The organism is Acetobacter indonesiensis (genome assembly GCF_000963945.1).
Lineage (GTDB): Bacteria > Pseudomonadota > Alphaproteobacteria > Acetobacterales > Acetobacteraceae > Acetobacter > Acetobacter indonesiensis.
The window spans coordinates 1-40,757 of sequence record NZ_BAMW01000008.1 but is presented as its reverse complement, the minus strand read 5'-3'; the positions used below and the strand labels follow the sequence as shown (position 1 = coordinate 40,757).

The 40,757-nt window shown below is 55.9% G+C and carries 31 protein-coding genes and 2 pseudogenes; 26 read left to right on the top strand and 7 right to left on the bottom strand.

Annotated features, from left to right (window positions below):
* The first annotated feature begins 232 nt into the window (after positions 1-232).
* The 5 genes and pseudogenes from Abin_RS03960 (at position 233) to Abin_RS03945 (ending at position 3,882) form a co-directional block, all read left to right on the top strand.
* Entirely contained in the window at positions 233-1,024 is a 792-nt protein-coding gene (locus Abin_RS03960; protein ID WP_048845069.1) for a hypothetical protein, read from the top strand.
* 679 nt (positions 1,025-1,703) lie between these two features.
* Positions 1,704-2,168 carry a hypothetical protein gene (locus Abin_RS03955; RefSeq protein WP_146867745.1) on the top strand — a complete coding sequence of 155 codons (465 nt, stop codon included), beginning with the start codon at positions 1,704-1,706 and terminating at the stop codon, positions 2,166-2,168.
* Positions 2,169-2,321: 153 nt separating this feature from the next.
* On the top strand, positions 2,322-3,104 hold the full coding sequence (locus Abin_RS03950) for an HNH endonuclease signature motif containing protein (RefSeq protein ID WP_048845067.1): 783 nt from the start codon (positions 2,322-2,324) through the stop codon (positions 3,102-3,104).
* Between the two features lie 217 nt (positions 3,105-3,321).
* A pseudogene (locus tag Abin_RS15770) lies at positions 3,322-3,456 on the top strand (aminotransferase); the annotation flags it as partial.
* Positions 3,457-3,696: 240 nt separating this feature from the next.
* On the top strand, positions 3,697-3,882 hold the full coding sequence (locus Abin_RS03945; RefSeq protein ID WP_174766874.1) for a hypothetical protein: 186 nt from the start codon (positions 3,697-3,699) through the stop codon (positions 3,880-3,882).
* A gap of 58 nt (positions 3,883-3,940) precedes the next feature.
* Here Abin_RS03945 and Abin_RS03940 read toward each other — a convergent pair whose 3' ends face one another.
* From Abin_RS03940 to Abin_RS03925, 4 genes are read right to left on the bottom strand one after another with little or no spacing between them, the layout of a single operon-like run.
* Entirely contained in the window at positions 3,941-4,402 is a 462-nt protein-coding gene (locus tag Abin_RS03940) for a hypothetical protein (protein ID WP_306309183.1), read from the bottom strand.
* Positions 4,403-4,418: 16 nt separating this feature from the next.
* The gene (locus Abin_RS03935; RefSeq protein WP_048845065.1) at positions 4,419-7,592 is read right to left on the bottom strand and encodes an error-prone DNA polymerase; all 3,174 of its coding nucleotides are present in this window, start codon (positions 7,590-7,592) and stop codon (positions 4,419-4,421) included.
* Positions 7,589-9,142, bottom strand: a complete 1,554-nt coding sequence (locus tag Abin_RS03930) for a DNA polymerase Y family protein (protein ID WP_255319416.1) — start codon at positions 9,140-9,142, stop codon at positions 7,589-7,591. The genes Abin_RS03935 and Abin_RS03930 overlap by 4 nt, the downstream gene beginning before the upstream one ends.
* On the bottom strand, positions 9,027-9,821 hold the full coding sequence (locus Abin_RS03925) for an ImuA family protein (protein ID WP_048845064.1): 795 nt from the start codon (positions 9,819-9,821) through the stop codon (positions 9,027-9,029). Before Abin_RS03925 ends, Abin_RS03930 begins: the two co-directional genes overlap by 116 nt.
* A 156-nt stretch (positions 9,822-9,977) precedes the next feature.
* Here Abin_RS03925 and Abin_RS03920 point away from each other — a divergent pair, with 156 nt between their 5' ends.
* The gene (locus tag Abin_RS03920) at positions 9,978-12,080 is read left to right on the top strand and encodes an ATP-dependent helicase (protein WP_048845063.1); all 2,103 of its coding nucleotides are present in this window, start codon (positions 9,978-9,980) and stop codon (positions 12,078-12,080) included.
* 13 nt (positions 12,081-12,093) lie between these two features.
* Positions 12,094-12,736: pseudogene (locus Abin_RS03915) on the top strand (SOS response-associated peptidase).
* Positions 12,737-12,944: 208 nt separating this feature from the next.
* Here Abin_RS03915 and Abin_RS03910 read toward each other — a convergent pair.
* Positions 12,945-13,664, bottom strand: coding sequence for a DUF4365 domain-containing protein (locus Abin_RS03910; protein WP_048845062.1), 720 nt, complete (start codon positions 13,662-13,664; stop codon positions 12,945-12,947).
* A gap of 692 nt (positions 13,665-14,356) precedes the next feature.
* Here Abin_RS03910 and Abin_RS03905 point away from each other — a divergent pair.
* The 16 genes from Abin_RS03905 (at position 14,357) to Abin_RS03825 (ending at position 32,187) form a co-directional block, all read left to right on the top strand.
* Positions 14,357-15,289: a hypothetical protein gene (locus Abin_RS03905; protein WP_146867723.1), complete on the top strand. Its 933-nt coding sequence runs from the start codon at positions 14,357-14,359 to the stop codon at positions 15,287-15,289.
* A 532-nt stretch (positions 15,290-15,821) separates the two neighbouring features.
* Entirely contained in the window at positions 15,822-18,440 is a 2,619-nt protein-coding gene (locus Abin_RS03900) for an AAA family ATPase (RefSeq protein ID WP_255319415.1), read from the top strand.
* Positions 18,441-18,508: 68 nt separating this feature from the next.
* Complete coding sequence (locus Abin_RS03895; protein ID WP_048845060.1) at positions 18,509-18,703, top strand: hypothetical protein; 195 nt, start codon at positions 18,509-18,511, stop codon at positions 18,701-18,703.
* A 75-nt stretch (positions 18,704-18,778) separates the two neighbouring features.
* Positions 18,779-19,330: a hypothetical protein gene (locus Abin_RS03890; protein ID WP_048845059.1), complete on the top strand. Its 552-nt coding sequence runs from the start codon at positions 18,779-18,781 to the stop codon at positions 19,328-19,330.
* 703 nt (positions 19,331-20,033) lie between these two features.
* Positions 20,034-22,037 (top strand): conjugal transfer protein TraG, encoded by a 2,004-nt coding sequence (locus Abin_RS03880; protein ID WP_048845058.1) that lies wholly within the window; start codon positions 20,034-20,036, stop codon positions 22,035-22,037.
* A complete protein-coding gene (locus Abin_RS03875) occupies positions 22,034-22,471 on the top strand; it encodes a hypothetical protein (protein ID WP_003618629.1) in 438 nt (145 codons plus the stop codon). Before Abin_RS03880 ends, Abin_RS03875 begins: the two co-directional genes overlap by 4 nt.
* Positions 22,472-22,788: 317 nt before the next feature.
* Positions 22,789-23,745: a P-type conjugative transfer ATPase TrbB gene (gene trbB / locus Abin_RS03870; RefSeq protein ID WP_048845071.1), complete on the top strand. Its 957-nt coding sequence runs from the start codon at positions 22,789-22,791 to the stop codon at positions 23,743-23,745.
* Entirely contained in the window at positions 23,742-24,098 is a 357-nt protein-coding gene (locus tag Abin_RS03865) for a TrbC/VirB2 family protein (RefSeq protein WP_255319413.1), read from the top strand. The genes trbB and Abin_RS03865 overlap by 4 nt, the downstream gene beginning before the upstream one ends.
* Complete coding sequence (locus tag Abin_RS03860) at positions 24,098-24,373, top strand: VirB3 family type IV secretion system protein (RefSeq protein ID WP_048845057.1); 276 nt, start codon at positions 24,098-24,100, stop codon at positions 24,371-24,373. Before Abin_RS03865 ends, Abin_RS03860 begins: the two co-directional genes overlap by 1 nt.
* 11 nt (positions 24,374-24,384) lie before the next feature.
* Entirely contained in the window at positions 24,385-26,817 is a 2,433-nt protein-coding gene (gene trbE / locus Abin_RS03855) for a conjugal transfer protein TrbE (RefSeq protein ID WP_048845056.1), read from the top strand.
* The gene (gene trbJ / locus Abin_RS03850; RefSeq protein ID WP_048845055.1) at positions 26,814-27,575 is read left to right on the top strand and encodes a P-type conjugative transfer protein TrbJ; all 762 of its coding nucleotides are present in this window, start codon (positions 26,814-26,816) and stop codon (positions 27,573-27,575) included. The genes trbE and trbJ overlap by 4 nt, the downstream gene beginning before the upstream one ends.
* 5 nt (positions 27,576-27,580) lie before the next feature.
* Positions 27,581-29,026, top strand: coding sequence for a P-type conjugative transfer protein TrbL (gene trbL, locus Abin_RS03845; RefSeq protein WP_048845054.1), 1,446 nt, complete (start codon positions 27,581-27,583; stop codon positions 29,024-29,026).
* A 5-nt stretch (positions 29,027-29,031) separates the two neighbouring features.
* Entirely contained in the window at positions 29,032-29,715 is a 684-nt protein-coding gene (trbF, locus tag Abin_RS03840) for a conjugal transfer protein TrbF (protein WP_048845053.1), read from the top strand.
* Positions 29,712-30,713: a P-type conjugative transfer protein TrbG gene (gene trbG / locus Abin_RS03835; protein ID WP_048845052.1), complete on the top strand. Its 1,002-nt coding sequence runs from the start codon at positions 29,712-29,714 to the stop codon at positions 30,711-30,713. The genes trbF and trbG overlap by 4 nt, the downstream gene beginning before the upstream one ends.
* 44 nt (positions 30,714-30,757) lie before the next feature.
* Complete coding sequence (locus Abin_RS03830) at positions 30,758-31,918, top strand: TrbI/VirB10 family protein (protein ID WP_174766871.1); 1,161 nt, start codon at positions 30,758-30,760, stop codon at positions 31,916-31,918.
* A complete protein-coding gene (locus tag Abin_RS03825) occupies positions 31,915-32,187 on the top strand; it encodes a DUF2274 domain-containing protein (RefSeq protein WP_084593445.1) in 273 nt (90 codons plus the stop codon). The genes Abin_RS03830 and Abin_RS03825 overlap by 4 nt, the downstream gene beginning before the upstream one ends.
* On the opposite strand, the gene Abin_RS03820 is transcribed toward Abin_RS03825, so the two are convergent.
* Positions 32,096-33,061 (bottom strand): LysR family transcriptional regulator, encoded by a 966-nt coding sequence (locus Abin_RS03820; RefSeq protein WP_048845050.1) that lies wholly within the window; start codon positions 33,059-33,061, stop codon positions 32,096-32,098. The two genes, Abin_RS03825 and Abin_RS03820, sit on opposite strands and share 92 nt — an antisense overlap.
* A gap of 634 nt (positions 33,062-33,695) precedes the next feature.
* On the opposite strand from Abin_RS03820, the gene Abin_RS03815 reads away from it, so the two are divergent.
* The 3 genes from Abin_RS03815 to Abin_RS03805 all read left to right on the top strand — a co-directional run bounded on the left by Abin_RS03815 (position 33,696) and on the right by Abin_RS03805 (position 39,195).
* Positions 33,696-34,634 (top strand): hypothetical protein, encoded by a 939-nt coding sequence (locus Abin_RS03815; protein ID WP_146867721.1) that lies wholly within the window; start codon positions 33,696-33,698, stop codon positions 34,632-34,634.
* A gap of 785 nt (positions 34,635-35,419) precedes the next feature.
* Positions 35,420-37,054 carry a HamA C-terminal domain-containing protein gene (locus Abin_RS03810; RefSeq protein ID WP_048845048.1) on the top strand — a complete coding sequence of 545 codons (1,635 nt, stop codon included), beginning with the start codon at positions 35,420-35,422 and terminating at the stop codon, positions 37,052-37,054.
* The gene (locus tag Abin_RS03805) at positions 37,051-39,195 is read left to right on the top strand and encodes a DEAD/DEAH box helicase (protein ID WP_048845047.1); all 2,145 of its coding nucleotides are present in this window, start codon (positions 37,051-37,053) and stop codon (positions 39,193-39,195) included. The genes Abin_RS03810 and Abin_RS03805 overlap by 4 nt, the downstream gene beginning before the upstream one ends.
* A 218-nt stretch (positions 39,196-39,413) precedes the next feature.
* Here the strand turns inward: Abin_RS03805 and Abin_RS03800 are convergent, their stop codons facing one another.
* The gene (locus tag Abin_RS03800; protein ID WP_048845046.1) at positions 39,414-40,571 is read right to left on the bottom strand and encodes a site-specific integrase; all 1,158 of its coding nucleotides are present in this window, start codon (positions 40,569-40,571) and stop codon (positions 39,414-39,416) included.
* Positions 40,572-40,757: the final 186 nt, after the last annotated feature.

Genomic DNA, 40,757 nt, shown 5'->3' with positions numbered 1-40,757 from the left:
GCTCATAACCTGAAGGTCATAGGTTCAAATCCTATCCCCGCAACCACTTCCATCATAAATCCCTACAAATCGACGTCTGATAGCCATGAAATACTGGCTTATCAGATACTTAAACACGTCTCGACCTTCGAAAGAGGGCAGGGCGATGCTGCGCGTCCGCGCCATACCGTGGCCTACAGGGCCGCCTTCCTTTGTTGTTTCAGACCGCGACAAACAACAAAGGAACATCACTATGAACAACAGAACAACTTATTATCCCGGTCGTCAGCGGCTGGCCTGGCTGTGTGATCACACGCGGATTACTTATCCAGAGGGAAGAATCCAGATGTGGAACATCCTGATCTGCGAGTGGCAGGAAGTTAGCCCTGACACTTTGTCGAAAATTTATCCGGCTGTGGTCCGAGGTTCTCTGACGGTTGATGAGGCATGGAAAGAAATCGAGCATAGTGCTCGGATGGATCCCTCTTATGAGGGAGAGCGGCCTCCTTTTGAGGATTATTCAACGCAGGCCATAAGTCGCTGGGCGTATGAAAACCAGAGAATATCAGTAGACGACGGTAAAATGGAAATAAGAAATCCGATTGATCGAGAATGGTACAGGAAGGAAAATCGTGATTGGCAGACATATATCCCGAATGATTTCTTTTGTGGAAAAAATAGAGCAGTAATATCGCGCTGCTTTGTAGCAGCGGAGCGTGAACTCAGAGCGCCAGAAAGTAATACTGTAGTCAGTTCGGAAATATCTCCTAAAGATGCAGTCTGCAGATTATTATTTGGTGGCGGTGGAAAAAATGTGCTGATTTTATCTTCCGAAGGAGAGAGTCTGGATTTCGATTTTGATGTTTTTGAAAAATGGGTGGCTTTGAATGAGGGGCACGTGACGTCAAAACGGATCGTGGAAGACTTTCTGGGACGCTCCTGGCCGCCGGGAACGCTAGAACTTCGCATGTTGAACACTACGTTAAAAAAAGCGGGCTGGAAAGCACAGCGAAACGCTTATGAACGCTGGTGGTCTAAACAGTAACCGGTGTAAATGCAGGTGGTCAGAAACCGTGGTTCCTCAGAGAGATACACGTTTCTGACCACCTTGTATTTTAGAAAGTTTTCACTGTTTCTGTTTTAGCGCACATAGTTGGGGTTCCGGAAAAATGCTTATCCAGATTGGAGCACCGCGATTATGCGAGTAATGCGGGCGTTCGCGGCTTTTCTGTGAAACTATCTTCCATTGATATACTGATACCTACATGTTGGGGTATAACCATTGAAGAACGATTGACTCAATTATCCACATTGGTAACGGTCATACCGTGCCCAATAATGCACCTAATTGCGGCTGACTATGAACCACCGATCGTGGTCGGCGAAGGTGATCTTACCATATCGAGTTCCACGAGCTTCAAATACTCGCTGCGTGGTACGCCAGCAGATATCGGTCATGCCCTCCGATCGCTCTGCTGGATCGATGCAGTCCCCTATGATGGCACACTCCGGGAGAGATTGGATCTGACGACGTCTTCCGGGCTGTCGCTTTTAGGCGGTTGGATGAGACCCAGTATCCGCCTCACGGATGACGGTAGAACATCGACCTTCAACGGGGAGATGACTCACTTTCGTTCCTAGATGACGGAGATTTTGAAGAGGGGACTAAGGTCGCGTTTACCTTACCGAACGCCTCCCGCGCTGGCTTGGTGCTTCGACGTTTCATGGATGCGACCGGCGACAGGAACATGCGCGAGAAGGCGTTGACAATCGATGGAGCCGAGTTGCATCTCGTGTTCGACGATGACGCCGACTTACTGATCATGCTTGCGCCTGCGAGCAACATACTTTTCCCTCCGTTTGCTGAAAACTGGCTATGTGAACCGTTGCGCATTTTGTTCGGTCAGCCTATCTATCCACGCTTCGTCCTGCGTCAATCCACGAAGCAGTCGATGAACTGGGTTAGACCATCCCCGGTGTGGCCGCGCCAATCAAAGGCTAGCGCTTTGTGGCAGGGGCCAAAGCAATTGAGCGACAGGGACGGTTTCTGGGAAAGTTACCGGCGGCTGCTATCGTACATCACTTGCGGCCATGATCCGAAGGGCGTCCCCATTTGGGAGGCCAATCGGCGGATCCAGTTCTACATAGAAGTAATTCAGGTCGCGTGTGGTTCGCGTTGGGTATGTTGAGGGCAAGTTCAATCGCATTTTGATGTGCGTACGGATCGGACATGGAGGTAAGGATGACTGACGAAACAGGCTTATTATGTCCGCCATGGAGAAAGGTTCTGCTGAGAACGTGCGACCTTCGTGGTAAAGTCCCATTAAGACACCGGGCATTCAATGAGTAAGCCATCTCTCCCGACGATAAAACGGCTCTTCGCGCAGACGGGGGGACGTTGCGCTTTTCCGGGGTGTCCGACGCCAATCGTGGGCAAGAATGGAGCGATTATCGGCGAGATCTGCCACATCAAAGCCCGCAATCCAGGCGGGGAGCGTTACGATGCGCACCAAAACGAGGCAGAGCGGCAGGGCTATGACAATCTGCTGCTGCTTTGCCCAACGCATCACAGGACCATTGATGCTCAGCCGGAGGCATTTTCGGTCGAGGTGCTGCTCGACATGAAAGCGCGGGCCGAAGCAGCAAGTCGCGAGCCCGAGCGTCCCGAAGACGCGTTCTTCGCTGCTGCTTTGCTTGCAAAACTTGGCAATACCATAATCACCGAGAACAAAGGCAATATCGCGATCAACAGCCCCGGTGCTGTGCAGACGGGGACGCTCATCCTCAAGACGATGAGTAACAAAACAAAGATCCTTCCGCCCGCCGGATCGATCGGAGCTGATGGTGATAAACGGGGTTATGTCAAATATTTAATCGATCGCTACATACAGTTTGCGAAGGCCGGCCCCGGCCGATCCACACCTTTCAAGCCGGCGATTATCTACACCTCCATCAAGCGGGAGTTCGGGGCTCAGTGGGAGCTTGTGAGCCTCACTCGTTTCGCAGAACTGTGTCTCTATCTCGAGACGCGGATCAGAAAGACAAGCCTCGGTAAGGTCAATGCGACGAGGGGACAACCGCTCTTTTCGAGTTTCGAAGAGTATCTTCGTAAACACAGAAAATAAGCTGGACGGCTTATTGCACTTGTTGGGTGCGATTGCCTGAATGTAAGGCAGGTCGCCGCCATTCTTGTCTGCGGCCTAGGTTACGCGGAAGGTGCGACCGTCTCCCTCCGTCTCAGGGGCAGGCAGTTCATTTCATGGTCCCTGCCACTTATGGCGATTATCGTGCTTGCTTATCTGCCGCCCAGTTGCGGAAACACCCTATGTGTTTGCTAATGCGATGCGAGCCGCAGCACGCGCGGTCGGTGAAGACGTCGTCGACCTCGGTATGGGCAATCCTGACCTGCCACCGCCCGAGCACGTCATTGAAAAGCTCGTTGAGGTTGCAGGTCGACCCGACGGGCATGGCTATTCCTAGTTGTCAGATTGCCCTGATGCATGCTTCGCATCGGGGAGACGACATGCTTGTCGATTTGCGCACTGTATTCGGCACAATCAGCAGAAAATTCTCTTATGATCTTTTTCTCCGGTTCAGTCTCATGAACTTGACGCCCGATCAAATATCCGAAGTGCTGTCTGATCCTCAAAATCGTGAAAGAATTAAGACGTTTCTGGACAGGTTCTCTCTGCTTGTATGGGAAAGGACGGGTGCTTTATGAGTATCGTTGAAACACCCGATCCGCCTTATTACTCTGTTATTTTTACATCAGTAAGGACAAAGACTTCCGACGGGTATGATGAAACTGCTCTGAAAATGGTAAGGCAGGCTGAAAGCCTGGATATGATTTCTTTAGTTCTGCTCTATAACCCGGCGAATATTCCAGAGCATGCGACGGCGTAGCAGTCCGCTGACGGGACGGATCAGAAACCAGTAAGGCGTAAAGCATCGTCTGGCCTTGTCACTGAGGCAGAGAACACGTGTTTTTGGTTATGAGGCGACACCTGCTCCTGCTGATGGGCGCGACAGTAAAGCCAAGAACCAGTTTACAGATATCTCCCTGTTTTGTGGCTATGAAAGCATCGGGAGAGGGAAGGGAGCAAAGTCCATAATCAGCACGCCAGAATGCTCCCGCCAGACCATAGGCAAGTGTGTGTTCCGTACGGGCCAGAAGGGTAAAATCATCCAGATCCAGTGGTGGGGCTGACAGGTGCTTTAACAATCGCCCTGGAAGTTCTCGTAGGGAGATGACCTGGCGTATAAGCGGATCACCCTGAACCCGATAGTCTGCGATGGCATCAAGAATATCAGAAGGCTGACCGTGAATGGTTATCGCGTGACGTTCGAAAAAATTGTAACGGGGGAGGAAATAATCAAAGACGTCTATCAAGACCTTATCATTGCCAGGTGATGATGTGGACATTCCAGAGGGCCTCTGTTCAGTGGAAATTGCGAGCTTTGATAGATATGTGCTCATCGCCAGGCACTCTGCCGCATCGTATGCCTGTGGAAGACCGGTTTCCGACGTCCGCGAGTAGGCCGGAGAGGTCGGTGATCTCCTTCGCCACCAGATGTACGACCTCACCTTCTTTCTGGAGCATGCCTTTCACGGCAAGCATCTGGCCACCAAGTACGACGCGCCGGTTCGCATCAAACATGTCCGGCCAGATGATGACGTTCATGTTGGCCGTCTCATCCTCCAGTGTTAGGAATACTACGCCTTCCGCCGATCCTGGTCGCTGCCGGACCAGAACCAGCCCCGCCACGGTGAGACGCTTCCCGTCCTTGGCATTCAGGGCCTGCCGACAGGATATGATGTCTAGCGCCCGAAGATCCTTGCGCAGAAAAGTAACGGGATGATCCCGCAGGGTCAGGCCAAGCCGATTATAGTCCCGCACCACCTCGGCGCCATCCCGCATGGGCTGGAGCAACACATCCGGCTCCTCCGCTTCTCGCGTTACTTCCGCAGCAGCAAACAGGGGCAGCGGTTCGTCCCGTAAGGCCTTAATCGCCCAGAGCGCCTCGCGCCGTGCCAGCCCAAGCGAAGGGCGGAACGCGTCAGCCTCGGCCAGATGGTTCAAAGCTGCTGCTTTCACCCCAGCCCGACGCCATAGGTTATCGACCGAGGTAAACGGGCCTGACGCTCGTGCGGCAACAATCCGGGCGGCATCGTCATTGGCCAGCCCCTTGACCAGATTCATGCCCAGCCGCACGGCGAACATTCCGTTGGGGCTTTCCGGTCCTTCCAGTGTGCTGTCCCAGCGTGAGGTATTGGCGCAAACGGGCCGGATTTCCACACCGTGCTCCCGCGCATCGCGGACCAGTTGCGCTGGCGCATAGAACCCCATCGGCTGGGAATTCAGGAGTGACGCCAGAAATACGTCCGGATGGGTGCATTTCATCCAGGACGACGAATAGGCGAGAATGGCGAAACTGGCCGCATGGCTCTCGGGAAATCCGTAGGAGCCAAAGCCTTCGAGCTGCTGATAGATCCGTTCTGCAAATTCTTCAGGATAACCGTTGGCGCGCATGCCTTCGATCAGCCGTCTCTGGAACTGCGAGACGGTACCAGTGTTCTTGAACGTCGCCATGGCCCGACGCAACTGATCGGCCTCGGCGGCGGTAAATCCGGCACAGATCATGGCGACCTGCATCGCCTGTTCCTGAAACAGCGGGATGCCAAGTGTTTTACTCAGAACCGCTTCCAGTTCAGGTGTCGGATAGTCTTCGGGCTCAAGGCCCTCACGGCGACGCAGATAGGGATGCACCATATCACCTTGTATGGGGCCTGGCCTTACGATCGCCACTTCAATGACGAGGTCATAAAAGACGCGCGGTTTGAGCCGTGGCAGCATGGACATCTGGGCGCGGCTCTCAATCTGGAACACACCGATCGTATCGGCCTTGCGGATCATGGCGTAGGTGCGCGGATCCTCGGCCGGAATGCTCTGAAGCGTGAAGTGCTGGCCCTTTTGTTCCGCCAGCAGGTCGAGCCCTTTTTTCATGCAGGTCAGCATGCCGAGGGCCAGAATATCGACCTTCATAAATTTCAGGACGTCGATATCGTCCTTGTCCCATTCAATGATCTGGCGCTGCTCCATCGACGCAGGCTCAATGGGCACCAGTTCATCCAGCCGATCATGTGTGAGCACAAAACCGCCGGGATGTTGTGAGAGGTGACGGGGGACGCCGATCAGGCAGCGGGCCAGATCCAGCGTCAGGCGAACACGTCGGTCGGACAGATCAATACCGCAGTCATGCAGGGCGTCATCGTCCAGCTTGCGCCCCCAGCCGTGAATCTGGCCCGAGAGTGTGCGGATCAGGTCTTCGGGCAGTCCCATCACCTTGCCGACATTGCGTAAGGCTCCCTTGGCGCGATAGCGGATCACCACGGCTGTCAGGGCTGCCCGGTCACGCCCGTAATGCTCATAGACCCACTGGATAACCTGCTCGCGTCGCGCGTGCTCGAAATCCACGTCGATATCTGGCGGCTCGCCCCGTTCCTCGGAGACGAAGCGCTCGAACAGGAGGGAATTACGAGCCGGATCAATGGCAGTGATGCCCAGCACGTAGCAGACAGCAGAATTGGCCGCCGAGCCACGGCCCTGGCAGAGAATATCCTGACTGCGTGCATAGTGGACAATGCTGTTCACGGTCAGGAAGTACGGCGCATATTCCATCCGTCCGATCAGGCTGAGTTCGTGGTTCAGGCTCTGGCAGACCTCATCCGGAATGCCTTCTGGATAGGTACGTGACGCAGCTTCCCAGGTCAGCATTTCCAGCGCCTGCTGGGGCGTCTGGCTGGGCACGGACACTTCATCAGGATACTGGTAGGCCAGATCATCGAGCGAGAAACGGCAGCGCTCCACGATCTGTATGGTGCGGGCGACCGATTCGGGGTAACGCACGAACAGTCGACCCATCTCCTGTGGTGGTTTGAGATAACGGTCGGCATGACGTTCGCGGACGAACCCGGCCTCGTCGATCGTGGTGTTGTGCCGGATGCATGTCACGACATCCTGCAGGATGCGTCGGTCATGGGTGTGGAACAACACGTCATTGGTCACGACGGTCGGCACTTGCGCCTGATGTGCCAGGTTGGCAAGCTCATACAACCGCATCTGGTCATTGGGACGGCGCAGGAGGGTGAGCGCCATGTAGGCCCTGTCGGCAAAGACGTCCTTCAGCTTGCGCAGATGCAGCGCGCAGGCATCATCCGCCGTGTCGGGGATCATGACAACGATCAGGCCCGCGCCCCAGGCCACCAGATCTTCCCAGAGCAGATGGCATTTTCCTTTCCCGGCACGGGCCTTGCCGAGGCTCAGCAGGCGGCAAAGGCGGCCATAGGCAGCCCGGTCCATCGGGTAGACCAGCATAGGCGGGAAATCCGCCAGATCGAGACGGCATCCCACAACAAGGCGGAGCCCGACCTCTTTTGCCGCGACATGGGCCTGCACTATCCCGGCCAGGGAATTGCGGTCACAGATGCCCAGTGCTTCGATGCCAAGGGCCTTTGCCTGCGCAAACAGTTCGATCGGGGAAGACGCCCCGCGCAGGAACGAGAAATAGGTCGTCACCTGCAGTTCGGCATAGCACGGTGCCGAGATGCTCATCCGAAGATCCCGTGCAGAAACCAGCCCTGCGAGCCCGTCTCGCCATGCTCACCATCACCGGCACGGTAAAGCCAGAAGCGCTCGCCGCTGGTGTCCTCTACCCGGAAGTAATCGCGGGCAATGGTCAGTTCGGCGTCATTCTTCCACCATTCGCCGAAGACACGCTCCGGCCCATCGGCGCATTTCACTTTCCGCCGCACACCCCGCCAGATGAAGAACAGCGGCGGCTGGTCCGGCAGTTCCGCCATGGCCTGCACCGGTTCCGGTCGTGCCAGCAGGCGTGTCGGACGCGGCCAGTGCTCCGGCCAGTTCTTTGTCTCCTCGGGGGCCAGGGCAGGCACGCGGCAGAAGGAGCGTTCGGGCAGATCGCTTTCCACGGGGGCAAAGCGATACAGCGCCTGCATGCCGACACGGTTGGCCAGTGTGTCGATCAGGTCGGACACATCGGTCTCTTCTTCGGCGATGAGGGAGGAGACCGTCTGCCGTCGGTCCATGGGTTCCGCCAGAGAGGCGATCAGCACCATCCGCTCTATCCCGAACCCCGGATCGATGGTCTCGATTTTCTCGCACAGCAGTCGCGTCAGGCGTGTGACGTCACGCACCGGCATGGCGGTCGCCACGCGGATCGCCTCGGTGCGGCTGTCCACCCGATGCAGCAGCAGGTCGAGGCGGCGCACGCCCTGTCCACGTTCGTCCAGTCCCTGGCAGAGCAGCGGCACCAGCTTGCCGATGTATTTGGCGATGGTTTCGGCGGCCCCGATCGGCTCGGCAAAATTACGGCTGACCTCGACCGGATCAACCGGGCGGACTGGCACGATGGCTTCACCCATACGCCCGAACGTCTGATCCAGCCTGCGGGCGATGTCGGGGCCAAACCGCAAGGCCAGCGGTGCGCGGGGCATGGCGGCCAGTGGTCCGATGCGGGATACGCCCAGCGTGGCCAGACCCTCAATGATAGGGGAGGGCAGGCGAAGTGCTTCAAGGGGAAGATCGGCCAATACAGAAGCGGTGTTACCCGGTGGCATGACGGCAATCGGTGCCCGGCCATAGCGGGCCAGTGCGTGGGCAGCGCCCCAGGTGTCCGCCACCACGGCCTTTGCCCGGAACCCGGCTCCCGCCATGCGATGCACCATATCCTTGAGCATGGGAAGTTCGCCACCATGCAGGTGATCCGCCCCCGTCGTGTCCAGAACCAGTCCGTCTGGTGCATCGACCGCTACAATGGGCGCGATCCGGTGCTGAAACCACAGGGCAAGTTTTTCCAGTCCGAGCCGGTCGCCTTCGGGATCAGCGTCCATCAGCACCAGATCGGGATACAGCGCCTGAGCCTTGGCGACCGGCGTGCCTGGGCGCAGCCCCAGCTTCCGGGCGGCAAGATCGACCGACAGGACAACCCGACGTCGTCCTTCACGCCCCGCCAGCGCCAGCGGCGTTTCAGGCGCGGGCGCGTCTGGCCCAAGTCTTTTCCTGATCCGGTCGGTCGGCCAGAGTGGCAGGTAAAGCGAGACGATCCGCGACCGGGATACAAGGGGCGAGCCTTCCTTTGGCATCACAGGCCTCCACTTCAAAATCGGCACATTCGCCCGCCCGGGCGCGGATCAGTTCCAGCAGCCAGCGGGGACGGCCCACACCGGGAACCGGCAACGGTCCGGAAGGCAGGACGGACACCCGCCAGCGTGTCACACTGGCGGTTGGCTGGCCGAAATCTGCCGCATCCGTCTGCCGTCGCCAGCGTCGGATGGCGATGCCAAGCGAACCAGACGTTTCAGCCGCCAGTTGCAGGCGACGTGAGGCCGTCATGGACAGACGCGCCACCTCGGCGACCACGGCCCCCAGGCCGCCATGACGCAGTCCTTCCTCGAAACAAGCCAGCACATCGACATCCGAACTGGCCTCGACAAAAATGGTTCGTCGTGCCGACAGCCCCACCTGTTTAAGGGAGGGAGCGAATACGTCCTGACGGGTGACGATCCACAGCACCTTGCCGCGCGTGCGGGCTGCAATCCCGGCGCAGAACTGACCGGCGGCCGCACTGTGCAGGGCATCATTCCCGCCGCCCGCCACCTCGTGCAACGCGCCCAGCGCCAGACCGCCACCGGGCAGACGGGTGTCTATCTCGCGCACACCAAAGGGCAGCACCGTCCGGCGTCGGTCGCTGTGCCCTTCGAGACGGCTGATTGCGGCCCGAAGCGTCTCCAGACCGGGTTTTTTATGGATTTCAGCAGTCATGTCACGGCTCGACGGTCCTTGTGCAGGCGTATTTCATGATTATATGTTCCTGATTTGTTCTAATCATGCTACGCAAGTCAATGCAAATTCGCTCCGTATCCGGCATGCTGGTGTCCGATGTTTGATCAGTATCGTTGATGAAAGTGCGCTAAGGAATTGAATCCAGAACCTTCTCCCGCTTCAGGCAGCGACGATTATCTGTCCCGTCTGAACGACGCCCAGCGCCAGGCCGTCACACACGGGACCGGAGTCTCGCCGGGCGGGGCGGATTCATCCCCGCTGCTGGTCATCGCTGGCGCCGGATCTGGCAAGACCAACACACTGGCCCATCGGGTCGCGCATCTGATCACCTCAGGCGCCGATCCGCGTCGTATCCTGCTGCTGACCTTCTCCCGGCGTGCCAGTGTGGAGATGACGCGCCGGGTGGAACGCATCTGCAAAACGGTGCTCGGCGACAAGGCCGGACCTCTGGCTGACGCGCTGGCTTGGTCCGGGACGTTTCATTCCATCGGTGCGCGGCTGCTGCGGGAGTATGCCCAGCAGATCGGTATGGACCCTGCCTTCTCGATTCATGACCGTGAGGATTCCGCTGATCTGATGAATCTGGTCCGCCATGATCTGGGGTTTTCAAAAACCGAAAAGCGGTTTCCCGGCAAGGGCACGTGTCTTGCCATCTATTCCCGCGTGGTGAATTCCGGCGCACCGCTCGCCGATGTATTGCTGAAGCACTATCCGTGGTGCGCGGGCTGGGAAGCCCAGCTCAAACAGCTCTTCGCCGGTTATGTCATGGCGAAGCAGGAGCAGGGCGTGCTGGATTACGACGACCTGCTGCTGTGCTGGGCGCAGATGGTCAGCGACCCGGTTCTGGCGGCCGATATCGGTAGCAAGTGGGATCATGTGCTGGTCGACGAGTATCAGGACACTAACCGGCTGCAGGCGGATATCCTGCTGGGCATGAAGCCGGACGGGCGAGGCCTGACGGTGGTGGGTGATGACGCGCAGAGCATCTATGCCTTCCGGGCGGCGACCGTGCGTAACATCCTCGATTTTCCGGCGTCCTTCGATCCCCCGGCCCATGTAGTGACGCTGGACCGGAACTATCGCTCGACGAAACCCATTCTGGATGCCGCCAATGCCGTGATCGGCGAGGCGACAGAGCGGTTCACCAAGGATCTGTGGACCGAACGGGCGTCGAAGGAAAAGCCGCGACTGGTCACCATCTGGGACGACACGGCGCAGGCTAACTATATCGCGGATCGGGTGTTGGAAGAGCGTGAGGCCGGCACACCGATGAAGCAGCAGGCGGTGCTGTTCCGGGCGTCGCACCACAGCGGCACGCTGGAGGTGGAACTGACCCGGCGCAATATTCCGTTTGTGAAATTCGGTGGCCTGAAGTTTCTCGACAGCGCCCATGTGAAAGATGTGCTGGCGTTATTGCGCTTTGCCCAGAACCCGCGCGACAGCATCGCGGGCTTTCGGGTTTTGCAGCTTCTGCCGGGCGTTGGGCCGGGTTCGGCCCGACGCGTGCTGGATACGATGGGCGAGAGTGCCCATCCGTTCGAGGCGTTGAAGGATGTGAAAACCCCGCCGCGCAGTGGCGAGGCCTGGACGGGTTTCGTAAACCTGCTGACCACTCTTGGCAGCCATCAGGTCAGCTGGCCGGGCGAGATCGCGGCTGTACGCTACTGGTATGAACCACATCTGGAGCTGCTGCATGAGGACGCCTCCACCCGTCTGGCCGATCTGGTGCAGCTGGAGCAGATCGGCGGGGGCTATCCGTCACGCGAGAAGTTCCTGACCGAACTGACGCTGGACCCGCCGGATGCCACGTCCGATCAGGCTGGCGTGCCATTGCTGGATGAAGACTATCTGATCCTCTCCACCATTCATTCCGCCAAGGGGCAGGAGTGGAAGAACGTGTTCGTCATGAACGTGGTCGATGGGTGCATTCCGTCCGATCTGGCGACGGGCGAGCAGGACGACATCGAGGAGGAACGTCGTCTGCTCTATGTGGCCATGACGCGGGCGAAGGACAGTCTCGATATCATGGTGCCGCAGCGTTTCTATGTGCATGGCCAGCACAGCCGGGGTGACCGGCATGTCTATGCCTCGCGGACGCGCTTCATCGACCGGGACATGCTGCCTTTGTTCGAAGCCGTGTCATGGCCAGTCGTGAAGCCGGAAGAGCAGGAAAGGCAGGATGCGGTGAAGTCCGTGCGGATCGATATGGCGGCCCGTCTGCGCGGCATGTGGTCGTAAGGGAGCAACGCCGATGTGCAATCTCTATTCCATGACCTCGAACTCGCAGGCGATCCGCGAGATTGCGAAAGTCCTTGAGGATCGCACGGGTAATCTCCAGCCGCTGCCCGAGATTTACCCGAATACGATGGCGCCAATCGTGCGGAATGGCACGAACGGTCGTGAACTGGTCATGGCCCGCTGGGGCATGCTGACACCGCCCGGTTACCTGAAAGGCCATTGCGGTGTGACCAATATCCGCAATCCGGGATCTGCATGGTGGAAGCGCTGGGAAGGAGTGGCGCATCGCTGTCTGGTGCCGCTGACAGCGTTCTCGGAACTGGAGCGTCTGCCTGATGGCAAATCACGGCCTGCGTGGTTTGTCCGGAGCGACGGTGAGCAGTTGGCTTTCTTTGCCGGGATCTGATGCCGGTGGACGTCGGTGCGGAAACTGGCCGACAGCGAGACGAGGGATGACCTGTTCGGGTTTCTGACCACCGAGGCTAACCGGGAAGTTGAAGCGATCCATCCGAAAGCCATGCAGGTGATTCTGACGCAGCCAGATGAAATTGGATGTGTGGATAAACGTGCCGGTAGCAGCGGCTTTGGCGCTCAAGCAGCCGCTGCCGGACGGCGTAATTGTACGTGTTGTTGAGTCGCCATCATCCTTGGAATGAATGCAGCGGGATGGGGAGCAGTAAGTCCTGTTTCGGTTAGGAAATATAAGAAAGCACAATAATAAACCCTGTTAAATCTTAATGCGGTCTACTGCTTAAGTCCCCCTTCAACCGAATTATTTCATAATTTCATCTCATCGTCGATCGTGCCCTGAATGAGCGAATTTAACAAAATTTCTGCCTGAAATAATAAAGATATGTAAATATACTAGCCACCGTTCCCTTCTGTCGCATTTCTATAAGCTATTTCATTGCGGTATTCATTAATTTCTAGTTCTATACTAGACAGATCGCTTCGTATCATAAATCCATAACGCTGCGGCTCAAAATCCATAGCTTTTTTTATAACTTGTATATCTCTCTGAATTGTAGAAATTTTTTCCCAAATTTCGTCATCTGTCGGAATGGTGGTGTACGAATTATCACGGTATCCATTTTTTATAAGCTGATTAATTTTACTAATTTGAATCATTATTGGATCTGATGGAGAAGGCCTTGCAAGTTTAGCGAATAGGGTCTGCCCACATCTTTCGAGTAGGTCAGAGTCATCAAACTGTAATTTCCAACTTTTTTTAAGCTCAATGAGATCATTTTTAGTTACTGTTTTAACCCATATACGATCATTGATGCAGTCTATAACCGTATAGATAACCGGTAATTTATGATTTTCCCAATAAGCTCTATGAGATTCATCAATATAATGTATAGGTGTTCTATCTACCTCAAGAGATATTGTTGATTTTATTTGAACTCCTATGTAGGCGCCTGTGGCCGTTCCAATATCTGTTACTATTTCAATAGTTGCATCGATTCCAACATCGATTCCTGATGCAATACGACAAATGTGACCAAATTCTTTTGTAATTTTATAGGAGAAAAAATAGACCCCCTGTTGATCTGTTCTGTTTTTTTCTGTGAACTTCATCATTAATCCTCTTCGTTTATCGATTTAACTAATATCATTATAATTAAAAATAAGTTACTCCTTAATTATATAAGGTGCCTATGGGAACAGAGGATATTTGTCTCTCGTGTTTGATCCCATAGCATCCTACTGATGCTATCTTTGCTATGTCTATGTATTGAATGCGAGACTATAAAATAAAAACATATTTTATTTTCCATATCTAAATATATGTTTAATTAAAACTTCTTAATAAATTCCATAATACTTCCTATACCAATTACTTTATTATAATAATTACAATTATGAATATAATCCCTATCGTGATAAATATGAATACTATTATGTCCGCCATGCGAAAAGCTTTCCTTGGCACTTATGGCCGGAATGAAGGCGAGTGCCGTCTGTCTGCTTATGTATTACTGAGCGGAATAGCAGATCAGGGGTGATTCAGGTTTGTCCGCTTTACAGAATGAACATTCAAGAAGCTGATATCATCTACAAGTCCCGATGCAGTTCAAACGGGTCTACGGCCATGCGCAGCACTGCCTGCAGTGACGAGGGGCCGTAGCCATTACCCGTTCGGTCTCGTCCGGCGTCTTATTCAGCGGGCGAGCTTTTTTCTCTTCCGACAATTGCAGTTCACTAACATTATGCTAATTGGGAAAGATGAACGCCTTCCTCTAGTCCCAACTTATCATAGGGGTGATTTGAAAATGTTGAAAGCCTCTGGAGACTATTCGTGCGTTTCAGACATTGTAAGTTTCATAGACGAATCAGGTATAAATGGACTTGTTCGAAATCTTAAGCCGCAGGATGATGAAAAAATCTCTCTTATTTGCGCTTTACCTATCCCAGCAGAAGATATTTCCTTTGTAAGGCGGTTGGTCGCGCCATATTATAAAATATTCAGTGATGCTGCACCCATCGGTCAGAAATTGCACGTTACTTCGGCCTTTGCTCCAGATCAAGAACAATGGCGCGTCGCTGCAGAAGTGGCGCGTAACGGTATATTTGATGTTATCAAAAATCGTAAGCTAATCATTATTTATGCCGCAAGAAGATGTGGGCGTACACGTTTGGCTTATGAAAGAAATAAAGAAGATAGAGTTAAAGCTGCTCTTATTAACCAAGAGAGCGATCTTACTATCCCTGGAATAGAAAGGCCAGGAAACGAATTTACTTTAGAGTTACCGATGCTTACCCTTTTGGCTAAAATTAATAGTTTTCTATATAAATTGGGGCGACTGCGGTCGGATATCTGTTCTGATGAGATTGACCCAAAGTGGAGACGTGCATATGGAAAGATAATAAAAGATCTGCATGAAATTAGGGAAAGCGATTGCTATGTTATAAAAAGAAAAATCAGCACGAATGAGGTTATAAAGTTCGATGCAAAAATAAAATTAGAAACAAACATAGAGGAAATTCCGTCTCGAATCGGATTAATTCTTGATTCGAAGAAAGGTCAGTGTGTCGGGGACGACCCACTTATATTTATGGCAGATATCGTCGCAAATCATTTGCACAGACACCTTTCTTCTCTTGATATTTCGTCCCCTCTAAATGCGTCAGAAAGCATAACGGGTTGGGAGTTGGGAGTAAGGACAGTTATTAGCAAGAATTCATGCTTACTAGACATTGTCTAATCTTCTGGAGTGTAATGAACGAGATGCCCGTTTTGGGTGCAATAAAGGCTTTTCCGGTTATTATTTTCCAGAGAAATCGCTTGTGGTGCATAACACTTTCTGGGGCGACGCCCCTCCCCACCAACTGGTCCGTAAACGGCCGGAACAGGGCGAGTTGCGGCGCAACCAGGAGAAGGGATACCGCTTAGGGCATTCGGGCGCTCCTAGATAAAGATTCATCGCGATGATCAAACGCAAAAAGGGAGGGGCGCATAGATTTTTTTGCCAAGGTAAAATGCACGTTCGATATGGACTGAGATCCGTTTTATTCGCTCTGTAGCAGATGGCACATCGCGAGCCGACTTGGCTCTCGATTGACAAGCCACTTCGGAGCCTTGCTACAAGCCCCAGCGATTGTGCGGTTTTACAGATAAAGATCTGATGTTCTGGAGTAAGTCTGTCATTGTATGTAATTTCGTTCGAAATTAATTTCACGCCACGCTGAATCTTAAGGCGACGCGGGCGTCACTAGGTCTGACACAGGGAGTTGCACTTGATTTCGACGATCTCGAAGTCGCCTTACGAGATGATTCTGGAGTGGTCGCCCACTAGGCCTCTATGGCAACAGGACGCCCTCAAGCGGATCGTTACTCAGGGCAGGGTTGGACCTTCCGACGTCGATGATCTTTTCCAGCTCTGCTTGAAGGGCCAAGGAAAAACCGGCATTATCCTTGAGGCGGTCCCGCTGTCTGAAGCCGATCGATTGACACGCATCACCGCCGGCGGCGCGGTCTCCCTACGGTCGATAAGCAACGTGAAGAGGGCCAACCGTCTGGCGTCCGACCAGACGCTTCCTTTCGCGCCCACTGGTCTCACCATTATCTACGGAGACAACGGTGTCGGTAAGTCGGGCTATGCACGAATCCTGAAGCGCGCCTGCCGCGCGCGGTTCAGCACACCGATCCTGCCGGACGCGATCGAAGGGCGGGGTGTGGGTGCTGCGAGTGCGACTATCGCTTGGGCGGATGAGGGTGTCGATTGTCCGCCCGTCCAATGGACCGACGACGGTACACCGCATCCAGTCCTGTGCGCCGTCAGCGTCTTTGACCGCGAATCCGCCACAGTCCACGTCCGCGACCAAAATGAGGTCTTCTTCCGCCCCTTCGGTCTTGATATCCCGGATGAGCTGGCGGCTGCGTGCCTAGCGGTGAAGGAGAAGCTGACCCTCGAGCGAGATCGGCTGAATAAAGCCCGAGACCCTGTCTTTCAAATGCCCACATTCAGCCAGACCTCGAAGGTGGGCCGCATCATGGGATCGCTCCGAGCCGATACGGATTTGGCCCCTCTCCGGGCGCTGGCGACGATGTCCGGCGAGGAGCTCGAACGACTTGCGCGCCTATCGGAGGACCTAGCCGGCGACCCGGTGAAGGCAGCAGCAATCGAACGGGCTTGGGCCACGTCGCTAGATCGCTTCGCCACAGATATCGAGGTCATCCTGGCCGAGACCAGCAATGATGCTATGGCGGCGCTTCTCACAGCCATAACTGAGGCAAGAGACAAACGGACCGCCGCACAAATGGCCGCTGACGCCGCATTTAGCACTGCCTTTCTAGTGGGTGTTGGCGAAGGTCCTTGGCGAGCTTTGTGGGAGGCGGCGCGCCGCTATTCAACGGAGGCAGCTTACCCCGAGAAAGCATTTCCGGTTGTCGGGGACGACGCCGCCTGCTTGCTGTGCCAGCAGCCTCTGAATCCAGAATCTCAGGCGAGGATGATTGCCTTCGAGGCGTTCATCACTACCGATACCGAGCGCCACGCGCTGGAGGCAGAAGCTGCCCGCGACAAGGCAGTCGACCGGCTCACAGCTGCCACCGTGCGCTTCGCATCCTTCCAGCATCTGGGTCAGCTTGGCATACGCGCACCGGAAGCAGCCAAGCTGACGCGGCGTTCTTTAGCAGTGGCACGTGTTCGGCGATCCCTCGGACTAACGGCCGCAAGGGATGGTTCCGCACCGACTATGCCTCCTATGCCGGGCGTAGTGTCAGTCGTGCTTCGTGATCTCGCGGCCAGAGCCCGAGAATACGCCGATGAATTGACGCTTGCCGCCAGCGCCGAAGGACGGGCGAGGTTGGAAACCGAGTGTGACGAGTTGCGCGACCGCAAGGCCTTGAACGCACTCCTTCCCAAGGCTGTCGCCGAGATCGTCAGGCTGAATGATCTTGATCGCGTTGACCGCTGCATCACCGAGACCACTACGCATGCCGTGACACGGCTCGGCAGCGCTATTGCCGATGAGGTGATCACGCCCCGCGTGCGCGACCGCTTCCAGGAAGAGATCCAGAAGCTTGCCGCGAGCCGCGTGCGCGTTGACATTGTACGGAACGGCGGCCGGTTCGGGTCACCGCAATATCAAGTCCGGTTATTTGCGAACGCGAAGGCAAAGGTTCATTCAATCTTGAGCGAGGGCGAGCAGACGTGCGTGGCACTCGCCGTATTCCTCACGGAATTGGCTATGGCTGACAGGCCTTCCACGTTAGTGTTCGACGATCCCGTATCTTCGCTCGACCATCGCTGGCGCCAGAAAGTTGCCGAACGCTTGGTCGAGGAGGCGCAAACTCGGCAGATCATCCTTTTCACTCACGATCTCGTGTTCCTCAACGATCTTCAGACTCTAGCATCCCGAGTTGCGGTCCCGCACAAAGACGTTTCGCTCATCCAGTCTGCCCAAGGGGCTGGTATCGTCCGGGAGGGTTTGCCCTGGGTCGGGCAGAGAATTCTGGAGCGGATCGATAACCTTGAGAAGGAGGCGCGCGCCGCCCGTGACCTCTTTGATGCTCAGGATGACGAGGGTTATGCTACAGCTGTCGCGACATTTTACAATCGACTCCGTAGTACTTGGGAGCGAGCACTGGAAGACGTCGCGTTTTGCAACGTGATTCATCGCCATCGCGACTACATCAACGCTAAAGAACTGAAGAAGGTAGTCGTGCTGCAGCCAGCAGACATAATTGCCTGGGAGGCAGGGTTTAAGATCTGCTGTGACATCACCGATGCTCACGATCCTTCCCGAGGCCGCAATGCAGCCTGCCCGCCGCCGGCCGACTTGCTAAAGCATGTCCAAGATCTGAACACCTGGATCCGTTTGCTAAAAGAACGGCAAAAACACATTGTCTAATACGAAGAGGCCTGTTCACCCCACGTAAGGGAGGGGCGGCCCCCGCCGAAAAGCCAAAAGGCCGCACTTTGCCACCTGAGGTTGGTGATGCGGATCGCGCGGTGCACCAGGTGCTCGACGGCATCATGGCCGCGGGCAAGTCTGGGACAGCGCTGCACGCGGGGCTGGCCGATCGGCTGGAGAAGCACATGACGGTCTTCATCAAGGGCGAATGGGATAAATCGAAGAACGAAGGCGTATCGGGAAAACTCGGCGTTCCGTGATGCGATCCAGTCGCTTCCGCACCGTCGTGCTAGGATAGGCTGGCTCACCCCACTCGAGTGTGTAATGAAACCTACATGAGCTATCCGACCTTCGATGATCTGCCTTTCAATAAGCGGCCCGACCTTTCGCCGTATCTGATCCACCTGACTAAGAACACGAAGCCCAAGGATGACTACAGCGCCTACGAAAATCTTGTAAGCATTCTGCAGACCGGTCGCATCTGGGGCAGTGGCAAAGACGGTTACATCCGCGGCGGCATGAAGGCAGCCTGTTTCATGGACGTGCCCTTTGCCTCGCTCAAATATGTGCTCACGCCGGAAAATACGAAGCCGTCGGAGCCGCAGTACGAGCCTTACGGTATCGTCATTGGGAAGGCGTCCGGCTATAAGCGCGGCTTGCGGCCGGTTCTTTATCTGTCCGATGAGGAAGTCCAACTACTCGGCATTCCTAAGGCCGAGCAGTGGCGTGTCGTTCGATTAGAAAAGCGCGACGACGATTGGGTGAACTGGGTCCACGAGCGCGAATGGCGATGCGAAGGGACATACAAGCTGCGCGCCACGGTGAGCGCTTTACACGCAGTGAGCCACATGCCGACTGGCGGTGTCGTATGCGTGAGATGTCGGTAGGTGCAGGATTCTGGCATGAAACCTACCATGCCCGTGGGGGTGTTGACGTCGTATACGTCGCGATGGACCGACTGGTCGGCCTGCAACATTTCGCTCCCGAACGACAGCCGGTAGGACCTTCCTTGTCGGCACGGTCCCGGATTCAAGGAGGCGCCAGATACGTGACTACAGAGGACGTGCCCAAACAAGCGGAATAACCGCTTTCTGGCATCACTGATACTGGCATGAATATCCTGGAAGTAGGAGGAATCCTCCTGTCTTCTTCATCTTCTTCGAGCAGACAGGCAATCAAGGAGAGCAACAGAAAGTCCGTTACCGCGATAGGGGAAGCGAAAGCAACCATTCGTAATGCTCGCGTTCATGACTATTCCCGCTCAATTTCGATCGTCCATCGGTGAAGCCTGAAGGACTTCTTCTTCCGTAATCAGCTATATGTCGATGCAGGCCCATATGACCCCAATCGTCATAGTTAGCTGATTTCTCCACGAAGACCGGAATGTAATGATCAGTATTCAATCTGCGTTTACCGTTCCTTCAGAAGAAGCCGGGGGCCAGATGAGTTCTTTCTGTTCAGGGATATCATTCTATTTATTTCCCGCCGAAATTTTTGCGCCCGACTACGCAAAGGTAATGATCAGCATTGAAAATAGCTGGTAATCGGATTTTTCTTTTTCTCCTGCCTTTGTGTGGGGAGAAAGTGGCCATGTCCGGAACAAAGATTTCATGGGGACAGGTAAGCCTCGCCTTTCTGATTATCGTAGCTTCTTGGTGGGGGGCGGCACAGTGGGTGGCGTGGAAACTGGGCTTTCAGGCCCAACTCGGCCTCCCTTGGTTTACTCTTGCGCATCGATGGCCCGTTTACTGGCCACCGATGATCTTCTGGTGGTGGTATGCCTACGATGCGTACGTCCCGGATATCTTCGAACAGGGCGGGTGGATTGCAGGAAGTGGTGGTGTGCTGGCATTGGCGTCTGCCATCACGTTGTCGGTTCGACGCGCCCGTGAGGTGAGACGGGCGGCGACCTACGGAAGCGCGCGTTGGGCCAGTCGTGAGGAATTGCAGCAATCCGGACTGCTTGATCCTGACGGTGTCATTCTTGGGCAGTATGGGCGGGATTATCTCCGTCATAATGGTCCCGAACATGTCCTCTGTTTTGCGCCGACCCGGTCTGGCAAAGGGGTAGGGCTCGTTATTCCCACCCTTCTGACATGGACCGGATCAACAATTGTCCATGATATCAAGGGTGAAAACTGGCAGATTACGGCGGGTTTCCGTGCGCGTTTCAGCCGGGTCATTCTGTTCGACCCAACCAACCCAGCTTCTGATCCCTACAACCCGCTGCTTGAAATCCGGCAGGGGGAGTGGGAGGTCCGCGACGCCCAGAATGTCGCGGACGTGCTTGTCGATCCCGAAGGATCGCTTGAACGTCGGAACCATTGGGAGAAAACATCACACTCTCTGCTGGTGGGCGCCATCCTGCATGTTCTGTATGCCGAGAAGGACAAGACCCTCTACGGTGTTGCCAACCTACTTTCCGATCCGAAACGCTCAATTGAAGCCACGCTTGCTGCGATGATGCAGACAAAGCATCTGGGCAAGGATGGTCCGCATCCAGTGGTTGCATCCGCCGCCCGTGAACTGCTGAACAAATCTCCCAACGAACGATCGGGTGTGCTCTCCACCGCCATGTCGTTTCTAGGCCTGTATCGCGATCCGGTCGTCGCGAAAGTTACCTCGCGTTGTGCCTGGCGGATTGCTGATATTGTCAAAGGGCGTTGTCCCACCACGCTTTATCTCAGCGTGCCACCCTCGGATATCAGTCGTACAAAACCGTTGATCCGTCTGATGCTGAACCAGATCGGGCGCAGGCTGACCGAGGATCTGAACGCGCATAAACATAATCATCGCCTGCTGATGATGCTGGATGAATTTCCCGCACTCGGACGGCTCGACTTCTTTGAAAGCGCCCTCGCGTTCATGGGGGGCTATGGCATCAAGGCTTTCCTGATCGCCCAGAGCCTGAATCAGATCGAGAAAGCCTATGGTCAGAACAACTCGATCCTCGATAACTGCCATGTGCGGGTCAGCTTCGCCACCAATGATGAACGGACCGCCAAACGGGTCTCTGATGCGCTGGGGACCGCCACTGAAATCCGGTCCCAGAAAAACTATGCCGGGCATCGCCTGTCACCCTGGCTGGGGCATCTGATGGTCTCGCGGCAGGAAAGCGCGCGCCCGCTCCTGACGCCCGGTGAAATCATGCAGCTTCCACCAACCGATGAAATTGTCATGGCGGCTGGCACCCCACCTGTTCGGGCGAAGAAGGCACGCTATTACGTCGATACGCGCTTCAAGGAACGGCTGCAGCCCCCGCCCAAATCAGGTGACGCAACGGTGTCAACACCAACGCATCCAGATGACTGGACCCTGCGCCCCTTGCCGGAAACGGCCGGACATGGCTCAGCTTCCACACAGTCAACGCAGGAAGATGAAACACCTCTGGGGGCGGGTCACAAACGCACTCCGGATGCCGACCCCAGCGATATTCCACCCCGTAATGAGACGGATGAACAGCACGAACAGACCAAACCACCCGAGGCCAGCCAGCGCGGCACACGGTGGGACCAGGACTTTCTCGATTTGCAGAAAGTCGCCCGGCTGGCTGCCATTGACCGCGATGATGGCATGGAGATCGGTGGACCATGAAACGCCCCCGCAAGAAGCAACAGATGACGGTCTATCTCGAGCCTGATCTGTTCAAAGCTGTCAGTGATATGGCAACCCGCCGCCGTCAGTCCGGTTCCCTCGTGGTCGAGACGGCTCTCTCTGTCTTTTTCTCGCCAGAAGAGGGGACCGGGCAGGCCGCACTGACCCGACGTTTGGACCGTGTCGATAAACGCCTGTCACGGCTGGAGCGCGATACCGGGATCACCGTCGAGACACTGGCCCAGTTCATTCGTTTCTGGATGATCATGACGCCCGCGTTGCCGGAAAGCTCGGCGGCTGCCGCACGGGCGCAGGCGGCCGAGCGTTATGAAGGCTTCATCGAAGCACTCGGCAGGCGTCTGGCGACAGGCCGCCGCCTGCATGAAGATGTTCTTCCGTCCAATGCCGCCGGAGGGGAGCCAGATCCATCGTAACGGAAACAGCGTCTGTGCTTACGTCTGAATTTGAAGGCACGCCTGAGGTTGAAACGACTCAGGGATATGTCTCTTCGGATTACGGCAGATCCGACTTTTCATGGCGTCGGACCTGCCTGAATGCTGCTTCCCGCCGATAATTATACGCCTCGTTGCGCCCCTTTACGCAGCTTGATGAAACACTGTTGAAAACTGGCGGAATGGCCCCTTCTTAATACTTCCCGCGCCTGTGATCTGTGTCTCAGGTTTCTGAAAAAGCGGGGATTTTCATGACAGTTCATCAGTCTTTGTCCCCCGGGACGGTGCGAAGCTCCACCATGCTGCGTACGGCGATGGGGCCTGCCATTGCCGCGCATCTCTCCGATCCTGCCACGATCGAGGTCATGCTGAACCCGGATGGTCGGCTGTGGACTGACCGTCTGGCAGGCGGAATGACCGACACGGGGGAAATTCTCTCCGCCGCCGATGCCGAACGCATTGTGCGTCTGGTCGCTCATCATGCGGGAGCCGAGGTGCATGCTGGTGCCCCCCGCGTATCAGCCGAACTGCCGGGTGGGGAGCGGTTCGAAGGACTACTGCCACCAGTCGTGACAGCACCGAGTTTCGCCATTCGAAAACCGGCCGTCGCGGTCTTCACGCTTGGGGATTATGTCGCAGCCAACATCATGACAGAGGCGCAGGCGGACTGGCTTCGCACTGCTGTCATGGCCCGCAGGAATATCCTCGTGGTCGGCGGCACATCGACCGGCAAGACCACGTTGACCAATGCGCTGCTGGCCGAGGTCGCAAAAACAGAGGATCGCGTCATCCTGATCGAGGATACGCGCGAACTGCAATGCACGGCGCCCAATCTGCTCGCCATGCGTACAAAGGATGGTGTCATCACACTGTCCGAACTGGTGCGATCGGCACTCCGCCTGCGCCCTGACCGTATCCCGATTGGCGAGGTCCGTGGTCCCGAGGCCCTTGATCTGCTCAAGGCCTGGGGAACCGGCCATCCGGGCGGGGTTGGCACACTCCATGCCGGATCGGTGCTGGCTGCCCTCTACCGGCTGGAGCAGTTGATCCAGGAAGCTGTCGTCACCGTGCCCCGCGCGATGATTGCCGAAACTATCGACGTGATCGCAGTGCTGTCAGGGCGCGGCACCGCCTGTCGTCTGAGTGAGCTGGCCGAAATCGACGGTCTTGATCCCGCCACAGGCGCTTACCGCATCCGTCCGGCCAGCCTGTCATCCTCCGAAACACCATTCTCCGGGAAGGGAGAGACATCATGATGTCCCGTTCACGCCTCGATTCCGTCGCCCGGTCTGCTTGCAGCCTGCCCGATAGTCGTGTGATCGGCACTGCGATGCTGCTGTCGCTCTTCTTCGGCTCATCGGCCTGGGCATCGGGGGCCGGTATGCCATGGGAAGAGCCGCTCAATCAGATTCTGGAATCCGTGCAGGGGCCGGTCGCGAAGATCGTCTCGGTGATCATCATCACCGTGACTGGCCTAACCCTAGCCTTTGGCGAGAGTTCAGGTGGGTTCCGTCGCCTGATCCAGATCGTCTTTGGTCTGTCGATAGCTTTTGCGGCCAGTTCGTTCTTCCTGTCCTTCTTTTCCTTCTCGGGCGGGGCGCTGATCTGATGGCGGGCTATGACGATGATACGGTGCCGGGATTCCATGTCCCGATGCATCGCTCCCTGACCGATCCGATCCTGCTGGGTGGAGCGCCCCGTGCTGTCGCCATTGCCAATGGCACGCTGGCAGCGGCTATCGCGCTGGGCCTGCGCCTGTGGCTGATCGGTGCTGCATTCTGGGTCATCGGCCACACGCTCGCGGTCTGGGGGGCGAAGCGCGACCCTTTCTTCATTGAGGTGGGGCGGCGGCATCTCCGTTACCCCGCGTGGCTTCGGGCATAAGGAGATCGGCCATGATGTCCCTTGGCGAATATCGCAATCGGAATTCCCTCCTGTCCGACTTTCTCCCTTGGGCGGCGCTGGTCGGGGGTGGTGTCGTTCTGAACAAGGACGGCAGTTTTCAGCGCACCGCAAAAATACGTGGTCCCGATCTCGATAGTGCAACGCCTGCTGAACTGGTGGGTGTGACGGCACGACTCAATAATGCCTTGCGGAGATTGGGTTCAGGCTGGGCGGTGTTCGTGGAAGCGCAGCGCGTCCCGGCCACGATTTACCCAGAAAGCGATTTCCCAGACGCCGCCAGTCAGATGGTCGATCTGGAACGTCGGGAGCAGTTCGAGGATGAGGGCGCGCATTTTGAGAGCCGGTATTTCCTGACCCTGGTCTGGCTGCCGCCTGCGGAATCCTCTGGGCGTGCCGAACGCTTTCTCTATGAGGGTAGGGAGCATGACGGTCCCGATCCGCATGGCATACTGAATTCTTTCATTGATCGCAGTGATCGGCTGCTGGCTCTGCTGGACGGATTCATGCCTGAGGCCTCATGGCTGAACGACGGTGAAATTCTGACCTACCTGCACAGCACCATTTCGACGCGGAACCAGCGGGTCCGGGTGCCAGAGATTCCGATGCACCTTGACGCCCTGCTGGTGGACCAGCCTCTGTCGGGCGGTCTGGAGCCGAAACTCGGTGACGCGTATCTGAAAACCCTGACGATTACCGGTTTTCCGAGCCGCACCTTTCCCGGCATTCTCGACGACTTGAACCGGTTGGCCATGCCCTATCGCTGGTCCACCCGTGCGATCCTGCTCGACAAGACCGACGCTACCAAGGTGCTGACGAAGATCCGTCGTCAGTGGTTTGCAAAGCGCAAGAGCATTGCGGCCATTGTTCGTGAGGTGATGACCAACGAGGCGTCGGTGCTGGTGGACAACGATGCCGCCAATAAGGCGGCCGATACCGATCTGGCCTTGCAGTCCCTCGGTGCCGACGATGTGGGGCAGGCCTATATAACCGCGACCGTGACGGTCTGGGACGGCTCCGCGTCCGTCGCGGCCGAAAAACTACGTCTGGTCGAGAAGATCATCCAGGGGCGGGACTTTACCTGCATGACGGAAAGCCTGAACGCCGTGGAGGCATGGCTCGGTTCTCTTCCCGGACATGTCTACGCCAATGTGCGCCAGCCTCCGGTCTCGACGTTGAATCTGGCGCATATGATCCCGCTCTCCGCCGTGTGGGCGGGACCGGATCGGGACGTGCATTTCAAGGCCGCACCGCTCTTTTACGGTAAGACGGCAGGCGCTACGCCTTTTCGGTTCTCGCTTCATGCCAGTGATGTTGGTCACACGCTGATCGCGGGACCGACAGGAGCGGGGAAGTCGGTGCTGCTGGCACTGATGGCTCTCCAGTTCCGGCGTTACCAGGGCGCACAGATCTTCGCCTTCGATTTCGGCGGTTCCGTGCGCGCCGCAACTCTCGGCATGGGCGGTGACTGGCATGATCTCGGTGGTGGCCTGACGGATGATAATTCCGAATTCCCTGCCGTCTCACTCCAGCCGCTGGCGCGGATCGAAGATCCCGACGAGCGCAAATGGGCCAGTGAATGGCTCGGGCAGATCTTGGTCGCTGAAGGGGTGACGCTGACGCCGGACGTCAAGACGTATCTCTGGTCGGCGCTGAATTCCCTGGCGTCCTCACCCGTTGATGAACGGACATTGTCCGGCCTGGTGGCTTTGCTCCAGTCTAACGCCCTGAAACAGGCGCTGGCCCCGTATTGCCTCAGCGGCCCTTATGGCCGCCTGCTTGACGCCGATACCGAGCGGTTGGGTAATGCCGACGTCGTGGTGTTTGAAACCGAAGGATTGATCGGTTCGGGAGCGGCCTCTTCCGTTCTGTCCTACCTGTTCCACCGCATCGACGGCCGTCTGGACGGTCGTCCGACCCTGCTGATCATTGACGAGGGGTGGCTCGTTCTGGACGACGGCGACTTCGCCGGCCAGTTGCGGGAGTGGCTGAAAACCCTGCGTAAGAAGAACGCCAGCGTTATCTTCGCCACGCAGTCCCTGTCGGACATTGCCAACAGTCCTATAGCGCCTGCGGTGGTGGAAAGCTGCCCGACACGGATATTTCTGCCCAACGAGCGGGCCATTGAGCCGCAGATCATGGTGATCTATCGCGATTTCGGTCTGAATGACCGCCAGATCGCCATCATCGCGCGGGCGGCGTCGAAGCGGGAATATTACTGCCAGACCCAGCGTGGCAACCGCCTGTTTGAACTCGGCCTCGGTCCAGTGGCGCTGGCGTTGTGCGCGGCATCCGGCAAGGACGATCATCGTTTGATTGATGCCGTGCTCGCGGAGCACAGCCGGGAGGGTTTCCTCCCTGCGTGGTTTGAGGCGCGTAACGTGAAGTGGGCGGCAGACCTCTTGCGGGGCGGAGGCTTGTCATGATGGGTAGGCTCTGTCGCCACAGGGGTAATGCAGTTCTCCCAATTGCTGTCGCCGTGGGTGTCTGGGCGATACCGGTGCCACCGGCTCACGCCCAGTGGGCCGTGTATGATGGCGCGAATCATGTCGAGAACGTACTGATCGCGGCCCGCACGCTCCAGCAGATTGACAACCAGATCACGTCGTTGGCCAACCAGGCTCAGATGCTGGTCAATCAGGGGCGTAATCTGGCGAGCCTGCCGCTTTCGACATTGTCGACGCTGCAATCGACGATTTCCCAGACTACGGCGCTGCTCGCGCAGGCGCAGAACGTCGCCTACAGCGTCCAGTCCGTCGAGCAGCAGTATCAGCAGGCGTACACGTCCGTATCGTCCGGCATGTCCGACAGCGCCCTGTTTTCTCAGGCGCAGACACGCTGGCACAATTCAGTCGGCGGGTTCGAGGATGCCCTGAAGCTGCAGGCGCGGGTGGTGGGCAATATTCCGAACGATAGTTCGGCCATGAGCCAACTCGTGTCCTCCAGCCAGACCTCCACCGGGGCATTGCAGGCCGCGCAGGCCGGAAACCAGCTTATGGCTCTGCAATCCCGTCAGTTATCCGACATTCAGGCCGAACTCGCGGCGAATGGTCGGGCGACCGCCCTGCAACAGGCGCGCGAGGCCGCGACGGAAGCCGAAAGCGAGGCGCAATACCAGCACTTCTCCCAGCATGACACTTACGTGCGCGGCGCGGTGTCGATGTTCGGCAGCAGCGGGAACTGACAGCCATGGCCACCAATGATGTCGGGGTGATCGACACCTTCCTCAATACTTTCACCACCACCATCGATACCGGGTTCGGTCTGGTGAAAGGGAATGTGATCTCACTGGCCGGAACGTTGTCCGTGCTGGATATCGCTCTGGCCGGGCTATTCTGGGCCTGGGCTGCGGATGAGGACATCATCCAGCGTCTGGTCAAGAAGACGCTGTATATTGGCTTCTTTGCCTTCGTGATCAACAATTTCGACCATCTGTCAAAGCTGGTGTTCGACAGTTTTGCCCAGCTTGGTCTGAGGGGAGGGGGTGGCACGCTGGCTCTTGCGGATTTCCTCCGTCCCGGCCGCCTCGCGTCCACCGGCTTTGATGCCGCCCGCCCCTTGTTGGACTCTGCCCACACTCTGCTGGGCCCAGTCGCCTTCTTTACGAACTTCATCCAGATATTCGTGCTCTGCCTGTCCTGGCTTATCGTGCTGGCGGCGTTCTTTATCCTCGCTGTGCAGCTCTTCGTAGCGCTGATCGAGTTCAAGCTGACGACGCTGGCAGGCTTCGTGCTGATCCCTTTCGCCCTGTTCAATCGCACCGCTTTTCTGGCCGAGAAGGTGCTGGGCAATGTCGTCTCATCGGGCGTGAAGATCATGGTGCTGGCGGTGATCTCCGCCATCGCCTCCGTTCTGTTCGGACAATTTGCGACATCCTATGGCAGCGATGTGCCAACGATCGGGCAAGCGGTATCGGTGGTGCTGGCCTCGCTGGCAATTGTCGGTCTGTCGATTTTTGGCGGCAGCATCGCCAACGGTCTGATCTCCGGCGCTCCCCAGCTTGGAGCAGGGGCTGCGGTCGGCACTGGCATGGCGGTTGGTGCCATGGGGGCTGCGGCGGTGGCTGGTGTAGGAGCCGTTGCCTCCGGTGGCGCCGCGGCTGTGGGGGCGACCGCTGCCGCCGCCCGCGGAGGAGCAGCAATCGCGGGTGCTGCTACGACAGCATATTCGGTCGGCGCTGCGGGACAGACGGGGGCAGCCGGAATGGCTGCTGCTGCCGGGAGTGTTGGTCGTGCTGCAGGTGGTGCGGCAGTCAACGCCGTGAAAGGCAAAGCCGCGTCAGCCGCCTCCTCCCTCAAGGAGCGCTATTCCGCTGGTGGCCAATGGGCTGCGCGCGGCATGGGAGGTGGCACGAACGGTGCTGAAGGCGGTGGATCTCCGCCATCCGGGGATGGTCCCTCAGGAGGAGGTTCTCTGGCCGGTGGTGGCCCGGCAGGCAGCGGTCCGTCCGGAGGTGGTGATGGTGGTGTAGAAGACGGGGGTGGCTCCAGTCGCACTGCCGGTGAGCCGCCGCGCTGGGCGCGCAACATGAAGCGGCGCAACGCCGCCACCCATGCCGCCGAGGCGGCCCATGTCATCCGCGCCGCCGATGGTGGAGGCGGGTCGGCGTCCATTGATCTGTCAGAAAAGGAATGAGGACGATGTTCCTTCGCTCCACCACGCGCTACGGGGCAACACCCGAGCCGGTCACACCTTATCAGAAAGCGGCGCAAATCTGGGACGAGCGTATTGGCTCCGCCCGCGTTCAGGCACGTAACTGGCGGCTGATCGCGTTCGGATCGCTGTTCCTGTCCGCTGGACTTGGCGCGGGGCTGGTCTGGCAGTCCGCGCGCGGCACCGTCACGCCGTGGGTCGTGCAGGTGGACCATCTGGGTGAGGCGCAGGTTATCGCCCCCGCAACATCGTCCTATAGGCCCACCGATCCACAGATCGCCTGGTATCTGGCCCGCTTCATCGAGGATGTCCGCAGCCTGTCCTCAGATCCCGTGGTGGTGCGGCAGAACTGGCTGCGTGCATATGATTTCACCACCACGTCGGGTGCCGTCGCCCTCAATGACTATGCGCGCCTGAATGACCCCTTTGCCCGCGTCGGGCATGAGCAGATTGAGCTGGATGTCTCATCGGTTATCCGTGCGTCGCCCACGAGTTTCAGGGTCGCGTGGGTCGAGCGGCATTATCGCGATGGGGCTTTCGTCGGCACAGAGCGATGGACCGCCATTGTCGCGACCAGGCTCAACGCGCCGCGCGACGCAGACCATCTCCGGAAAAATCCTCTGGGGATCTACGTCTCCGCCATCAACTGGTCGAAGGAGCTGGGCCAATGATCTGTCGTGCTCTTCGTTTTCTGCCACTGCTGATTCTGCCTCTGGCCGGATGCGCGCAACAATACCATCCACCGGTCATCCGCTATGACGATGCCGTGCAGGCGATGCGTCTGCCGGAGCCGCCCAAACCGGTTCAGGTGGTTGAAGTCCCGAAACCTCTTCCCCTGCCGGGCCAGCTCAAGCCACTGCCATCCCGACGCATGGCCCATCCGGCCCCTGAAGTCGCCGACCCGACCGCGCGGGTCACGCAGGCCAATCTGGCAGCGCGCATCCAGCCTACTCGGGCCGGGTTCATCAACGCGGTGCAGGTCTATCCCTACAGTCCTGGCGCACTCTATCAGGTCTACACCTCGCCGGGAGAAATCACCGACATCATGCTCCAGCAGGGCGAAAAGCTGGTCGGCACCGGGCCGGTTGCCGCTGGGGATACGGTGCGCTGGGTCATCGGCGATACCGAGAGCGGGGCAGGAGCGACCAAACGTATCCATATTCTGGTGAAGCCAACACGGCCGGATCTGACCACTAACCTGATCGTCAATACCGATCGGCGGACCTATCTGGCGGAACTGCGTTCCACCCCCGGGACCTACATGGCGTCAGTGTCGTGGGATTATCCCGAGGATGACCTGATCGCCCTGCATCGACAGGATAGTGCGGCAGAGGACGCAGCGCCAGTGGATGCGGGGCTGGATCTGAACGCCCTGAATTTCCGTTACGCCATCCAGCCGGTCAAAGGCGGCACGCCGCCCTGGCTTCCCAGCCGGGCCTTCGATGATGGGCATAAGGTTTATATCGCTTTCCCATCGGGGATCGGGCAGGGCGAGCTACCCCCATTGTTCGTGCTGGGGGCTGATGGCGGGCCGGAACTGGTCAATTACCGGGTGCGCCAGAACTGGATGATCGTGGACCGGCTCTTCTCGGCTGCCGAACTTCGGCTGGGCGACAAACAGTCTGAACAGCGCGTGCGGATTGTCCGTACCGATGGACGGCGCTCATGACGGGCGAGCAGGATCCGGGTCGCGATGCAGAAGGGGCAGGTGGAATGGAAAGTGAGCGCCCTGCGGTTCCGCCATCAACGCCAGACCTCCGTCTGCGGGCGGAACGGCCAAAGGTCGTCCGGCTATCGCGCTATGTCGTCTGGGGGCTGGCCGGCACCGCGATGATCGGAATTGGTCTCGCACTCGGTTATGCGCTCCAGAATTCCGGTCGCCAGGGGGCAGGGGCAGCCGTTCAGGAGTCTGATGCGCGTCCCTCGGCCGACGGGTTGGATGCTTTGCCCAAGGATTATACGGGCGTGCCGAAGCTGGGGCCGCCCTTGCCTGGTGATCTGGGTAAACCGATCCTGAAAGCGCAGCAGGAGGGGCGCGCTGGTCCTGTCTCCAGCATGGGCGATCACCGTGCCGAACAGGAAGTCGCGGCTGCTATAGCCAGCAAGCTGTTCGTGCAGACACGTGATGGCGGGAGGCAGGACAATGAACTCCCCATTGTCGCGCCGGCAACCGGGGGTAACGCAACGGCTGCACAATCTGGCGCAAATGACCGTCAGGCTGCCAATCGTGCCTTCCTGGCGGGACAACCTGAGCGCGTCACGGTCAGCCCTGATCGTTTGACGCCACTGGCTTCTCCCTATGTGATTCAGGCCGGGACAGTGATTGCGGGCGCGCTGAACACCAAAGTCAGTTCCGATCTGCCGGGCCAGCTCATTGGGCATGTGACGCAGAATGTCTATGACAGCCCGACCGGCCGTTATCTGCTGGTTCCGCAGGGCAGCACGCTGTTCGGGAGTTACAACAGCAGCATCTCGTTCGGGCAGCAGCGCACACAGGTCATCTGGACCCGGCTTATCCGGCCAGATGGTGACAGCATCGTGCTCGACAGGATGCCTGGCGCGGATGCGATCGGCCAGACCGGCCTGAAGGATCAGGTAGACCAGCACTGGGGTCAGCTTTTTAAGGCCGCTTTGGTCACAACCCTGCTCAGCGTCGGCTCGGAAGCCGGCACATCTTGGGGTGAGAATAACCTGTTTCAGGCGATCCGCAGCGGGGCCAGCAACGGGTTCTCCATGGTGGGGAACCGTCTGATCGACCGCAGCATGGACGTGCAGCCCACGTTGACTGACCGGCCTGGCCTGCCGTTCACCCTGATCGTCAATCGCGATCTTGTCCTCAAACCCAGGCATCAGCATGAAGGAGCATCCCCATGACCAAACTCCGTATCAATGCCATCCCAGACAGTCGGCCCGTGAAGCTGATGATCGAATTGCCGGCGGAGATCCATCAGGATCTGCTGCTCTATGTCGAACTGGTTTTGGGTAGTGCCGGCCAGTCCACAGACGCCATAACTGACGCAGCCAGACTGGTGCCGCTCATGGTTGGACGTTTTATGGAGACGGATCGGGCGTTCCAGAAACAGCGCCATTCGCGGGTGGCTCGGATGAAGTCCGCGGGATCAGGTCCGGGTAGCGCTCCCTGAGCAGGGAGAGGAAGGCGGAGAGGGGGCGGCTTGGGTTGCTACGCAACCAGCAGGCAGCAAAGCGCACCTCGCTCGGTCCGTTTTCGAAGCGTAACTCGCGGTAGACGATCCCGGGCAATGTTTCGCCTGTACTGCTTTCACAATCGATCATGATCCCTCGGTCCTCACTGACAAAAGGCCGCAGAGACGCCAACGGGATATCATGCTCGATCAGGGTGGGATGATGACTGCTGCGGCCCAGACATACACGAATGATCCGTGTCAGTTCCTGACCTGGATCCAGACTGCTGACCAGAAAACGCTCCTTTTTCAGCATCATCCATTCGAGCACCGCTTCGCCAGCAAGAGGGTGTTTCGCGGGTAAGACGGCAATGCATCGCTCTGGCCACAGCGGAAGAGACCCTTCCGGCCAGTTCAATTCACCGGCTGTCACGATGGCAATGTCAATATGACCCCGTTCAAGTGCCGCCAGAAGTTCACGCCGGGTGCCCCCAACGAGCCGCCACTGGAGGTCCGGGTAACGATTGCGGAATTCGGTCAGGGTGGCGCGCAGATTACCGGTCGAAACGGAGGTATAAAATCCAATCGCAATGCGCTCACCTCTCTTATGACGGCTGGAGCGCGTATGGGCAGTCAGACTCTCCATGTCCTGTAGGATACGTCGCGCGGCCTGCATGAAAGTGGTGCCATCATCAGTGGGGTGAACGCCGTCTCGTCTCCTTGTAAACAGGGAATAGCCGACATGGTTCTCAAGCGCTTCGATGTGCCGCACAACCGTCATCTGCCGTACGCCCAACTTCAGGGCGGCTTTTCTGATGCTCCCTTGTTCAAGGGCTGCAATGGCATATCGCAGGTGCCGGGTTTCTATCGTCATTACCCGAGGTTAGCAGGGTCGGGTTCCAGAAATACAGCGTTACAAACCTATATGGCTTCTGCACAATTTTGAGAGCAAATTTCAGTCAACTTTTCTCACGATGTGAGAGTTTAGGTTTTGCCTCATGAAACAAGTCATTTTTAGCAGAAGAAGTCTCGGTCGGCCCTTTGTTTGGTGCTTCATTGTGATTATGGAATTTACAGAGCATTGTAATCGTAAGAATTTTTGTTTCGGATAACGCGCAAATCCGCCATTGAACTCTTGAAGCTGACTTTTCAACAAAATCGGGGGAAAGCGGATAGTCAGTTATCTGGAAGGGATGACAGAAAGCTAACTATCAAGCATGTCGCCCGATTTTTAGCAAACTTGCTGGCGTGAGCGCTGAGATTACTGGCGGGGCATGTGCTTGGCGTGATGGGCCAGTCGTGGACTGCCATCACTACAAGAGACGCTTTATCATACGGCGTCTGTCTGTTACCCGTTATCAATGGCACATCAGTTTGACAAATCCCGTCTAGTAACGGCAGCGCTCAGAAACATGAGGGCACTGGCCGAAGCGATCGTCCGCTGCGTACGCTCGGCGAGCACACGATTTCGGCAGTGCTGGCGGCGCTGGAGGGGGAGGAAACAGGGAGTGCAGGTTCAGATCGCGGGCGCATCGGATCTCGTCGATCGGTTCGAGAAACTGCTTGAGACGTACGATGTCAGCATTCCCAGGCACTCCCAGACCAGCGCAGACATGCTTCCTCTCTGGAGCATACTGAAAACCGTCAGTGCAGGGTTTGAAGGCACACCCGATGACATGCGCTGCGAGTATACCGCTGGGCTGGCAGTCCACGACCTCGCTGCGAAGGTGCTGAGGGTGAAGGACCACCCAGGCTTTTCGACACTCATTCCCCACTTACAGTTGCTCGCGCAGGGCGCAGTCCACCTGACGCAGGAACAGCCCGCAGATGCGGACGCCTATAACAAACTCGTGGAGGTTTACTGGGCCACATTGCTGATGGCTATGGGCACTAGAGTGCAACTCGATCACCCCAAGAGTTCGAATGGCGACAACCCCGACGTGATCGCATTGGACGGCAGTGGGGAGCCCGCCCGTGCTTATGCCTTTAAGACGGTACGCTCGCCGCATACGCAGAGCCTGCTTGATCACATCGTTAAGGGTGTCGACCAGATCGAACGATGCCCCGCGCCCGAGGGCATCGTAGCTTTTAACCTCACCCCCCGGCTACTTGACGCAGGTCTCTGGCCGGAGAATGGTTTCTTCGCGGACTGGCGGCAGCCTGCCGTCCACACGATAAGAATGCTGAGGAAGATGATCTCCGACATCGTGACAGACAATGGGCAGCAGACGATCGATGATGTCTTTGCGGGTAAGAAGGCGACAAGCTCTATTCTGTGCGTCGCGTTCATCCCGACGGTCGCCAGAAATCCCGATACTGGGAACGCGGTGGTAATGCCCCTAAAGGTGGCGATGGTCATCCACTTGAGCGCGAACAGCCCTCCTTCCATAGCGATGATGGCGGAAATAAAAGGCGCGAACGATATCATGCAGACGGTGCTCGTCTGAGGGTGGAATCGTGAACTGGATCTTGAATCAGTCATGTCCGTTATTGGCAATGGCAGTCGTCACGCTCCATGTCTGGCCTGAGGGTGAGAACGTGCGTCGCCATAAATAATGAGACCTCTTTATCATGGATGCGCGGACTTATTAATTTAAATTCTGTATAATAATAGAGGTTTTTATTGAAAATATCTGTTCAATATAAACTTGTTGGCAACTTTCTCTTGCATAAAAGTAGTGGGGCAATCCTTTGCCCGCTCCTAGAAAGGTCACAAAGGCCTAGTTCGATCCCCGCATTAGCTAGGCCGTTGCTATGCGTAAATTGACGGATATCTTTATGGTTTTTTTTTACTTCAATGACTTAGGCTCAGTGAGCTGCAGTCGGGGATGTCATGCCATATAGAAATTTACGATTATCTGCATTGACGTTAGACGCTGTTACAATCAGGCTCAGAAGCGAATGTAATTTTAGCTTCTGGACTGATGACAGACTTTATTCGAAACCTTATCCATTGGTGGGGTGACCCAACTGGGATTTATCCGAGTTGGGTCATATTTAATGAATGCCTTGAGAACGCCGGACCCAACTCTTTGACCGGACAGGAGATGAAGTCGAGGCGATGGGAAGAACATTTTCCTCTACCAGCAGATTTTCTGAAACCGAATATGTCTTATTGTTCATCGCGTTCCAGTGATTTCGGAGGGCCGTTGTTTGACTTCGGAAGCGGGCGCTATTCAGCGCCGCCTCTCAATGATGACGAAGTAGCGCGAAATTTTAGAGCGGCAAGCTAGTGTCTCAAAAACTGGAACCACTGATCGATCCTAATGCGGCCTCTGATGCCGGTGGTGTCGCAGGGCGGGTGGGTTTTCGTTATCAAGATCACGTCGGGGCCGGTTATGTAATCGACATGCTGTTCGATGGTTCACTGGTCCAAGTCGAGTTTGAAACAGCGGACGACATTACGCTTCGTTGGCGCGCTGATAGCGAAGTGGTTAATGAATACGTTCAGGTCAAGACTACCGAAAGCAACACGAAGTGGTCAATTAAAGAGATAACAGATCGAGTTGACAGTCGGTCTGGATCCTCTCTTATAGAGAAGTCTCTCAAATTAGATATTAATACTGGCCCAGCTCTATTTCGATTTGTCACAAAACGAGATGTCGGGACTTCTCTGCGACCATTTCTTAATCACCGCGACAAGCGTAGGCTAGTTAAAACCAAGCTTGATGCGGCGATTAAAAGCATTGGTAACAAGTGGAAAACGATAAAATCAGCCTGTGGTCGGACCACCAAGGACTGGGCAGAGAATTTATATTGGGTCGTAGCGGGCAGTGAAATTGCCACGCAGAACAGTAACATTAATCGGATCCTACAGCTTGCGGAAAGGGCGGGCGAGATTCCTTCACATTCGGTGGCGTGCGAAATCTATCATCAGCTAATGACGTTGGTTCAGACTGCTGGTGATGCATCACGCGTGTCTGACCCCGATGCTAAGGCCATAGATCGAGGTGAAGCTCTTGCATGGTGGAAAGGAAAGGTTGATGTAATCAGGCAGCTCAATAGAGCAGGCCTCCGCGTTTACCGAGTGTCAACTGAGGCATTTTTCTCAGACCTTCATCACATCAACGATGCTACAATTTGTCGCTCTCTTCGCGCGTATGATGTCGAGTTCGATGAGGGGCAATGGCGGAAGTCTGAGCTGATTGAGTACCTGCTACGGTGGCTGCCGGAGATATCCCTACCAGCCAACGTTTTGTCAGAGTTTGATATCCTACATGCGCGAGACCTAACCCGCCGGGCGGTTGCACGAATTGAGCAAAGTAGGGCCATCAGTGATGAGGAGCTCTTTGCTGAACTCATGCTTCATGCTGTTCTGAGACACTATTTCGACAGTGAACCGGTAGCCTGCAAGATATATGCTGGCACGGGTCCAAATCGGTCGATAACTAGTGCGCATATTGTTCCTGAGGATGCTGGCGATCAGTTGTGGATCGGAAGGTCTCGAATCACGACCGCGGCCTCTCACGGCGCAATTCTGAAGGCGGTCATCGCTGAACTTGAAGCAGCTATCTCTAGCGAATTCCTCAAAGAGGAACGCAGCCTCATTATGACACTGCGGGAGCCGCGGCACATGAGAGCGACATCTCTAGACACCGTGCTTTCAGCACGTGGAAAAGTGGAAGAGTTGCGTCGTTGCCTACATTTTCCAATTCTGATGGCTTACGACAGCAATGTAATTCAATCTGGCTTCTGTGAGGACTACCTCGTCGATTTACGGAAGGAAGTTGTCACTGAATATGAAAGTATAAAGTCGAGAATGACACCAGCGTTGGTTAACATCCAGATCCACATTTTCCTTATACCGGTTGAGAATCCTGCTGGACTAATAGCTGAATTTGGCAAGCATCTAAGGGGGAAGTCATGATTTTTCTCGAAGATGATCTTCGCAGCATCCTTGCCAAGGATGAAATTACCTCGACAAATGCGGAAATCGCTGTCGCAACGATTGCATCGTGGGTAAATGATTTTGCGACACATGATTTGGGGCGTGACTTCCTAATCCGGCTGTTAGCCAAGAAACCTCAGCTTCCCGAACACCTATATGATCTGATTGATGGTCTCCTGATGACAACTGGTCTGCTGCCTTATGCCGGACCGCCACGAACGCTGGAAGATGCACTGTTTCGAGAAGCTCATACTATACCAAACCTAGACGGGGATCGGGTGTTTCACTCTCTCCAGCTTCAAGTCTTTCGTCTTATAATGAATAAAAAGAATGTCATCCTGAGCGCGACAACAAGCGTGGGTAAAAGCGTCATAGTCGACGCAATTATCGCATCCGGAAGATTTAGGAAGATAGTGGTGATCGTCCCAACGATAGCCCTTATAGACGAAACGCGCCGCCGTATATCAAGAATATTTGGTAACACTCATTCAATAATTACTCACCCAACCCAAGAATCAGATGGTTCTTTACCTACTATTTATGTACTCACACAAGAACGCGTTCTATCTCGAAAAGATCTCGAAAATGTTGATTTTTTTGTTGTAGATGAATTCTACAAACTTGATTTGGATCGACCAGATAATCGCGCCGTTGACCTTAATTTAGCCTTCCATCGATTGGCATCGTCGGGCGCTCAATTTTATCTGATTGGTCCGCATATTAGCGAGGTTCGAGGGATTGCTAGCCGTTATCAACACGTGTTCCTACCCTCAACATTTTCTACTGTAGCGCTAGACATCGAATATTTCAATCTTAGTCAGACCTCAGATGATCGAGAGACGAGGCTGCTAGAACTCGTGCGGGACTTGAAAACTCCAACGCTAATCTATTGCCAGTCTCCTCCAAAGTGTGGCGAGGTAGCTCGGATTTTGATCAAATCTGAGTATTTCTCTCATGTCTCGGAGACAGAAATCGCCGTTGATTGGCTACTCCAGGAGTTTCCTGAAGAATGGATAGTCATCGAAGCATTACAGCGCGGAATAGGAATTCATCATGGCAATGTTCCACGAGCTCTGCAGCACTACATGGTTCGCTGCTTCGAAGAGGGAAGCATACGCTTTCTTGTGTGCACATCAACGATTATCGAAGGTGTAAATACGGTAGCGGAGAACGTCATTGTCTATGATCGACGTCTTAATACGACCACCCTCGATTCATTTACATTCCGCAATATTGCTGGACGTGCCGGGCGAATGGGACAGTGGTTCATTGGCAAGGTTTACGTTCTAGAATCGCCAATCGAGGATGAACAAAAAGCTGTCATTCTTCCAATTGAGGATCAAGACACGAATACCCCTATGTCGCTGCTGCTAGATCTTCCCGATAGTGATCTGAGTGATCTGTCTTTTTCTCGGATCGAAGATGCGCTGCGAACATCGACTCTGTCACTCGCAACACTTCGTGCAAATAGATACATATCTATTGATGCCCAACGTCAGATTGCTGACCGTATTCGGTCAGATCTTGTGTATCTTAAGATTCTTAATTGGCGTGGAATGCCAAGCGCACGAGAACTCACGGCAGCCTGTGAGCTTATCTATGAATATATAGATGAAGGCCGCTCGCTGAAGGCCTATCAAATTTTTGGTGGGGAACAACTGTCTGCACGTCTCTTCAACTTGTCCAGTGCGACTTTAAGGAGTTTCATCGCTGACCGCGTCGCACGACGACGTGATGATCAGAGTGTGAGCGACGCGGTTGAGTTAACCCTACGCTTCATGAGATCCTACGTAGTTCACACCTTCCCCCGTCAACTGAGTGCTATCAATACCATTTATAAGGATGTTGCGCTGGCCCTTGGTTTCGATGTTGCTGCAGACTATTCATTTTACACGGCGCGGACGGAGAACCTTTTTCTTGAGAGTGGCCTTTTTGCGTTGGATGAATATGGGGTACCCCCGCAAACGGCATATCGTTTGGGTAGCCGATACCCTGGAATGGACAGTCTCAATAAAGCACTCGATCTAATTGCTTCCATTGATTTGGAACAAGAAAAACTGCATCCGTTTGAACAAGACCTGCTTCACGAATTACAGAGGTCTCTGGCTCGTAGAGACTGAATGCGTGCTCTGGGCTAATAGTGAGATGATCCTCTGATTTTTCGTGAAATTCAAATAGAGTACGGCGTCCAGATGCAATGAATAGACGATAGATTTCTGGACACAGAACTCGCGATTTTCCCGCTCGTATAGGCGCAAATCAGTTGGAGTGTTTATTTAATTTATAAGTTCTGCAACGAAGTATTCGTGGCGCGTAGGCTGCACTGAGTCGATATCTGTCATTTTCCACGTCCCGAAAGCGCTGCGGAGATCTTGTTGGACACAAGATTGGTTGAGAGTCTCACGTTCTCTCGCTTCAGGTGAGCGTAACGAGCCGTCGTCTTGATATCGCTGTGTCCCAGCATTCGGCCGATCATCGTCAGGTCAGCACCCATTTCCAGTGCGTCAGAAGCGAATGAATGGCGCAGATCATGAATCCTGACGTCGTCCAGACCGGCGGCTTTGCGAATGCGGCGCCAGGGTTTTTGCAGGTCAGTCAGATAGCCACCTTTTTTCCGTCCGGTAATGACATAGGAGTTGTCCTCCAACCGGGGGATGGATTTGATGACGTTTATCGCTGCCTGTCCGATCTGGACGATTTTGGCTCCCGTTTTACTGTCGGGGAGCCTCAATTCGGATTGGTCGAAGAAAATATGGGTCCATTGCAAAGTCTGGATTTCGCGTAGTCGGCAACCTGTCAGGACGAGCAGACGGATCGCCCAGACGGCCTCCGGCATATCCTCTGTTTTATCGAGTGTGGCGCCGAGGCGCGCATATTCTTCCTGGGTCAGATAGCGCTCGCGCTTCTCTTCCTTATAGCGCTGAACGCTGCGGCATGGGTTGAGACCGTCAGTCCGAATACCCCAGAGGTCTGCCAGGCTGAACATTTTGGACAGCACCCCGAGCGTGCGATTGGCCTGATAAGGGAGCTGTCGCATATCGCCATGGAATTCGGAGACGTCCGCCCGCGATATATCTGCCATCCGCCATGTTCCGAATTTGGGAATGATGAACAGATCCACAGCCCTCTTATACTCGCTTTGGGTCGTTGGCTTAAGGTGGACATCCACATATTCGTTGAGGAAACGATTGCTGAATTCCCTGACGGTCATCGCTTTGCGTTCTTCTACGCGAGCATCCGAGGGATTCTCGCCGCTATGCACACGTGCAAGAACTTTGATGGCCTCATCACGCGCAAGATCTGCCGTCCAAGGGCTTCCATGTTGCCCGATTGTGTAACGGCGCATCCGGCCGCCGGAGCGATAATGAATGACGTACACCTTTCGGCCGGACGGCCACACCCGTAATGCGAAGGCCGGAATGTTGTCATCCCAGAGGAAATAATCCTTCTCTGCCGGTTCGGCAGCGGTGACAATTTTTTTGCTGAGCTTCGCCATACTTGCCCCCATCACAGGAAACACATAGGAAACAGATGAATGCGAAACCGGGCGTCGCCGGTACAAGAACTGCGTAGCCTGATGGCATAGTTTTTCAAGGAAAATAAGGGGTTGTTCGTGGTTAGGCGTAGTTCTGTCGGCGTAAGCACCCGGCGACTGCCGCCTTGCTGAATATTTCTATTCTGG

Coding starts and splice junctions, on each gene's coding strand:
- Abin_RS03960 (WP_048845069.1), top strand. CDS start 233: ATGAACAACAGAACAACTTATTATCCCGGTCGTCAGCGGCTGGCCTGG.
- Abin_RS03955 (WP_146867745.1), top strand. CDS start 1,704: ATGGATGCGACCGGCGACAGGAACATGCGCGAGAAGGCGTTGACAATC.
- Abin_RS03950 (WP_048845067.1), top strand. CDS start 2,322: ATGAGTAAGCCATCTCTCCCGACGATAAAACGGCTCTTCGCGCAGACG.
- Abin_RS03945 (WP_174766874.1), top strand. CDS start 3,697: ATGAGTATCGTTGAAACACCCGATCCGCCTTATTACTCTGTTATTTTT.
- Abin_RS03940 (WP_306309183.1), bottom strand. CDS start 4,402: ATGTCCACATCATCACCTGGCAATGATAAGGTCTTGATAGACGTCTTT.
- Abin_RS03935 (WP_048845065.1), bottom strand. CDS start 7,592: ATGAGCATCTCGGCACCGTGCTATGCCGAACTGCAGGTGACGACCTAT.
- Abin_RS03930 (WP_255319416.1), bottom strand. CDS start 9,142: ATGCCAAAGGAAGGCTCGCCCCTTGTATCCCGGTCGCGGATCGTCTCG.
- Abin_RS03925 (WP_048845064.1), bottom strand. CDS start 9,821: ATGACTGCTGAAATCCATAAAAAACCCGGTCTGGAGACGCTTCGGGCC.
- Abin_RS03910 (WP_048845062.1), bottom strand. CDS start 13,664: ATGATGAAGTTCACAGAAAAAAACAGAACAGATCAACAGGGGGTCTAT.
- Abin_RS03905 (WP_146867723.1), top strand. CDS start 14,357: ATGTTGAAAGCCTCTGGAGACTATTCGTGCGTTTCAGACATTGTAAGT.
- Abin_RS03890 (WP_048845059.1), top strand. CDS start 18,779: ATGAGCTATCCGACCTTCGATGATCTGCCTTTCAATAAGCGGCCCGAC.
- Abin_RS03880 (WP_048845058.1), top strand. CDS start 20,034: ATGTCCGGAACAAAGATTTCATGGGGACAGGTAAGCCTCGCCTTTCTG.
- Abin_RS03875 (WP_003618629.1), top strand. CDS start 22,034: ATGAAACGCCCCCGCAAGAAGCAACAGATGACGGTCTATCTCGAGCCT.
- trbB (WP_048845071.1), top strand. CDS start 22,789: ATGCTGCGTACGGCGATGGGGCCTGCCATTGCCGCGCATCTCTCCGAT.
- Abin_RS03865 (WP_255319413.1), top strand. CDS start 23,742: ATGATGTCCCGTTCACGCCTCGATTCCGTCGCCCGGTCTGCTTGCAGC.
- Abin_RS03860 (WP_048845057.1), top strand. CDS start 24,098: ATGGCGGGCTATGACGATGATACGGTGCCGGGATTCCATGTCCCGATG.
- trbE (WP_048845056.1), top strand. CDS start 24,385: ATGATGTCCCTTGGCGAATATCGCAATCGGAATTCCCTCCTGTCCGAC.
- trbJ (WP_048845055.1), top strand. CDS start 26,814: ATGATGGGTAGGCTCTGTCGCCACAGGGGTAATGCAGTTCTCCCAATT.
- trbL (WP_048845054.1), top strand. CDS start 27,581: ATGGCCACCAATGATGTCGGGGTGATCGACACCTTCCTCAATACTTTC.
- trbF (WP_048845053.1), top strand. CDS start 29,032: ATGTTCCTTCGCTCCACCACGCGCTACGGGGCAACACCCGAGCCGGTC.
- trbG (WP_048845052.1), top strand. CDS start 29,712: ATGATCTGTCGTGCTCTTCGTTTTCTGCCACTGCTGATTCTGCCTCTG.
- Abin_RS03830 (WP_174766871.1), top strand. CDS start 30,758: ATGGAAAGTGAGCGCCCTGCGGTTCCGCCATCAACGCCAGACCTCCGT.
- Abin_RS03825 (WP_084593445.1), top strand. CDS start 31,915: ATGACCAAACTCCGTATCAATGCCATCCCAGACAGTCGGCCCGTGAAG.
- Abin_RS03820 (WP_048845050.1), bottom strand. CDS start 33,061: ATGACGATAGAAACCCGGCACCTGCGATATGCCATTGCAGCCCTTGAA.
- Abin_RS03805 (WP_048845047.1), top strand. CDS start 37,051: ATGATTTTTCTCGAAGATGATCTTCGCAGCATCCTTGCCAAGGATGAA.
- Abin_RS03800 (WP_048845046.1), bottom strand. CDS start 40,571: ATGGCGAAGCTCAGCAAAAAAATTGTCACCGCTGCCGAACCGGCAGAG.